Source organism: Aquirufa sp. ROCK2-A2, from assembly GCF_054558485.1.
Genome location: NZ_JBPXKA010000002.1, coordinates 57672 through 115342, shown reverse-complemented (window position 1 = coordinate 115342; position 57671 = coordinate 57672). Strand labels below are relative to the sequence as shown.

Annotated in this window: 37 protein-coding genes (2 of these 37 cut by a window edge); 24 read left to right on the top strand and 13 right to left on the bottom strand. The window is 36.3% G+C overall.

Going from position 1 to position 57671, the window contains the following annotated elements; all coding sequences use genetic code 11:
• The 5 genes in view from V7S76_RS03700 to V7S76_RS03680 are tightly spaced (at most 55 nt apart) and all read left to right on the top strand, a layout consistent with a single transcriptional unit that may run on beyond the window.
• Window positions 1-4472: the 3' portion of a translocation/assembly module TamB domain-containing protein gene (locus V7S76_RS03700; RefSeq protein WP_459508692.1), read on the top strand. The gene continues 10 nt to the left of window position 1, outside the view; the window shows 4472 of its 4482 coding nt (coding positions 11-4482); its start codon lies beyond the left edge, outside the window; its stop codon occupies window positions 4470-4472.
• Between the two features lie 55 nt (window positions 4473-4527).
• Entirely contained in the window at window positions 4528-7935 is a 3408-nt protein-coding gene (gene ileS, locus V7S76_RS03695) for an isoleucine--tRNA ligase (RefSeq protein ID WP_459508691.1), read from the top strand.
• Window positions 7936-7945: 10 nt separating this feature from the next.
• Entirely contained in the window at window positions 7946-9073 is a 1128-nt protein-coding gene (locus V7S76_RS03690; RefSeq protein WP_459508689.1) for a hypothetical protein, read from the top strand.
• Between the two features lie 6 nt (window positions 9074-9079).
• Window positions 9080-10489: an MBOAT family O-acyltransferase gene (locus V7S76_RS03685; protein WP_459508687.1), complete on the top strand. Its 1410-nt coding sequence runs from the start codon at window positions 9080-9082 to the stop codon at window positions 10487-10489.
• Between the two features lies 1 nt (window position 10490).
• Window positions 10491-11567, top strand: a complete 1077-nt coding sequence (locus V7S76_RS03680) for a hypothetical protein (RefSeq protein ID WP_459508686.1) — start codon at window positions 10491-10493, stop codon at window positions 11565-11567.
• On the opposite strand, the gene V7S76_RS03675 is transcribed toward V7S76_RS03680, so the two are convergent.
• The gene (locus tag V7S76_RS03675; RefSeq protein ID WP_459508685.1) at window positions 11564-12676 is read right to left on the bottom strand and encodes an amidohydrolase family protein; all 1113 of its coding nucleotides are present in this window, start codon (window positions 12674-12676) and stop codon (window positions 11564-11566) included. The genes V7S76_RS03680 and V7S76_RS03675 overlap by 4 nt on opposite strands.
• A gap of 106 nt (window positions 12677-12782) precedes the next feature.
• Between V7S76_RS03675 and V7S76_RS03670 the strand changes: the two genes are divergently transcribed.
• Genes V7S76_RS03670 through V7S76_RS03660 form a run of 3 tightly spaced genes read left to right on the top strand, consistent with a single transcriptional unit; the run spans window position 12783 to window position 16813 of the window.
• Entirely contained in the window at window positions 12783-14504 is a 1722-nt protein-coding gene (locus tag V7S76_RS03670) for a tetratricopeptide repeat protein (RefSeq protein ID WP_459508684.1), read from the top strand.
• Between the two features lie 27 nt (window positions 14505-14531).
• Window positions 14532-15392: a DUF4292 domain-containing protein gene (locus V7S76_RS03665; protein ID WP_459508683.1), complete on the top strand. Its 861-nt coding sequence runs from the start codon at window positions 14532-14534 to the stop codon at window positions 15390-15392.
• The gene (locus tag V7S76_RS03660; protein WP_459508682.1) at window positions 15392-16813 is read left to right on the top strand and encodes a murein hydrolase activator EnvC family protein; all 1422 of its coding nucleotides are present in this window, start codon (window positions 15392-15394) and stop codon (window positions 16811-16813) included. Before V7S76_RS03665 ends, V7S76_RS03660 begins: the two co-directional genes overlap by 1 nt.
• A 5-nt stretch (window positions 16814-16818) precedes the next feature.
• On the opposite strand, the gene V7S76_RS03655 is transcribed toward V7S76_RS03660, so the two are convergent.
• Window positions 16819-19146 carry a TonB-dependent receptor gene (locus V7S76_RS03655; protein WP_459508681.1) on the bottom strand — a complete coding sequence of 776 codons (2328 nt, stop codon included), beginning with the start codon at window positions 19144-19146 and terminating at the stop codon, window positions 16819-16821.
• 202 nt (window positions 19147-19348) lie between these two features.
• Here V7S76_RS03655 and V7S76_RS03650 point away from each other — a divergent pair, with 202 nt between their 5' ends.
• From V7S76_RS03650 to V7S76_RS03635, 4 genes are all read left to right on the top strand, one after another.
• Window positions 19349-19852, top strand: a complete 504-nt coding sequence (locus tag V7S76_RS03650; protein WP_459508680.1) for an RNA polymerase sigma factor — start codon at window positions 19349-19351, stop codon at window positions 19850-19852.
• A 175-nt stretch (window positions 19853-20027) separates the two neighbouring features.
• Complete coding sequence (locus tag V7S76_RS03645) at window positions 20028-21509, top strand: phytoene desaturase family protein (protein WP_459508679.1); 1482 nt, start codon at window positions 20028-20030, stop codon at window positions 21507-21509.
• A gap of 1 nt (window position 21510) precedes the next feature.
• Window positions 21511-22329, top strand: coding sequence for a phytoene/squalene synthase family protein (locus tag V7S76_RS03640; RefSeq protein WP_459508678.1), 819 nt, complete (start codon window positions 21511-21513; stop codon window positions 22327-22329).
• A 1-nt stretch (window position 22330) separates the two neighbouring features.
• Entirely contained in the window at window positions 22331-23074 is a 744-nt protein-coding gene (locus V7S76_RS03635) for a sulfite exporter TauE/SafE family protein (RefSeq protein ID WP_459508677.1), read from the top strand.
• 60 nt (window positions 23075-23134) lie between these two features.
• On the opposite strand, the gene V7S76_RS03630 is transcribed toward V7S76_RS03635, so the two are convergent.
• Window positions 23135-25480, bottom strand: a complete 2346-nt coding sequence (locus V7S76_RS03630; RefSeq protein WP_459508676.1) for a M1 family metallopeptidase — start codon at window positions 25478-25480, stop codon at window positions 23135-23137.
• 184 nt (window positions 25481-25664) lie between these two features.
• Here V7S76_RS03630 and xylA point away from each other — a divergent pair, with 184 nt between their 5' ends.
• The 3 genes from xylA to V7S76_RS03615 are packed head-to-tail and all read left to right on the top strand — an operon-like array spanning window position 25665 to window position 30381.
• Window positions 25665-26993 (top strand): xylose isomerase, encoded by a 1329-nt coding sequence (gene xylA / locus V7S76_RS03625; RefSeq protein WP_459508675.1) that lies wholly within the window; start codon window positions 25665-25667, stop codon window positions 26991-26993.
• A 50-nt stretch (window positions 26994-27043) separates the two neighbouring features.
• Window positions 27044-29713 (top strand): glycosyl hydrolase, encoded by a 2670-nt coding sequence (locus V7S76_RS03620; protein ID WP_459508673.1) that lies wholly within the window; start codon window positions 27044-27046, stop codon window positions 29711-29713.
• Window positions 29710-30381: a DNA alkylation repair protein gene (locus tag V7S76_RS03615; protein ID WP_459508672.1), complete on the top strand. Its 672-nt coding sequence runs from the start codon at window positions 29710-29712 to the stop codon at window positions 30379-30381. Before V7S76_RS03620 ends, V7S76_RS03615 begins: the two co-directional genes overlap by 4 nt.
• 464 nt (window positions 30382-30845) lie before the next feature.
• Here the strand turns inward: V7S76_RS03615 and V7S76_RS03610 are convergent, their stop codons facing one another.
• The 3 genes from V7S76_RS03610 to V7S76_RS03600 form a co-directional block, all read right to left on the bottom strand.
• Window positions 30846-31568 (bottom strand): nitroreductase family protein, encoded by a 723-nt coding sequence (locus V7S76_RS03610; protein WP_459508671.1) that lies wholly within the window; start codon window positions 31566-31568, stop codon window positions 30846-30848.
• 249 nt (window positions 31569-31817) lie between these two features.
• Window positions 31818-33593, bottom strand: a complete 1776-nt coding sequence (locus V7S76_RS03605) for a RagB/SusD family nutrient uptake outer membrane protein (RefSeq protein WP_459508670.1) — start codon at window positions 33591-33593, stop codon at window positions 31818-31820.
• A gap of 33 nt (window positions 33594-33626) precedes the next feature.
• Entirely contained in the window at window positions 33627-36881 is a 3255-nt protein-coding gene (locus V7S76_RS03600) for a SusC/RagA family TonB-linked outer membrane protein (protein ID WP_459508669.1), read from the bottom strand.
• Between the two features lie 253 nt (window positions 36882-37134).
• Between V7S76_RS03600 and V7S76_RS03595 the strand changes: the two genes are divergently transcribed.
• Window positions 37135-37704 carry an adenylate kinase gene (locus V7S76_RS03595; protein ID WP_459508668.1) on the top strand — a complete coding sequence of 190 codons (570 nt, stop codon included), beginning with the start codon at window positions 37135-37137 and terminating at the stop codon, window positions 37702-37704.
• Window positions 37705-37722: 18 nt separating this feature from the next.
• Entirely contained in the window at window positions 37723-38793 is a 1071-nt protein-coding gene (gene obgE / locus V7S76_RS03590) for a GTPase ObgE (RefSeq protein WP_459508667.1), read from the top strand.
• Here obgE and V7S76_RS03585 read toward each other — a convergent pair.
• The 5 genes from V7S76_RS03585 to V7S76_RS03565 all read right to left on the bottom strand — a co-directional run bounded on the left by V7S76_RS03585 (window position 38756) and on the right by V7S76_RS03565 (window position 43308).
• Complete coding sequence (locus V7S76_RS03585; protein ID WP_459508666.1) at window positions 38756-39682, bottom strand: SDR family oxidoreductase; 927 nt, start codon at window positions 39680-39682, stop codon at window positions 38756-38758. The two genes, obgE and V7S76_RS03585, sit on opposite strands and share 38 nt — an antisense overlap.
• A 1-nt stretch (window position 39683) precedes the next feature.
• Complete coding sequence (gene hemC, locus V7S76_RS03580; RefSeq protein ID WP_459508665.1) at window positions 39684-40613, bottom strand: hydroxymethylbilane synthase; 930 nt, start codon at window positions 40611-40613, stop codon at window positions 39684-39686.
• 7 nt (window positions 40614-40620) lie between these two features.
• Window positions 40621-41754, bottom strand: a complete 1134-nt coding sequence (locus V7S76_RS03575; protein ID WP_459508664.1) for a DNA polymerase III subunit — start codon at window positions 41752-41754, stop codon at window positions 40621-40623.
• Between the two features lie 25 nt (window positions 41755-41779).
• Window positions 41780-42937, bottom strand: a complete 1158-nt coding sequence (locus V7S76_RS03570) for a putative sugar nucleotidyl transferase (protein ID WP_459508662.1) — start codon at window positions 42935-42937, stop codon at window positions 41780-41782.
• Between the two features lie 125 nt (window positions 42938-43062).
• Window positions 43063-43308 carry a type B 50S ribosomal protein L31 gene (locus V7S76_RS03565; RefSeq protein ID WP_459508661.1) on the bottom strand — a complete coding sequence of 82 codons (246 nt, stop codon included), beginning with the start codon at window positions 43306-43308 and terminating at the stop codon, window positions 43063-43065.
• A 573-nt stretch (window positions 43309-43881) separates the two neighbouring features.
• Here V7S76_RS03565 and V7S76_RS03560 point away from each other — a divergent pair.
• The 5 genes from V7S76_RS03560 to V7S76_RS03540 all read left to right on the top strand — a co-directional run bounded on the left by V7S76_RS03560 (window position 43882) and on the right by V7S76_RS03540 (window position 52578).
• Window positions 43882-46329: a ribonucleoside-diphosphate reductase subunit alpha gene (locus tag V7S76_RS03560; RefSeq protein ID WP_459508660.1), complete on the top strand. Its 2448-nt coding sequence runs from the start codon at window positions 43882-43884 to the stop codon at window positions 46327-46329.
• Between the two features lie 80 nt (window positions 46330-46409).
• Window positions 46410-47999, top strand: a complete 1590-nt coding sequence (locus V7S76_RS03555) for a glycosyltransferase family 39 protein (RefSeq protein ID WP_459508659.1) — start codon at window positions 46410-46412, stop codon at window positions 47997-47999.
• Window positions 47947-48960: a glycosyltransferase family 2 protein gene (locus tag V7S76_RS03550; RefSeq protein ID WP_459508658.1), complete on the top strand. Its 1014-nt coding sequence runs from the start codon at window positions 47947-47949 to the stop codon at window positions 48958-48960. The genes V7S76_RS03555 and V7S76_RS03550 overlap by 53 nt, the downstream gene beginning before the upstream one ends.
• The gene (locus V7S76_RS03545) at window positions 48957-49640 is read left to right on the top strand and encodes a lysoplasmalogenase (RefSeq protein ID WP_459508657.1); all 684 of its coding nucleotides are present in this window, start codon (window positions 48957-48959) and stop codon (window positions 49638-49640) included. The genes V7S76_RS03550 and V7S76_RS03545 overlap by 4 nt, the downstream gene beginning before the upstream one ends.
• Window positions 49641-49650: 10 nt before the next feature.
• Complete coding sequence (locus tag V7S76_RS03540) at window positions 49651-52578, top strand: FAD-binding and (Fe-S)-binding domain-containing protein (protein WP_459508656.1); 2928 nt, start codon at window positions 49651-49653, stop codon at window positions 52576-52578.
• Here the strand turns inward: V7S76_RS03540 and nagB are convergent.
• Together nagB and V7S76_RS03530 are read right to left on the bottom strand one after the other, a co-directional pair.
• Window positions 52575-54476: a glucosamine-6-phosphate deaminase gene (nagB, locus tag V7S76_RS03535; protein WP_459508655.1), complete on the bottom strand. Its 1902-nt coding sequence runs from the start codon at window positions 54474-54476 to the stop codon at window positions 52575-52577. The genes V7S76_RS03540 and nagB overlap by 4 nt on opposite strands.
• 12 nt (window positions 54477-54488) lie before the next feature.
• The gene (locus tag V7S76_RS03530; protein WP_459508654.1) at window positions 54489-54701 is read right to left on the bottom strand and encodes a helix-turn-helix transcriptional regulator; all 213 of its coding nucleotides are present in this window, start codon (window positions 54699-54701) and stop codon (window positions 54489-54491) included.
• Between the two features lie 203 nt (window positions 54702-54904).
• Between V7S76_RS03530 and V7S76_RS03525 the strand changes: the two genes are divergently transcribed.
• Window positions 54905-57280, top strand: coding sequence for a TonB-dependent receptor (locus tag V7S76_RS03525; RefSeq protein ID WP_459508653.1), 2376 nt, complete (start codon window positions 54905-54907; stop codon window positions 57278-57280).
• A gap of 2 nt (window positions 57281-57282) precedes the next feature.
• Window positions 57283-57671 carry the beginning of a DUF4249 domain-containing protein gene (locus V7S76_RS03520; protein ID WP_459508652.1) on the top strand. The gene runs 532 nt beyond the window's last position, so 389 of the gene's 921 nt are visible here — the first part of the coding sequence; the start codon lies at window positions 57283-57285; its stop codon lies beyond the right edge, outside the window.

The following is a 57671-nucleotide window of genomic DNA, read 5'->3' as shown; positions in this document are numbered from 1 at the left end:
ATCTCAAAATTTTAGCCAAAACTCTCCTCTATGGATTAGTGGCTATTTTTTTGTTGCTATTTATGTTCATTTTACTTCTTCGCGCTCCCGCCAATCAAACTTTATTGGCTAAATATTATTCTCCAAAAATCGAAAAGGCCATCGGTTATCCGCTGACACTCGATCGAATTCAATTGAAATTTTTTGATGAGGTGAGTTTTTGGGGACTCAAAGTCAAAGATCCTTGGGGAAAAGAAATGATTCGCATTGATCAATTGGATGTTAATTTTAGTATCTACAAATTGCTTTTGGGTAATACAGATCCTGCCTTGGATTATGCCCGTTTGATTCGCCCAAAAGTCCATTTGATCTTTGAGAAGAAATCAGGAAAAATGAACTTGGAAGAGTTTATTGACCGACTTTCTAATTGGCTAAGTCCAGGTGAAAAAGACCCCCAAGCACCTAGTTCGATCTTTTTTATTCATGAAGCCGAGGTGGTAGATGGAATATTCCAATTAGATGATTTTCAAATAAAAGATGAGGGTACCCCCACTCATTTTGATATTTCACACTTTTCAATCGAAAAAATTAATTCCAAAGTAAAGGAGTTTTACGTCAAGGACGATACCATCGCTTTACAAACCATCGCTTTAAAAGGGATTGATCCGGATACTAAATTTACTGTGAAAAGCTTGGATACGCATTTTATGATTTCGGATAAACAAATGCGTTTTGACCAACTTTCCTTGTGGTTCAATGACTCTCATTTGAAAAATAAAGTAGTCATGAATTATGCCAATAAGAGTTCCTTGGCTAATTGGAATACTCAGGTAAACATGCAGGCCGACTTTGATAATTCCATTATTTTGGGTGAAGATCTTGGCCGTTTTGTCGATGCCATGAATGACTACAAGGGTGTTTATCGCTTGAAAGGAAAGTTGAATGGAACGGTGGCTAAACTCAATCTATCCAATTTTGAATTAGGTTTTGGGACAAAAAGTTTGTTGAAAGGGGATTTCGCCTTCAAAGGTTTACCAGATGTGCAAAATGCCCAAATGGATTTTAAACTTAAAAATTCCTATTTCGTTCCACAGGATTTAGCAACATTTATTTCCAAGCCTGCTGCTGAAAAAATGAAAATATTGGGTCCGAGTCATTTGGATGGTACTTTTAAAGGGACTCATTTGAATTTCGCGACATCTGGCAAATTACAGACCGGTTTGGGATTTATGGAAGCTAATTTTGTCATGGCATTAAAAGATTCCATGGCTTTGTCTGCTTATCAAGGAAAAGTAAGTTTGAAAAAATTCCGTTTAGGAGTTTTAGTAGATTTGAAAGATCAAATTGGAACCATCGATTTGGATGCGAATATTAAAGGGACGGGCTTTTCCAATAAATCGGCCAAAATAGATTTTGATGGTCAAATTTCTGAAATCAATTTAAATCATTACGCCTACAAACGGGTTGCCTTACGAGGAAATTTACAGAAACAATTGTTCAAAGGTGCTGTGTCGGTGAAAGATTCCAACCTGATTGCCAGTATGATTGGTGAAATTAATTTACGCGAATCCAAGCCCCATTATGAATTGGAAGGACGTGTCAATAGGGTTGATTTACAAAAATTAAATTTGTTGAATTCTCCTTTGAAATTGAATTCGGATTTTAAATTAAATGTAAAACTGAACGATTTAGATGACCTTGAGGGTTCTGTCACCTTAACGGATTTAACCATTCAAAAACCTCAAAATGATGACTTGAAATTGAACCTACTTAGTTTCACTTCCGATATCAGTCAAGCTACCCAAAAACGCTATAAAATTAATTCCGATTTGGTTTCTGTCGATTTGGAAGGTAATTTTTTGCCCAATCAATTGAAATCGGATTTACTTCAATTATGGGATGAATATGGAAATTATTTCAAAAAGAATGATGCCGAACGTGCCTTGTATTATCAAAATAAAATAGCCGAAAATACGAATCGCTACCAAGCTGATTTTACGGTTATTGGTCACCATTTAAGTCCATTACTAACGCGTTGGTTTCCAAGTGTGGATATTGGCAAAAACACGGTCTTCTCTGGAAATATCAACAAAGGACGTGCTTTGAATGTTAGTTTAGAATCCTATCCAGATACCTTGGTTTTTGGAGGTTATCGATTTTATCAATCCATTTTATCTTTTCAAAGTTCCAAATTTCTTTCTAGTCCAGAGGTGTCTAGTAGCTTGGTTTTTCAGTCGAGAAGGCAACAATTGAACTTTCTTACCCCGACCGAAAATTTTAAATTAGGTGCTTTATGGGATCAAGATCGAATCAATTTTACCTTGGATTTTAAGCAACAAGAAGAAGAAAATACGGCCCATCTGGGGGGTACTTGGCGTTTTGAAAAAGAGGGATATTCGTTGAAATTCAAGGATTCGTATTTTCGCATTTTAGGGCAAGATTGGTCGGTTGATCCATTGAACAAATTGAGTTTTATTGGTTCCGAATTAAAAGCTGACCATGTTTATCTTTCCAATAATAAACAATCGATTTCGCTTCAAGGAAGTTTGTCCAAAGATTCAACCAATGTGTTGACATTAAAAGCTAAAAAGTTTCAATTAGAAACCTTAAAACCTATTTTTTCCATTAAGTCCATTGGTGAATTAAATGCTGAATTAACCATTCAAGATTGGTACCAACACTCCCACATTGATGCTTGGGCTAAAATTGATTCCTTTCAATTGGGTAAAATTTATATCGGCAATTTATTGGGATTAGGTACTTACCGAGCGGAAGAAAAAGTAATGGATCTGGATTTTAATTTAAATCGTTTAGGGGAATCTGTGTTGTCGATGAGTGGTGCATATAAACCTTATGAGGAGTCCGAAAAATTGGACTTAATAGCCGATTTAAATAAAACCAATCTGCAAATTTTAGAGCCTTTTACTTCGGGTGTTTTCTCTGATATCAAAGGAGCCGCTTTCGGTAAATTACACATAGGGGGTTCTTTGACTCAGCCAATTGTGACTGGTAAATTAGCTGTTCAAAAAGCGGGAGTGACCTTTGATTACTTAAATACAACTTTGGCATTTTCAGATACCATTGAATTCTTACCACGTCAAATTTTGGGAAAAAATTGGTTGATGAAAGATCCGGAAGGAAATACGGCATCTTTAAATACCTCCGTATCTTTTCCTATCGATCGGCCATTCGAGCTTTCTTTAAATGCCGATTTGAAGAAATTTAAAATTTTGAATACTCAGAGAAATCCAAGTTCCATTTACTATGGAGTAGGTTATGCCAGTGGTAACATGAAAATTGATGGTACTTTGCAAAATCTCATGATTTCGGGTTCTTTGAAATCAGAAAAAGGCACTCGGTTATTTATTCCTTTGGATAGGGAAGAAGTGATGTCCGACGAAGAAGATTACGAGTTTTTTAGTGAAACCTTAAAAGCTTCTCAAGAATTAGATAAGCAAAATATTTCCAAAAAATTGTCGGAAGATGGGATCCAAATGGATCTTAATTTGGCCTTGACTCCCGAGGCATATGGGGAGGTTCAAATTGACCAAAAGAAAGGCGATATCATGCGGGTTTATGGCAAAGGAAATGTCAACATGACCTTGGATAAAAAAGGCAAATTCGGAATGAATGGTGAATATGCCATCGACCAAGGAGATTATACATTTACGCTTCAAAATGTTATCAATAAGAAATTTAACATTGAAAAGAATTCCAAAATTTCGTGGAATGGGGATCCTTTAGATGCACAAGTTAGCATCAAAGCTATTTATACTCAATATGCTTCCTTGTATCCGATTTTATTGGATACGACCAATAAAGCCAATGCACCAGAATATAAAAGAAGGTATCCAGTAGATGTTTCCATCAATCTTCAAAACCGATTGTTATCTCCAGATATTAGTTTTAATATGGGGGTCAGAGATTATCCCAAAGATGTGAATTTCAACAGTTCGGTCACGGCTTTCACCAATCGAATTAAGACGGACGAGCAGGAATTGACTAGGCAGGTTAGTAACGTTTTGCTCTTTGGACAATTGGTGCCGCCGTATGGAGGCAGCGGTATCGAGTTAGGGAATTTAGTAGGTAATTTCACTGAAATGCTCTCGAATCAATTGAGTAATTTGGCTTCCAAAATCAATAAAGATTTAAACATTGATGTCTATTTTGGTGGAGGAAGTTTGAACCAAGATTTGTTAAGCAATTTGCAACTTCGCGCGACCTACACCATCAACGATGATTTACGTGTTACCCGAAGTGGAGGTTTTACCGATGCTCGTAATCAAACTAGTTGGCAAATGTTTCTAGGCGATTGGTCTACCGAGTGGTTCATGCGCAAAGACGGAAGCCTTCGATTTAAAGCTTATACCAGAAACGTACAAACTACTTTGGCAGGGTCATTGAACTCCTATCAAATCAATAGAAACGTAGGTTCGTCCATCATATTTAATAAAAATTTCAATCGGTTCTTTTGGCAAAAAAAAGGTGAATAATTTTTTGTAAATTTGCCTCAATTTTTGCCGTTAAAATATAAAATCAGACAATTCAGTGAACTTCAAGGAATACAAAAATTTAGATTACGCCCAAGTTGCAGACGAAGTATTATCATTTTGGAATGAAAATGGTATTTTCGAAAAGTCCATTTCCACCAGAGAAGGAAAACCTAGTTTTACCTTTTTTGAGGGTCCTCCCTCTGCCAACGGAACGCCAGGTATTCACCATGTCATGGCACGCACGATCAAAGATATTTTTTGTAGATACCAAACGCTAAAAGGCAAACAAGTTAAAAGAAAAGGAGGCTGGGATACCCACGGATTACCTGTTGAATTGCAAGTAGAAAAAGAATTAGGCATCACGAAAGAAGACATTGGTAAGTCCATTTCGGTAGAAGAATACAACCAAAAATGCCGTGAAACGGTGATGAAATTCACGGATCAGTGGAATGATTTAACGCAAAAAATGGGTTATTGGGTCGATTTAGAAAATCCTTATGTTACCTATCAAGCCAATTACATCGAAAGTGTTTGGAATTTATTGAAGCGACTTTATGACAAAGGGCTTTTATACAAAGGTTATACCATTCAACCCTACTCGCCTGCGGCAGGTACAGGTTTGTCTTCCCATGAATTGAATCAACCTGGTTGTTACAGAGATGTGAAAGACACTTCCTTAACGGCTCAATTTCAAGTTAAAAAGTCGGCTGCCTCTCAATTCTTATTCGAATTAACCAATGAGGAAAATGTCTATATTTTAGCTTGGACAACCACTCCTTGGACCTTGCCTTCTAACTCGGCATTAACTGCAGGGAAAAATATTTCCTATTCCTTAGTTCAAACATTTAATCCATATACCTATTTGCCCGTAAACGTTATATTGGCAAAGGATTTAGTAAAGAATTATTTTCAAGCAGCTGCAGAAAATGGCGATTTTGAAGCCTATTTAGCTGCTGAGAAAAAACCATCGTCCATTCCTTATCGTATCTTAGGTGAATGCAAAGGCGCTCAACTAGAAGGGGTGGAATATGAGCAATTAATGCCTTATGTTCAACCCAAAGAAGCAGCTTTTCGAGTTATTTTAGGAGATTTTGTGACCACAGAAGATGGTACAGGGATTGTTCATACAGCACCTACTTTTGGGGCAGACGACTTTCGGGTTGCTCAACAAAATGGCATTCCAGCGATTTTAGTGACAGACGCAACAGGGAAAGAAGTCCCTTTGGTGAATCGCCAAGGTAGATTCGTGGAGGAAGTATCTGACTATGCTTTGGAGCCCGTTAAAGAGGCCTATCTAACAGACGAGGAAAAGGAATTAGAAAAACAAAAACAGGGTAGAGATAAATACTTGTCGGTCGATGAGCGAATTGCGATTCAATTAAAAACGGAAAATAAAGCGTTTAATGTTCAAAAATTTGATCACCCTTATCCACATTGTTGGAGAACGGATAAACCTGTTTTGTACTATCCTTTGGATTCGTGGTTCATCAAAACGACAGCTGTAAAAGACAAATTAATTGAACTAAATAAAACCATTCAATGGAAGCCTGAATCGACTGGAACCGGTCGTTTTGGGAATTGGTTGGAAAATTTGGTGGATTGGAATTTATCCCGTTCTCGTTATTGGGGAACACCATTGCCTATTTGGAGAACCGAAGATGGTTCGGAAGAAGTTTGCATAGGTTCTTTAGCAGATTTGAAATTGGAATTAGAAAAAGCAAATTCGTCTGGACTTTTAAGTGCTGAACAACGAAAGGGAAATGATGCTTTTTTAAAGGCTTTGGCAGCAGGGGAGGCTGATTTGCATCGTCCCTATGTAGATGAAGTATATTGTGTGAGTCTAAGCGGTGTTTTAATGTCGAGGGAATTGGATCTGATTGATGTATGGTTTGATTCTGGTGCCATGCCATTCGCGCAATGGCATTATCCTTTTGAAAATCAAGAAACATTCAAACAAAATTATCCAGCTGATTTTATCTCGGAAGGAGTAGACCAAACAAGAGGATGGTTCTTTACTCTTCATGCGATTTCTAGCATGGTGGAAGAATCAGTTGCCTTCAAAAATGTGGTTTCGACAGGTTTAGTGTTAGACAAGAATGGTAATAAAATGTCTAAACGATTGGGTAATGCCATCGACCCATTTGATACGCTGAAAAAATACGGTGCAGATCCTACTCGCTGGTACATGATCACCAATGCTCAACCATGGGATAATTTGAAATTTGACTTGGCGGGAATCACCGAGGTACGAAATAAGTTCTTTGGAACATTGACCAATACCTATAATTTCTTTGCCCTTTATGCCAATTTGGATGGAATAGAAGCATCTCAATTGTCGGAAATTAAGCGTGAGAATTTAACTGAACTAGATCGTTGGGTGTTATCCAAATTAATGACCTTGATTGAAGAAGTGGAGGAGGCTTATGAAACCTATGAACCTACCAAAGCGGGTCGTTTGATTCAAGATTTTGTGTGTGATCATTTGTCCAACTGGTATGTACGTTTATCTCGACGCCGTTTTTGGAATCCAGAATCAGCTGATAAAGGTTTTAGTGCTGATAAGCTAGCTGCCTACCAAACTTTGTACACTTGTTTGGAAACCGTTGCTCAATTGATGTCACCAATCGCGCCATTTTATGGAGAATGGTTATACAAAAATTTAACGGGTAAGGAGTCCGTTCATTTAACCGATTTTGTGAAAGTAAATGAAGCTTGGAAAGACACAAGTTTGGAACAATCAATGGATTTGGCACAAGGAATTTGTTCTTTGGTTCACTCATTAAGAAAGATTCATAAATTGAAAGTTCGTCAGCCATTGGCACAAGTTTTGGTTCCTGTTTTACAAGAAAATGTTCGGGAGCAAATTCGTCGTGTGGAGGATTTGATCAAATCAGAAGTGAATGTAAAGGAGGTGAATTATTTGAATGATGCTTCCGGTGTTTTGAGTAAAAAAGTAAAACCTAATTTCAAGGCATTGGGACCTAAATTTGGCAAAGACATGAAGCAGGTAGCGGATTTGATTTCCAATATGTCGGCTGAAAATTTGATTGAAATAGAAGCAAATAACCGTTTATCATTAGGAGCTGGATTTACCGTGGAATTGTCGGATATTGAAATATTGACAGAAGATATGCCTGGTTATTTAACTGCGAGTGAGGGAAGTTTGACGATTGCGTTGGATAATCAATTGACGCCAGAATTGATCAGTGAAGGAAAAGCAAGGGAATTTGTGAACCGTATTCAAAACTTACGAAAAGATTCAGGTTTTGATGTGGTGGATAAAATCCACATTGAAGTGTTGAATGCTGGTGATGATTGGCAAAAAAGTTTGAGCGATTATAAAACCTATGTTTCACAAGAAGTTCAAGCCCTTAGTTTGGAATTTGTGAGTCAAAGTACAGAAATATACACAACCATAGAAATTGATGATTCGGCCTTAGATGTTAGGGTTTGGGTCGGCTAATTGGTCAGATATGAGAAGATTTATTGCAAGAATTGTTTTTTTTGGATGTTTATTGTTACTGTATATTTCTGTTTCAGAATTTTTCATGACTCAGATTACGAATAATAAACCTCGGTTAAAGGGACTTATAGGTTCTCATTTATACCAATATGGCGATTTGTTTGGTCTTTCTTTTTTGAAGGATTTTAAAGTCAGGAAAATTGATTACGTGGATAAGCCGCTCCATGTTGATCAATTACCAAGGGATTTATCGCTTTACATGATCTGTGATAGTTATGTTTTTGGCCCTTTTGAAGGGAAGTCGGATTATTTTTCCAGGGTAAAGGATTTTCATATTTTAAAATTGAAGGATCCTCAATGGAATCCACCAAAATTTAATCCCAAAAATAAAAATATCTTGGTTTTTGAGATTGTATTGAGAAATGTGTACAATCAAATGAATATGAAAAATATCACAGATAAATCTAATTTTTCTAATTTATCTGCTTTACCTACAAATAGCATTTCCGGTTCTTCTGTACCAATTCAAACAACACCGCCTGAATCCTTCAATCTTTTGGACGATGTAAGGAAATGGATGAGCTCAGTAAACCAAAAAGTGATGCGAACTTTATATCATAAAAATATAGAGACGCATTTAGAATTGATCATGTTTGATTTTAATTTTTTACTTCCGCTGAAGGTTTGGAAAGCAGAATGGTTCTTCAAATATTTTAATCGAATCAATGGGGCTGTTGTGCTTTCCAAGGATCGAAAATTTCTTTTCATGGAAAATACAGTCGATCCAAAATATAAAGGAAGTTCCAATTATCCGATTTCAGATGCAGAAATCGAAGAGCAAGTCAATCAAATCAATCAATTAAATGATTTTTTCAAATCCAAAGGCTTTGATCAGGTCTTGTTTTCGATTATACCAAATCCATATGATCTAGTTAGTTCACAAGAATTTGGACAAAATAATCAAATAAAGAGGGTGTTGGCATCCAAAAACTTGAAAGCAAAGCTTTTTGACATAAGCCCTCATTTGGCTGTCAATGCTCAAAACAATTTTTTCCCATCGGATTCCCATTGGAATGCCAACGGCTCTAAAATATGGCTGACGGAATTCAATAAATACTTAAATTCTATCCCACACTAAAAAAATATGGTATTCAATTCTCTCCATTTTTTGGTATTTTTTGGACTTATCACAAGTGCCTATTTTTTGCTGAACCACAAACACCGTTGGTTATTGCTACTGCTAGGTTCTTGTTATTTTTATATGGCTTTTGTGCCAATGTATATCCTCATTTTGGGATTCACCATTGTAATCGATTATTTCGCGGGGATTTATTTAGAAAAGTTTACAGGTCAAACCAAAAAAATATTTTTAGCCTTTAGTTTATTGGCCAACATTGGCGTTCTGGCTATTTTTAAATATTATCATTTCATTGATCAAAACATTGGTTTTTTGTCGAATTTACTCGGCCTAGATTATCATTTGCCTGTCTTTAACATTCTTTTACCCATTGGTTTGTCTTTTCATACTTTTCAAGCCATGAGTTATACCATTGAGGTGTATCGCGGAAATCAAAAGGCAGAACGGAATTTTGGCATTTACAGTTTGTATGTCATGTTTTATCCACAATTGGTGGCTGGCCCGATTGAGCGGCCTCAAAATTTATTGCATCAGTTTTATGAAAAACATGTTTGGGATTGGCCTCGAGTGAAATCAGGGCTTTTACAAATGGCCTTTGGAATATTTAAAAAAGTCGTCATTGCTGATCGAATCGCATTGTTGGTGGATCCAGCCTACAGCGATTTAAGCCATCAATCGGGGATGAACCTGTTAATAGCCGCCTTCTTTTATTCCTTTCAGATTTACTGCGACTTTTCTGGTTATTCGGATGTGGCAATTGGTGCCTCTCGCGTAATGGGTTTCAAATTAATGGATAATTTCAATGGTCCTTATTTAGCAAAATCTTTGCCAGATTTTTGGAGACGTTGGCATATTTCCTTGTCGACTTGGTTCAAAGATTATGTCTATTTTTCACTTGGAGGAAATCGTGTTTCTATTCCAAAATGGTACATGAACATCATGATTGTTTTTCTACTTTCAGGAATTTGGCATGGTGCAAGTTGGAATTTTGTGATTTGGGGATTTCTACATGGTGCATTTCAAGTAATTGGACTAACAATTAATCGATTCTTCCCGTCTTTGGCTGCCGATAAAATTCAATCCACTGCGGTAAAATATGTATATCAAATTTGGACATTTTCATTGGTGACCTTAGCTTGGGTATTTTTCCGAATTGCTAAATTTTCTGAGGTTAAATTATTCTTTAAACAGCTGTCTTCCATTTCATTCAATGACTCAATCAAATTTGCCCTAAATACCAATGAGATCATTTTAAGTTTACTATTGGTTGTATTGTTGATTGTTGCTGAAAAATGGGAATGGAAAAAATCCTTGTTGAAGGGGAATTATTTTTGGCTTGTTTTTATTCTTAGTTTAACAACGATTTATTTTTCCGGAGTTTTTAATTTGAAACAATTTATTTATTTCCAATTCTAACATGCTTAAAGGTTTTGCTTGGCTTCTTTTCATTTTATCCTCTTATGTACTGATTTGTGCAAGTTCGGATCAATTGATGAAGTGGCTTTCCAATAACAGAAGCACACAAACGGAAATCCTTACCTCGGATAAATACACTTATGGCGATTTGTATGGATTTTCTTATTTACCACAATTTCAAATCAAAACGGTCTTACCTTCTTTTTTAAAACCTGTTGAAAATCTGCAGGTTAGAGGCGGAAATGATTTGTACATTCTTGGAGATAGTTACTTATACAGCTTTTTTAAAAAAAGTCCCGCATATTTTGCCCAAACAAAACAATTGTCGTTTTTACGTTGGACCGAAGACACTTTGTTAGATCCACAAAAAATAAAAGGAGCTAATGCCGTTTTGTTGATTGAATGTGTTGAACGAAATGCGTTTGCTCGACTAAAATTATCAGAAGTGACTGCTCGTTTAGGTGTACAATCAAAGGAAAATAATAAAATTGTAATTGATATTAGGGATAATTATTCATTTAAACCATCAAGTATCAATGGATGGATTAAATCGCATTTTTATCACCCAACGCTGGAAAACAATTTGGATTTTGTGCTTTTTAGCCGAGGGATTTATCGGTCATTCAAAGAATGGAAAGCTAGTTTGACTAATTCATTATTTGATCGGACCGATAATTTTGTCACCTTGTCCAAAGATGGGTCTTTTTTGTATCTGAAAGAAACGGTGGATTCCACTCAAATGAGTAGTTCCTTTTATCCTATTTCGGAAAAGGAGCTGGATGATTTGGTATTGAATTTGAATGAAATTAATGCCTACTATTTAAAGGTTGGATTCAAAAAGGTTTTGATCAGTATTCCTGCCAATCCAGTGGCTATTCTACAAACGGAAGATAAACCGACTAATCAATTTTTGAATCGTTTGAAGAAACATCCAAACCTTCATGTCGATTTGATCGACCCTTCCGATTCTTTAAAAGTGAATGCTTCTCAGAATTATTTTAAATCAGATTCTCATTGGAATACCAATGGTGCAAAAATTTGGTTAGCCTATTTGAATCGTTCACTCGAAAAAATCTAATTGGGGAATTGTTTTTTGTCGATGGCAGGAAGCAAATGCAGGGCATTCTTGTAATACACTTTTTTCAAGACTTCATCCGGCAAATCCAATCCATAAATTCTCCAAAACGCATGTCTTCTTCGGTAATACGGAAAATATTCGTCCGCTGTTTCCAATAATCTGAAATAGGTATAATACTCCGAGGTGGTCCATATGTCTTTTCCAAATAAAACTCGATCTTGGTATTTGATCATAAATTGGCGGGCATTTTTAGGTTGTCTACCTAATTCATGAATCACAGCACCAATTTCTGTGTACATGTTGGGATAGGTGTCTAAAAGTCGGCCTAATTCACCTAAATTATTTCCTAACCAAGCTAAATGGGCGGAGATGAATTTTGTTTTCGGATGCTTACGGATGATGTCGATTTGCTCATCCATGACGGTTTTCCAAGAAGGATATTTGGTTGAAGGTCTGGCTCTACTTGGAAACTGTTTTAATTCTAACCAACGCTCATTCGTTTTATCATGTGTATCGAAAAACGAAATGGGTTCACCGGTATGAATCAAAATAGGGATATTTAATTCGCCACATTTTGCCCAAATAGGATCCAATCTTGGGTCATTGGTTGCTAGGCGGTTTCCCTTGCTATCTTTAACCTCCAATCCTAAATCTTTGTAAATTTTTAGTCCCATAGCACCAGCCTTTACTTCTTTTTCCAAAGCCTTTACAGTTTCAGATGACCAATTGGGATTATCGATGTCGTTGAAATTTAAATTGGTAAAAACAACCACGCGATTTTGCGTCTTTTCTTTTCCTGCATTGGCAGATTGGATTAAAAATTCTGTTCCTGATTCTCTTGTGGCATTTCGTTGGAAACCTTTTCCACTTAAATTGACCATGACTTTCATGTTTAAACTATCCATTTGTTTCACTAGATAGGCTAAATCTTGGTTCGGCATATTGCCTTGATGGTTATGTATATCAATGAAAGGGTATTTCGCCTTGGTTACTTGATGTTGCGGAACGACTAATGTTGAAACAGGATCATATTCTTCAAAGCTCATTGTTTTTTCTTGTGCCAAAGCCGGCAAACCAATCAAAATAAGTAGGATAGAAAGTGCTCTCATATTTTTTAAAAATTTTGGCTAAAGTATCAATTTATCTTTGATTTTATCTCCTGAATTGACAAAATTTTATTCAGATTGAAATCTATTCGGTAACTTCGAATTGAATATGAAAAAATACCTTCTTCTGCTTTTATTAAATGCCTTGCTACTATGGACTTTTCAGTCCAATGGACAACAAGCATCAAGCCCCAAGAAGAATACCAAAACTCCCAGTACTGCCGAAATAGAGGATACCTTCACCGAAGGCATGCGTTTGTATTTGAAAATGGATTATTCGGATGCCATCATGGTTTGGGAATCTTTGTTGCAAAAGGAAAAAAATGACCCAGCCATTTACTTTTACCTTGCTAAGTCTTATTTGGAGGTTAAAAATAGTACAAGTGCTATTCAAAATGCCAAAGAAGCCAACCGTTTATCACCTCATTCGTTGGATTATGGCTTGTTTTATGCCGATTTATTGATGATTAATCAAAAATACCCTGAGGCGATTACTTGTTTGGTTCAATTGTTGCAATTCGATGGAATGCAATCGGAAGTAAACATTCGATTGGCGCAAGCCTATTTGTATCAAGAAAATTATGATGCAGCTTTGCAGGCTTTGAGTAAAATTAATCTGCAACTCAGTGAATACCCTGAAATATATCGAATGAAACAGGTTATTTATTTGAAGCAAAATGCCTTTGATCAAATGATACAGGAAGGGGAGCACTTGCTCTTGGATTATCCGGAAGAAACCCTTTTTTCTTGGGAGTTTTTGGATATCATCGATTTCTCTAAATGGCCGAATGCAGAAAATAGAATGTTGAAATTATCTGAAAAATACCCAGAAATGGGTCAGATTCAAATCCTATTGGCTAAATATTATATTGAAAAGAAATCTACGGAATTGGCTTTTCGCTTTATCGCCAACAGTTTAAAAGATCCTATGATGGAGGATTTTATTGTCGGAAATGTTACCATGAATGCCTTTGCTCTCATTCAAGGGAAGGAGGATTTCAAAAAAGCTGAAATTTTATTGGATCAAATTTTAACTGTTTATCCTAAGAACGCTAAATTTTTAACCTTAAAAGGGGACCTGTTATCCAGTGATAATCGTTTACTCGAATCACAATCGTATTATCGAAGATCCTTAAAAATCAATTCTGGTAAATTTGAGATTTGGCAAAGAGTCATTCAAATTGATTTCGAGTTAAATCAAATTGATAGTGTGATTGTTCACGTGGATGAAGCCTTGGAATTATTTCCCAACCAAGGATTTTTGTATTTCCAATTGGGGTTCGCACAATTCATGCAAAGCAAGAATTTCCAGGCTTTGGCGTCTTTGGAATCGGCTAAAAATTACGCTACGACAAAAGATGGATGGTACATTCAATTGTATAGTATTTTGGGAGATACCTACCAATCATTGGGCCGACACAAAGATTCAGATACAGCTTTTGATATTGTTTTATCGGTTTCTCCAGAAGAGGAACATGTACTTAATAATTACAGCTATTATTTATCGCTTCGGAAAATCAATTTGGACAAAGCAGCTCAAATGTCTAAAATTTTAGTGGATAAATTCCCGGAAAACGGGACCTATTTAGACACTTATGCTTGGGTAATGTTCCAGAAGGCCGATTATTCCATTGCCGTCAATTTTTTAAAAAAAGCAGTCAATGGAGATAAGAAAGAAAGTGCTGTAGTTTGGGAACATTATGGTGATGCTTTATCCAAAGCAAATCGTTTAGAGGAGGCATTGGATGCATGGAAAAAAGCAAAAAAATTACCGGGTGCTAGCTTAATTTTGGATAAAAAAATTCAGATGAGGCAATTTTCGGAAAATTGAGATAATTTTGTAACTAGAAAAAATTAAATGTTGATCAGATTTTCCTTATTTTCATTTATTGGTATGGTGTTGATTTTGAACATATTTTCTTGTTCCAAAAGCATCACAAAAGTGAATCTGTTAGCAGATACGATAAAAATAGACACGGTACATTTACCTACGCCGATAGTAGCCATTGATTCGAATACAAACATCCTACCAGCTGCTGTTCCATTTAGTTTAGAAAATGCGGATTCAAAATTAAGATCGGAAGAATTGAATTTTAATTATTTGAAGGCTAAATCCAAAGTGACTTGGAAAACAGACAATAATCAAGATAATTACACCGTTGATATTCGAGTAAAAAAAGACAGTTTGATTTGGGTCAATGTGTCGGTTGCCATGGTTTCTGGTGCAACAGGCCTATTTTCGAAGGATCGGATGCAGTTTTATCATAAAATCAATAATGAGTATTATAATTTAACTTACGACAGCTTGAGCGTTTTGATGGGATTTAAAATTGACTTCAATATTCTCCAGTCTTTGATTGTTGGAAATCAGCCATTTAAGAAAAATAATTCTAGGGTCATTCGCGAAAATGATAATTTCATTTTTAAGCAAGAAGAAGGCCAAATCAAGATTGATAACTTCGTAGGGCCGAATCGGAAATTGAAAAAATTATTGGTTAGCGATGAACCTACCAAAAATAAATTAACGATGGACTATGAAGATTTTTCGACCATCAATCAAATTTTGTTTCCTTATTCTAGTTCCATCACTTTGGACGTAACGAACAAGGAAAATCAATTAAAGAAAACCGTCATCAGCATTAAATATTCCAAAGTTGAATTATTAGATACTCCTTTGCCGTTCCCTTTCCGTGTTCCTGAAAAATTATTAAAAAAATAATGTTAAAATATATAAGCGCCTTAGTTCTATTTATTGGATTGTTTAGTGAAAATCAAACCTTTGCCCAAGTCGATAAAAAGGTGCAATTGGAGCAACAGAAAAAAGAAAATTTAGCTAAAATCAAAGAACTAAACACCATCATTTCACGTACCTCCAAAAAGAAAAATGCTTCTTTAGGTAAATTGAATGTACTCAAGGAGCAAATTGGTGTACAGAAAAAGCAAATTACCATCTTATCCGAAAACCAAGTTGTGTTAGCCCAAGAAGCTGATAAATTAACTAAGGAGAGTGATGTGCTGGCAGAGAAATTGAAGCGTTTAAAAAGGGCCTATGGTGTCATGTTGTATGAAGCTCAAAAAACTTCAACCGTTTACAATAAGTTGACTTTCTTGCTTTTTTCCAATGATTTAGGGGAGTTTGTAAAGCGGTTTGACTATTTGAGGCATTTTACCACCAATCGAAAAAAACAAGCGAATAAGATTTTTGAAACGCGACAAGATTTAATGACTAAAAAGCAAAAAGTCATTTTCAAGAAGGAAGAGGAGAAAAAAGTTATCGTTGAAAAAGAAAAGGAAAAGAAAACCTTGGAAGTACTTAAAACCAAGGAAGATAAGGTGGTGACTGTTTTGACTCAACAAGAGAAAAAATTGAAAATTGAATTGGAGAAAAAAAAGTTGTCTATTCGTAAATTGGATAATTTGATTTCAAGTATCGTAGCGAGAGAAATTCAAAAAAGTCAGGAAAGAGAAAGACGTTTACGTATGGCGCAACAAGCCAAGAAATTGGAGGTTAACAAGCCAGCACTTCCTACGCTTAAAGCAGATGGTTCCTATCCTAAATTAGCAGAGAAAACCGAAAAGGAATCTTCCAAATCTACCAGTCCTAGTACGGAACTAGCTAAGTCGGAAAAGAAAAATGAAGTCAAGGAAGTAGCACCTCCTAAAGCGGAAATAAAACAACCTGCATTAGAAAGCAATACGTATTACATGAATGCCGAGGAGGCCAAATTGGCAAGTTCCTTTGGCGCATTAAAAGGTCGTATGCCTTTTCCGGTACCTTCTGGTTTTATATCAGACCATTTTGGGGTTCATAAACATCCTATCTTAAAAGGAGTGATGATCAATAATAATGGGATAGATATACAAACTTCTCCAGGATCCGCGGTTCATTCGGTCTATGAAGGTGTTGTTCAATCCGTAGTTAATATTCCGGGTATCAATATGGTAGTGGCGATTCAACATGGAGATTATTTCACGGTATATAGTAAATTGGATAATGTTTCTGTGAGTACCGGACAAAGAGTGAAGACGGGTCAAAGAATTGGATCAGTTGCTTCAGATGAAGATGGTACAGCTGAAATTAATTTTCAAGTTTGGAAAAACACGATCCGTCAAAATCCAGAAGCTTGGTTGAGGAAATAGATCTATTAAATTCGGTAATTAGCCCTGAGGCTGATATTGCGTCCTTGGTCGTCGGTAAAATAACGGAACCGATTTAAATAATCGCGGTATTCAGAATTGAGTGCGTTACTAACTCGTATTCCAACATCAAATTTACGGTATTTCATTCCCCAATTCATTTCAAGTAATTGATATCCTTTTGGTGGAGCAGCATAATCCGAGCCTTCCTCTACTCTTGTTTGTCGAGAAACATCCGTTAGGCCCAAGCTAATGTATTGCTGAGAATGATTGAATTGATATCGAATTTGATATTCGTATCGATCGGCAGGAATATTGACGATGTATTGGTTGTTTTTTACATCGAAGGCACGAACAATACTTGTTTTTTGAGATAAAGACCAGTTTTTATTCAGTTGGTAAGTGATTTTACCGTCAATTCCTTGGAAGGTAGCGTTGATTTGTTGGTATTCAAATCCTGGAAATACTCCACGAACCGTTCTGACATAGACAGGTTCACCATTACGTACCATTGGTCTCAAATAAATGAAATTTTGGATGAAATTATGGTAGAGTCCGATTTCAATTTCCCAATTTTTGTGGGTGTACAATGAGTTTAAACTTAGATTCGTGGCAGTTTCTCCTTTCAGAAATGGATCTCCAATTTCAAATGATCCAGCCCCATGATGGACACCGTAAGAAAATAATTCATTGGCACTAGGTGCTCGGAACGCTCTTGCAAGAATTATTTGATTTTCGAAATGATCGTTCCAATGGTATTTTCCACCAATACTTCCTGAAAAACCATGGTACACGTATTCCTCTCTTTTAGCTTTTCCAGAATAACTCACCAATGTTTTATGTGTTTCAAGTATTTTGGCATCAAATCGAAGCCCTGCCTCTAATTCATATTTTTCATTAGTGAATTTCTCAATCCCAAATAGCCCTATATTATCTTGAAAGTAATTAGGTAAAAGACTATTGGATATGGTAGGGTTATTCACCGATTTTCCGGAAGTGATATTGCCTTGGTGCAAAAGGGTGATGCCAAACTGGCCTTTGAAAGTTTTGTTGGTATTCGTTTCGTCGTACATCAGTTCCCCAGTGAATGTATCCAATTGGAATCTCAAATTGTTTACATTTTTCCCGGCACGAAGAACATCCAATTCAAATCGTTCATCATTTTGGAAAGCAAAAGTTCCTCTTACTATTCCACCATTGTTAAATCGGAAATAATTTTTCCATTTTAATAAATCATGTGTAACATCTTGGTTAGGTCGATCGATGATTCGTAAAAATTGATCAGGTGTATAAATTGGAGAAGGCCTTTTTTGTGAAATTGCGGCTTCTAAATCGCCAACATTGCCGATATGTGAACCTAAATAGATTCCGATAACATTGTGAAATCGACTATAAAATAATTCGGAGCCCCAAATTTTGGCTTTATAACCGAATTGAGCTGAAAAGTTTTCTTCTTTAACACCTGTATTGGCCAAATTATAGTTGGCAGTTTGAATATTGCCACCGTCTTTTATCGTTCCTTGCACACGCCATCCCCATCCTTTGTAATTGGCAATGCCTCCTTCTAAACTTCCAGATAGTACCCACTGGCGACCATTCGTAAAATAGATATTTTGTATTTCCCCTTGGATACCTGTTGTATCAGGCAGCGCATTAGGTTCCATTAAAACAATACCCCCTATGGCATCACCACCATATCGCAAGCCGGCAGGACCTTTGATGATTTGGATATTTTTGGAAACAAATGGGTCTATTTCTGGTGCATGTTCGCTGCCCCATTGTTGCCCTTCTTGTCGGACACCTTGATTCAAAATAATCACTCTGGAAGAATGCATACCGTGAATGACGGGCTTAGAAATGGTGCTTCCTGTTTGTAAGCTTTGAACTCCGCTAATACCTTTCAACATTTCTCCCAAATTCAATCCATTCTTCTGGGCACGTTCTTCTTCACTTAATTTTCCTGTCATTTGGAAGCCAGCTTCTGATTTCTTTCCTGAAACAATGATCTCTTGTAAATGTTCATCGTGTTCGCTCAAATCGAAATTTTGAATATTTTCTTCTTTAATTTGGATATATGTGGATTGCTTATCAAATGAACTTAATTCGCAAATTAATTCATAAGTGCCTGTGCAGATGTTTTTCAACTGGTAATTTCCTTGGGCGTCTGACTTCGTTCCCCATTTTGTACCCTTCAGGTAAACAGTCGCATTGGCGATTTTTTGATTACTTTCTTTGGAAATTACGGTACCCTTTAAGGTGCATTGACAGGTATTTTGTGCTTTTAAGGAAAGCCCAATGCAGAAAATTAAAAGAAATAATTGGAGTCTAAATCTCATCTAAAGTATTTTTCCAAAAAGAATGGAAGGTCTAATATACAGCTTATTGGTATTATTTTGATGTTTTTATATCTCTTAAAAGATGAATTTTCTTTTCAAGGAGATGACTTGTCGGGTAGCGTCGATGAAAAAAAAATAAAAAAAATATTGTTTTGTTTAATCTTTTTATAAATTTGTTAAACAAACTTTAAAGCAATACAAAATGACTGCCTTAGAATTTACTTACCAAGTGGGAAATTTTTCCAAAATTTTGAAGCCTTTTGCACTTCGTCTGACCAAAGATTCAGATGATGCGAATGATCTTATTCAAGATACTTTAGTAAAGGCATACACACATCGTGAAAAATATTCCGATGGTACCAACCTTAAAGCTTGGTTGTTTACGATCATGAAAAATACGTTTATTACTCAGTATCAACGTATGGTTCGTAGAAATACGTTTATAGACACAACAGATAATTTACACTTCATTAATTCCAGTGATTCTCTTCAAGAAAATTTAGCTTTAAATTCATTCGTGGGAGAGGATATTAACAAAGCTCTTTCAAAAACGGATGAAATGTACCGTACTCCGTTTTTGATGTACTTTAATGGATTTAAATACCATGAAATTGCAGAAGAGCTTGATTTACCAATTGGTACAGTAAAAAATCGCATACATATCGCTCGAAAAGAATTGAAAAATCAGCTGAAAATGTATGCTTAGGGGTTCAGTATTTAGATTAGTTTTTGGTTAACATAAGAATTAGTAAAAAGTCAGAACATTTCTGACTTTTTCTTTTTTTAAAGGATTGGGTTTTAGTTTGATGACAATGGATATTTTGTAATAATAACTAAGCAATTTGCTTATATTTGTTACAATGCTAATAATGGTTTAGACAATGGCAAAAAAGAAAAAAGTAATAGTAATTGGTGCAGGTTTTTCAGGTTTATCAACCGCTACTCAATTAGCCGATTGGGGTTACGACGTAGAGATTTTTGAGAAAAACGAACAAGCTGGAGGTAGGGCAAGGGTTTTTAGAAAGGATGGTTTTGTTTTTGATATGGGTCCATCTTGGTATTGGATGCCAGATGTATTTGAAACCTATTTTGCGAAGTTTGGGAAAAAACCTTCCGATTATTACCAACTCAAACGATTAGATCCTTCTTATTCTGTTATTTTATCTCCCGAGGAAGTCATTGATTTACCCGCCGATTTGAATGGACTTAAAACACTTTTTGACCAAATTGAACCGGGTTCCTCCCAACAATTGGAAGCTTTTTTGGAACAAGCTGCCTATAAATATCGTGTGGGTATTAGCAATTTTGTTTGGAAACCATCACGTAAAATTTCCGAATTTTTAAGCTTGAAATTATTGATTGATGTCATCCGATTGGATGTTTTTCAATCCTTTTATACCCACATACGAAAGTATTTTAAGTCGCCAACTTTATTGAAGTTGATGGAATTCCCCATCCTATTTTTAGGTGCTATTTCCCAAAATACGCCTGCCATGTATAGTTTGATGAACTATGCAGAAATTACCATGGGGACGTGGTATCCAATGGGAGGGATGCATAAAATCGTAGAGGGTATGGTGGAATTGGCCAAAGAAAAGGGTGTGAAAATCCATTATAATCAAGAAGTAACGGGTTTTGAAATGCAGAATAATCAAATCGCTCATGTAAAAGTGAAAAATGGAATTCATTTTGCAGATGCTGTCGTTGCAAGTGCCGACTACCACCATGTTGAAACTCTTTTAGGTGATCAATTCAGGAATTATTCCGAATCTTATTGGGATAAAAGAGTCATGGCCCCTTCTTCTATTTTATTTTATTTGGGTGTCAATAAACGATTACCAAAACTTAAACATCATAATTTGTTTTTTGATCGGGATTTTTCGATTCATTCGCATGAAATATATACGGAGCCTACTTGGCCTTCTGATCCTTTGTTTTATGCATCAGCTCCTTCGGTAACGGATCCGAGTGTAGCACCTGAAGGTCATGAAAATGTATTTTTATTGATACCAGTTGCTCCGAATTTAAATGATTCAGAAGAGGTTCGAGAGAAATATTTTGATCAATTAATGGATCGTTTAGAGGCTTATTGTGAAACCTCTATAAGAGATTCCATCGTCTTTAAACGTTCGTATGCACACAAAGATTTTATATCAGATTATCATGCTTTTAAGGGAAATGCCTATGGTTTGGCCAATACGCTCATGCAAACAGCCATTTTGAAACCTAGTTTGAAAAATAAAAAGGTGGATAATTTGTATTACACAGGGCAATTGACAGTTCCAGGACCGGGTGTACCTCCTGCGTTGATTTCCGGTTTAGTAGTAGCTAAGGAATTGGATCAAGAATTAAAAAAAGGTTAATATGGATTTATATCAAGAAGTTTCTTTGGCTTGCAGCAAATTGCTTACAAATGCCTATTCTACCTCCTTTTCCATGGGTATTCGTACATTAAATAAAAGAGTTCATGATCCCATTTATGCCATTTATGGTTTCGTCCGATTGGCGGATGAAATTGTGGATACTTTTCATAATCATAATAAAAAAGTACTTTTTGAACGATTTAAAACTGAAACCTATTTAGCCATCGATGAAAGAATCAGTCTAAACCCTATTTTACAAAGCTTTCAAGAAGTGGTGAATGAATACCAAATTGATCATGAATTTATTGAAGCGTTTTTGTATTCCATGGAGTTGGATTTGACAGAAACCATTTATGATGAATCGGAATACAAAAAATACATTTATGGCTCTGCGGAGGTAGTTGGCTTGATGTGTTTACGAGTTTTTTGCAAAGGCAATCCTGCCCATTTTGATTTTCTCAAAAATGATGCGTGTGCCTTGGGTTCGGCTTTTCAAAAGATTAACTTTTTGAGAGATATTCGATCCGATTTTGAAGAAAGGGGTAGAGTGTATTTTCCGGGAATCGATTATTTAACCATGACGGATGCTCAGAAAAAAGAAATAGAAGATGATATTCAGTTGGATTTCGATGCGGGTTTGAGAGGTATTAAAGATTTACCTTCCAACGCACAAAAGGGTGTTCGTTTAGCCTATGAATACTACATTCGCTTATTTGAAAAAATCAAATCCATGCCTGTCGATGTGATCAAAAATGAACGAATTCGTGTTCCGAATTGGGAAAAAATGATGATTTATATTCAATTGTTGTTGAAAAAGTAACATGTTAGAATTACTTAACCAAAACTACCTATTATTGATCTTCGCTTTGTTCGTGATGGCCTTTTTGTACTCATCCGTGGGTCATGGTGGAGCAAGTGGTTATTTAGCCGTTATGGCCCTATTTTCAGTAACGCCAGCCTTAATGAAGCAAAGTGCTTTAATCTTAAATTTGGGTGTTTCTTTGATTTCCTTCGCTCAATTTTATCGGCAAGGTTTTTTCAAATGGCGAAGCTTTTGGCCATTTGCCATCACAAGTATCCCCATGTCTTATATTGGCGCTCAGTGGTTATTAAGCGATTCTACGTATAAAAAAGTCTTGGCAGTTTGTTTGTTTTTCGCAGTTCTTCGCATGTTATTTCAATATCAAAGCAAAGAAAATCAAACAATGGTTCCTATTTGGGCAGGATTACTCATTGGTGCCATCATTGGATTGATTTCGGGTATGATCGGAATTGGTGGTGGTATTTTATTGAGTCCAATTGTTTTACTGTTTGCTTGGGGAGGAATGAAAGAAACCGCTGCCGTTTCAGCTTTATTTATCTTTGTCAATTCTTCCGCCGGACTTTTGGGAGTTAAAAAATGGATAGCCTTGGATCAGAATTACTTGATTTTTATGATTGTTGCCTCTTTGATTGGCGGAGTTTTAGGATCAACTTGGGGGGCCAATTATGCTTCTTCCAAATGGATTAAATATATCTTGGGTGTGGTACTAGTCATAGCTTGTTTGAAGTTATTTTTTGTATAAAAAAAATGTGTGCCTGCGATTCTTTGATCACAAACACACATTTGAATGATTGTTTTAAAATTATTGTTTGGCACCACCAACAGCTGCACCATTCGTTTTAGCTTTTTGAGCCTCTTGCATTGGATTAGGTGGACCTTGTCTATTCATTTTAAACAATTGTACACGTGTTGGTTGAGCAGCTTCTCTTGGATACGCATTGTCATCGGTATCAATATCCGCAATTTCGTAGTAAGGATCTAATGTCCATTTGGCTACTTTTTTATCTGTCGGAATGATTTTTTTAGCTTGTACATCATTCAATCTCCAAATTTCAGCAGGGAATCTCATTACCTGATCGGTTCCATCTTCAAAAGTTAATTTCACGATAACAGGCATCGGCAGACCGCCTTTGTTCTTGAAATTTACCACATAAAAATTCTTTCCGCCAGTTACTAATTTTCTTTCTTCCTCATTCAACGATTTTAAGTAATCTTGGTATTTCTTTTTCTCATCTTCCGAAACAGCAAAGCGATCGTAGGTATTGTAGAAATCATTCATATCGCTTTCTTTTTCTACCACCGTTTCTTTGATATCCGTTTTATTTCTGATATTCGACATCGTTTGACGCTTAGCATCAAATGTTTCTTTGTCTTTTGATTTCTTTGCAATCGGGTCTTGGTTATCTACACCAAACCATTCAACAGTTTCAATGGATTGATTAACCGGTTCTGTTCCGTAAAACCATCCTCTCCAAAACCAATCCAAATCAACACCTGAGGCATCTTCCAAGGTTCTGAAGAAATCAGCAGGGTAGGGTTGTTTAAATGCCCATCTACGTGCATATTCTTTGAATGCATAATCAAATAATTCACGCCCCATGATTGTCTCACGTAGAATGTTCAATGCAGCTGCCGGTTTTGCATAGGCATTATTACCAAAATCCATGATATTTTCTGAATTGGCCATAATAGGGACCTGATTTTTGGAATCCAAACGCATATAAGGAACTATGCTTTGAGCTTCACCTCTTCTTGCTGGAAAATTACGATCCCATTCTTGTTCGGCTAAATATTGACAAAAGGTATTTAAACCTTCATCCATCCATGACCATTGGCGTTCATCGGAGTTGATAATCATCGGAAAGAAATTATGTCCCACCTCATGTATAATCACACCAATCATGCCATTTTTTACATTTTCAGAGTATGTTCCATCCGCTTCCGGACGACCTCCATTAAAAGATATCATGGGGTATTCCATCCCTCCACCTGCTACTGAATGGCAAGAAATGGCCACTGGATAAGGATAGGCAACTGTATGTTTTGAATAGGATTTTAAAGTATGCGCTACTACCATAGTTGAATATTTACCCCAAAGTGGATTTCCTTCCTTTGGATAATAAGACATGGCCATCACTTTCTTGCCTTCCACTTCTACTTGCATGGCATCCCAAATAAATTTTCTAGAAGACGTAAAGGCAAAATCCCTTACATTATCAGCTTTGAATATCCAGGTTTTTTTACCCGTTGGCTTTCCTTTTTCTGCTTGAACAGCCTCTTCTTGACTAACCATCAAAACTGGTCTAGTAGCAGATTTGGCTTGTTCCCAACGTTTTAATTGGGTAGCGGATAAAACTTTGGTAGGGTTTTGTAACTCACCTGAAGCGCCAACAACGTGGTCATTCGGTGCAGTAATCTCTACTCTGTAATTTCCGAAGTTCAAAGTGAATTCTCCTTGACCTAAAAATTGCTTGTGTTGCCAGCCATAAACATCATTGTAAACAGCCATTCTAGGGAACCAATGTGCAATAAAATAATTTGCGTTTCCATCTTTCTCAAAGAATTCATAGCCCGAACGACCATAATATTCAGTGATTAAATAATTCCAATCTATCGCAAAACTGACTGATTGACCCGATTTAACAGGGGTAGGTAAATCAATACGCATCATCGTTTGGTTGATCGTATGGCGCAATGGATTTCCTTTGATGTCTTTTACAGAGGTGATTTTATATCCATAATCTTTCGGATCGGTCAATTCTTTAAAAGTTGAAGCACTGATAGCTCCATTGATGCTTCCCGTTTTAGAAGTTTTACCATCCGCTCCCTTTTCAAATAAATTTTGATCCAACTGAAGCCAAATATAGGGAAGCTCATCGGGTGAATTGTTGAAATAAGTAATCGTTTCAGATCCAATTATCTTACGATTAATGTCATCCAATTCGACTTTAATATCATAATCAGCTCTTTGTTGCCAGTAATCTTTTCCTGGTGATCCGCTCGCAGTACGATATGAATTCGGAGTTGGTAGAGTAGATTCTAATTGCTCAAACCGATTGTTGGCATTGTAAGTTGTCGTACTTGGTTGAGCAAAAGAAATAAAAGCAAGTAGACTTAAAATTGTTGATAGGTAGAGTTTTTTTAACATTTTGTTGATATAGTTTTCTCAAATCTATAAAAAAGTTTTTAGAAAGCGGGAGACATTTGGGATTTTGTCTTTGAAATACAAATTTTCCTGTGCTATTCTGTGCTATTTTTTTTGACATTTATGTCATTTATTTGGTAAGAATTTGTAGTTTTAGACTTTCAAGCAAAACTTAATTTTATTTAGTATGAGTGTTTTAGTGGGACAAAAAGAATATTTCAAAGGAATTGATCAAATTTCATACGAAGGACCAGAATCGGATAATCCTTTAGCATTTAAATATTACAATGAAAATCAGATAGTTGCGGGCAAAACCATGAAGGAACACCTTCGTTTTGCGATTGCCTATTGGCATTCATTTTGTGGAAATGGTGCAGACCCATTTGGTCCAGGTACCCATCATTACCCTTGGGATGTTTCCAATGATCCCAAGCAACGTGCATTAGACAAAGCAGATGCGGCTTTCGAATTTATAACCAAAATTGGGGCTCCTTATTACTGTTTTCATGATGTGGATGCCATTGATCAATGCAATGATGCCAAAGAATTCTCTGAAAGAATCAAATTTATTGCGGACGTTTTTGAGAAGAAACAAGCTGAAAGTAAGGTTCAATTACTCTGGGGAACAGCAAATCTTTTTTCGCATGAAAGATACATGAATGGAGCTTCCACCAATCCGAATTTTGATGTTGTGGCGCATGCGGGTGCTCAATTAAAAGGTGCAATCGATGCTACCATCAAATTAGGTGGCCAAGGATATGTGTTCTGGGGAGGTAGAGAAGGATATATGACGCTTTTAAACACTGATATGAAACGTGAGCGTGAGCATTTTGCAAGAATGTTACATACTTGTGTGGAATATGCAAGAAGAAATGGTTTTACAGGTAAGTTCTTTATTGAACCTAAACCTTGTGAACCGACCAAACATCAGTATGATTATGATGCAGCCACGGTAATTGGTTTTTTACGTGAATTTGATTTGTTGTCTGAATTTGGATTAAACTTAGAGGTAAATCATGCTACTTTGGCCGGTCATACTTTTGCTCATGAATGCCAAGTGGCTTCTGACGCAGGTATGTTGGCTTCCATCGATGCTAACCGTGGTGATTACCAAAATGGCTGGGATACTGATCAATTTCCGATCGATATATACGAATGGGCAGAAGCCATGTCTATCATCTTGAATCAAGGCGGATTAGCTGGCGGTGGTATCAATTTTGATGCCAAACGTCGTAGAAATTCTACCGATGCTGCCGATTTGTTTTATGCACATATTGGAGGAATGGATACCATAGCACGTTCTTTATTGATCGCAGATAAAATTCAAAAACATGGTGAATTAGCCAAATTTAAAGCAGCTAGATACGCAAGCTTTAATCAAGGCAAAGGTGCTGAATACGAAGCAGGAAAATTGAAATTGGAAGATTTGTTCCAAATTGCAACAGAAATTGGTGAACCTGCGATGATCTCAGGTAAACAAGAATATTTAGAAAACCTTTTAGGTCGATTTGTTTAATCAATGGATTTAACATGAAGAATTTATTGCCGATTTTCCTATTATTAATTATGATAAATTTAAAAGCAGTGGGTCAAAAACCTGCTGCTTTTTCTACTTCTAAGCCTTGGGCTTATTGGTGGTGGCCAGGTAGTGCCGTGACTGAAAAAGGAATTACTCATAATTTGGAAGCATTTGCTAAAGCAGGATTTGGCGGTCTTCATGTTATTCCGATTTATGGGGCAAAAGGTTTTGAAAATCAATTTTTGCCTTATTTGTCCAATGATTGGAAATCTAAATTTGCTTTTACCTTAAAGGAAGCAAAAAGGTTGAATTTAGGAATTGATATGACTTTGGGGACGGGTTGGCCATTTGGCGGCCCTCAAATTACTCCGCTAGAAGCTGCCAAAGCCTATCAAATATTGAAAATTCAATTACCAAAAGGTACTTCATTACCTGCTTTAGATAATTCATTAGCTAAATATCCGGGTTCGAGTCTAGTAGCCATTTCGGTTTTTGAACAAGGAAAATTTAAAGAAAATTTATTCGATCTATACCGCACCAATCAATTAATAAAATGGCAAGCTGCATCTGATTCTACCCAAATTTATGTAATGTATCAAACCTTGACCAAACAAATGGTTAAACGAGCCGCTCCCGGTGGAGAAGGATTAGTCATGGACCATTTTAGTAAAGACGCATTTGATGCATATAAATTGCCATTTACTTCTTTATTGAAAAAATCAAAATCTCCGTTAAGAGCTATATACAATGATTCGTATGAAGCCTATGGAGCTAATTGGACAAGTGATTTTTTTGAGCAGTTTCAACAACAAAATGGCTACGATCTTCGAGCTCATTTGGATGTGTTACTCGAGAGTCAGACAGAAAAAGAGTCAAATAATCAAATTTGGGCCGATTATCATCGAACAATTTCTTCCTTGCTCTTACAAAGGTTTACCAAACCATTTGCTTCTTGGGCGAATGAAATGGGTTTTTTGAGTAGGGATCAAGCACATGGATCTCCTGGCAACCTGATTGATTTATATGGATCAGTGGATATTCCAGAAGCAGAGTTTTTTGGTAGTAAACCTTATAAAATTCCCAATTATCGGGTGGATCCAGATTATGATAGTACCACCTTTGGAATTCCGGATGTTCGTGCGTTAAAATTGGCATCTTCAGCGGCTAATTTACTAGGCAAAAAATTGGTATCTAGTGAAACAGCTACTTGGTTGGGTAATCATTTCAAAGTTTCCTTATCTCAGGTTAAACCCATCATTGATGAGGTATTCATCGGTGGAGTTAATCATGTGTTTTACCATGGTGCAACATATTCTCCACCTGAAATCGCTTGGCCAGGTTGGTTGTTCTATGCTAGTACTAATTTTAATCCACAAAGTCATTTTTGGGAAGTCTTGCCCGAGTTGAACAAATACATTGAAACTTGTCAAGCTATTTTACAAACCCATCAAACTGATTCTGACCTTCTCTTGTATTTTCCCATGGAAGAGATTTGGCATCAACGCAATGGTAAAGGCAAAATTCATACACTCGATTTACATGCCAATAGTCGAAATTGGCTAAAAAATACTCCTTTTGGAAAATGGGCTGAGGTTTTGCAAAATAGGGGATATCAAACGGATTATATTTCGGATGAATTGTTGAAAACATTGACTTTGAATACTAATAAAACCTTTTCTTCCCAATCAGGTATTACCTATAAAACACTTTTGGTTCCCCCGATTAATTATTTGTCAATAGCTACGTTAGAACTTTTGGCAACTTGGATAAAGAAGGGTTATCCTGTCTATTTTTTGGAAAAATTACCTGAGAAAAATCTTATTTGGAATGAAACAGAGGAACAAAAAGCACAATGGAATCTAGCGCGTGAATCATTAGTGATGAATGTACTTTCTGATCCTCGTGATTTATTAGCTAAAAAAGGTGTTTCGAAAGAAGAAATGAGTGAATTAGGACTGTCATTCATTCGTAAAAAAGCCTCTCAAGGTTATATATACTTCATAAGTAATTTGTCTGATACCTATTCCGAATCAACGCTTAAGCTAGCAAGAAAAGCGAATATTTATGCCATCGAAAATCCCTTATCTGGTCAAAAATGGCAAGTTAGTCCGGATAAAATAGAAGGAATTCCACTGAAAATATTGCCAGGAGAATCTGTCATTGTTCGAACACAAATGGCTAAAAAACTATTGAAGGCAGGACCTAAGATCTTGGAAATTCAAACAGCCATTACACCAAGTTCAGCAATAGAACTTAGTTTTGTAAAAGGCGTTCCTGAATTGCCTAAATCTCAACTATTAGATCATTTGAATTATTGGACAAACGACACGGCTACGCATCGTTTTTGGGGTACTGGAACGTATAGTTTTGATTTTGAGTTGACAGCCAATGAGATACAAAATGCTTTAATTTTACATCTTGGTGAATTAAAAGATTGGGCGAATATTCGGATCAATGGCAAAGAAATTGGAAAAATTTGGGCTTTACCCTTTCAAATTCAAATACCTAAAGGCATATTGAAAACCAAGAATCACATTGAAATTGAAGTAACTAATTTATCTGCAAATCGAATTCGTGATTTGGACAAGCGAGGAATAGTTTGGAAAAATTTCCATGAAATTAACTTTGTCGATATTCGTTATAAACCTTTTGATGCTTCAAAATGGTCGGTTGATCCGAGTGGTTTAAAAGGTGATTTATTTTTTACCAATAAATGAGTTCATTCATTCAGCAATTAGAAGAGTCTTTTTCGGTCCTTCAAAATTCAGAAAATGCTTTTTGGATGACTAAATACATGCGCAATCAATTTGCCTTTTTGGGAATTCAAAAAACAGAGCGACATGCAGTTTTTGTCGATTTGTATAAACAATTTGGGAAGCAGGAAGATTGGCTTTCCGTTTCGACTGCACTTTTTGACAAAAATGAGCGAGAATTTCATTACATCGCGATGGAATTCTTAATGAAAAAGCAAAAAGAATGGGATGGACAAATACCTGGATTAGTTGAACAATGGATTTTGAAAAATAGTTGGTGGGATGTAGTTGATGTACTAGCTCCCAAGATCATAGGTCCCTATTTCTTGATGTTTCCAGACCAAAAAGAACATTGGATTTCCCGATGGATGAATTCAGGAAATTTTTGGCTACAACGCGTATGTATTATCTTTCAGTTATTGTATAAATCGAAAACGGATACACAATTATTGGCATCCGTCATCCATCAATTAAGTTCTTCCAAAGAATTTTTTATTCAAAAAGCCATCGGCTGGTCGCTGCGTCAATATGCTAGAACTGATCCTGAATGGGTAATTCAATTCGTGGAATCCAACCATTTGGCTTTACTTAGCAAGAGAGAAGCATTGAGAAGAGTGAAGATCAGTTATTAGGGATTAGTTAATAATGCGAATTAAGGGTTGAAATAAGCACTTAAATTCAGTATTAATCGATTGAGGATAAGTCCAATCCTGGATTATAATGCAATTTACCGGCTAATTCTTATTCTGTGGCATTTCTTTTTTTAAAAAAAAAGAAACAAAAAAACTTTTTTCTTTTGCTTAATCCAAGACGAATCCGCAAGCGGAACGATTTTCACTCTCGCTCTCAGCTATTTTCTTTGACCCCGTCGCACAGAGCCCATGCGCATTGTCAAAGCTCCGCCTACCGCTTCGTTCAAATCTTTCGTTAGGATTAAGAGTTGGCCAAAAATAAATTTTTATAGCGAATGATTTTTATGTTTTTTAACCCTTAATTGGCATTAATAGTTTTAAGTTGATAGAGAAATTATCTAAAAAATAATTTTTACCAAATAATGCTTAGAAACACTAATCCCTAATACCTAATAACTAACACCTTATCTTACATATACAACCTCTTCATAAGGTACTCTAAATCTTTCACCCCAAATGCCTTCTTCGGTTCCTTTTCCTACTGAGACGATCATATTAATTTCTGCACCGCTAGGAAGATTCAATTCTTTGATGACTCTCTTTGAATCAAATCCCTCCATAGGGCAAGATTCTAATCCTTCAGCAGCGATGGATAACATAAAAGTTTGTGCAGCTAGGGCGCAGGATTTATGGGTCATCACCCGTTGATCAGCCTTTCCGCCAAATCGCATAAATGGTTTTCTTAATCCCATCCAAAAGCAAATGCTTTTTCTGATTAAGGTATTGATTCCGAAAATATCACTTCGATAGATTAAAGGCATTAATTTGCCATAATATTGTAACCCTCTTTTTTCCATTTTAGAGGGTTCTCCCTTGATATTTTCTTTGATTCTTTCCAAGTTCCATTTGGCTCTTTTGGGCCAAAGGTCTTTACGTGTAACAAAAACGACCAGGTGGCTAGCATCTTTAGCAGCAGATTGACCTAAGCATAATTCGTGAAATCGCTTTTTAGTCTCAGAATTTTTGATCCAATAAAACTCCCATAATTGCATGTTACTGCTATTAGGTGATAAAATAGATCTTTGTAAGCTTTTTTCGATGATTTCATCTGGTACTATGTATGTTGGATCAAATCTTCTATTGGATCTTCTACGATTGACTATTTGGTCAAATGATTCTGAAAGCATGTTTTTTTATTTCAAATATAAGGAAAAATGTGATAGGTAAGAGGTGTTAGGTAGTAGTTGAAAGGTAATAGGTAAAAGGTAATAGGTAAAAGGTAATAGGTAATAGGTAAAAGGTAAGATTCTTCTTATCTTCTCTTTTCTCGTTTTCTCTCTTTCCGTTTTCTCTCTTCTCATTTCCCGTTTTCATTAAAACAAAAAAGGCCAGAAAATTAATTCTGACCTTTTTTAGAACATGAAAACTATTTTGGATTAATATCCATCATTTTGTTTCAATGTTGGTTTTCCATCTTTTTGAGAGTTTAAGATCTCATCATTTGGAAGAGGGAAGTAACTATTTTTAGAAGTAAATGATTTACCAGCTAAATAACCTCTTTTTGTATATGTTCTACCAGTGTTATCTTTTCCACTAACAGCTTCTTTAGGAAGATACATTTTGTTCAAGAAGTCAGATGCAATTCCCCAACGAACTAAGTCGAAGAAACGGTGACCTTCCATGGCGAATTCCAAACGGTTTTCCATGTAAACTGCATTTAATGCAAAGTCTTGTCCTCTTGAAGCAAAGGTTCCAGTTGGATAAGGATTAACTACTGTATTGATAGTTGCATCTTGTACAGAACCTCTTTTAGCACGGTCACGAATCATGTTCACATATTCCTCTGCTTTGTCTAAATTTTTAGCTTCCGCCTCAATTTCAGCTAACCAAAGAATTACATGAGACAACTTCAATAAACGATAGTTGTTATTTACAGCACGTTTTGAAGTTGAGTGTGTAGAACTTCCTTCATCAGCTTTGTAATACATCCATTTTTTACCTGTGTATGGTCCAGAATAGTTTTGGTCACGAATCCAAGTTTGACCTGGCATTGGGCCCCAATCTAAAAAGTTAACACCACGACGACCAACTGTCCAATCTAAACGAGGGTCAACTGGAACTGTTTTGTCTAAGTTGAATGCCTCATTAGATTTTACACCTTGGTCATTACTTAAATCAACATCATTGTAAGTATCTTCCAAACCTGCTTTATTGTTACCAATCATTGGTAAACCATCTGCTGTAGTTTTGAAAGCATTGACTAAGTTTTGAGAAGGAAGATAGAATCCACAACATCCACCACCTGGAGCAGTTCCAAGGTAAGGCCAGTTTAAGTTATCTCCAGCGTTACCATTGTTACCTGTAGAGCCATCATTCACAGAGAATTCAACTTCGAAGATTGATTCGATGTTGTTGTTAGTGATATTTCTATAGTTATCATGGTAGTTGGGTGCTAATTTTTTACCAGAGTTTTGTAAAACATCCAATAATAAAGGTTTAGCTAAATCAAATTTCTTTTGGAACATATAAGACTTCGCTAAATAAGTCATAGCAGCCCACTTTGTAGCTCTACCTTTTTGACCTTGTGTAGCTGGTAGGTTGGCAGCTGCAAATTTGAAATCTTCTTCAATTTTTCCCCAAATATTTTGATCATTTGGTACTTTAGTTGAATTTGGATCATCACGTTTGTAGGTATTTTCATCAATGTAAGGAATCATGTTCCACATTTTCTTACCTTCAAAATGATAATGTCCACGTAAAAAACGAGCCTCAGCAACAACTTGTGTTTTTTCTGCTTCTGTCATGTCTTTTACATCTGCGCTTTTAGCTAATAAGATGGCCTCATTTGCACGAGCAACTCCATCATACGTATGTTGCCATTTTCCTAAGAAATAGGTATTGTCAGACAACCAGTTGAATTGCTCAATGTAACTTTGTTCTGGTTGATCACCAGCATCTGTACCTTTTACTGCATCACCTGATGTAATACCACCAAATACATAATTTGAAATGGTCGATTGACGGCCTGTATTTCCTGCTCCAACACCATCTAAAAGAGAGTATGCGCCAATTAAAAGGGCATTTACTCCATTCTTGTTGGATAGTGATGTTAAGGATGCCGCACCCTGGGGCTGTATGTCGAAGAAACTATCTGAACAAGAAAAGTTCATTCCGACTGTCGCTATTAATGCGAATATGATTAACTTTTTCATTTTTATTTAAATTTATTTTAAATGATATTTCAATTAAAATCCAACTCTTAAACCAATGTTATAAGATTTAGCAACTGGGAATGAACCTTCATCAATACCCATATGGATATCTTGATTATCAGCTCCTGAATTTCTAATGTTGATATCAGGATCTAAACCTTTATACTTTGAGAAAGTAAATAAGTTTTGACCTTGAACATAAATTTGTGCCGAGCTCAATTTGATTTTTTTCAAAATGGTTGAAGGTACGTTGTATGTCAATTGGATATTTTTTAAACGCATGTATGAACCATCCTCAACAAAGTAATTTGAAATTTGTTGACTAAAAGTATCATTTGAATTTAAACGTGGCAATTGAGCAACATCTCCTTCTTTTTTCCAAGAGTTGTATAACATGTCTTTTGAACGGTTACCTTGGAATGTATTAAAGTCAGTCCAGTATTTCAAGTAATTGAAAATTTCATTTCCTTGAACACCTTGAGCAAATACGGTTAAATCCCAGTTTTTATATCCTAGGTTAACATTTAAACCATAAGTAAAGTCTGGATGAGGATTTCCGATGATTGTTTTATCCGCCGCAGAAATTTTTCCATCACCATTTACGTCTTTAAATTTGAATACACCCGCACGAGTATATCCTGGGATTTGAACTGCTGAAGCAGCTTCTGCCGCATCTTTAATTACACCTTCAACAACATAACCATAGAAACTTGCAATTGGTAATCCTGCTTTTGTTACCGAGATAGCAGGTAGACGAGTAGAGAATCCAAAAATAGTTGCATTTGGATCTTCATTCAACTTAACAACATTGTTTTTGTACTGGCTATATTGTCCTGAGATGGAATATCTAAGGTCACCAATTTGATCACGATAAGTGATGTTGATATCAATACCTGTATTGTTTACCTCTCCAATGTTTACATATGGAATAGTTGCCGATCCGGCAGCTTTAGGAATAGGTACTTGTGTTAACATATCAGATGTAGTACGTGTATACCAGTCGAATGCAACGTCAATTTTATTGTTTAACAAACTAGCATCAAAACCGATGTTCGTAGATGTATTGGTTTCCCAACGACCATTTGTATTACCGAATTGTGCGATGTCAAATCCTGATGCAATAGAATTACCTGTACCAGAAATATCGTAAGCATTATTGTTTGGATCTGGTGTAAATAATGTGTAAGCATTATATACGTTAGGAATCAACTGATTACCTGTTTTACCCCAACCACCACGAACTTTTAAGTCATTGATGAATGTTAATCCTTTCATGAATTCCAATTCAGTTAAACGTGCTCCCACTGAGAATGCAGGGAATACACCATAACGATATGCAGGTGCGAAACGAGATGAACCATCACGACGGATCGTAAAGTCAGCTAATAATAATTCTTTGTATGAATAGTTCACCTTACCAAATTGAGAGAACAATGCTGTGATGGTTGCTCCTGAACCTGAGTTAGCTAAACCAGCAGCAGCTCCGTTGTTCAAATAGCGATAGGACATATCATCAAAAGCAAAGTTAGATCTTGCCGCATTGAATCCAAATCCATATGTAGAAACTGATTCAGTACCTACCAATACATTAAAGGTGTGATCTTTAAGTGTTTTAGCATAGTTTAAAGTATTGTACCAAGTGATAGCTCTATCAAATTGGTTAGTAACCGTTAAACTGTTTGATCCACGTGGCTCAGCAGCCTCAATATCTCTGTTAAAATAAGAAGAGTTATTGTAGTTGTTGTATTCAAAACCGAAACTAGTACGAGCTTTTAAATCTTTAATGATTTCATATTCCAAGAAAGCATTACCGAAAATGTGCGTTGCTTTGGTAATGTTATCTTTTTCTCTGTACTGTCTAGCAAACGGGTTAGGAGCATTACCTAAGTTAGATCCTCTAGAACCTGCAAAACCATTCAATCTATTTGTATTAGTTCCTCCTAATTCTACCGGACCTCCAGTGATATCATACACTGGAATAATTGGTTGAACACGAATCGCAAACATGATAGGGTTTGATTCGTTATTGTTACCTGCTGGTACACCAACTCTTTCATCATAGGAGATCGTTACGTTTTCACCAAAAGTTAAATTCCCTTTTTTGAATTCAGTATTCGCACGAACAGAATAACGTTCGTAGTTCGTGTATTTCAAAATACCATCTTGTTGGAAATAACTACCTGAGATCGCATATTTACCATTTTTAGAACCACCTGTTGCTCCTAATTGATAATTAGAGATTTTAGCAGGCCCAAAAATTACCTTTTGCCAATCCGTTCCCTCCTTGTTCGCTTTAGTTATATTAAAAGCTGTTTTTCCTAAAGCAGGATCAGTAATGTCATTGGTATAGGTATAGTTCGCTGGAAGCGTTCCGTAAACGTTTGGATAAATGTAATCTGCAATGGTTTGAGATCCATCTGGAGCAAAACGATATTGAACAGAAGGAGAGGTACCTGGAGTTTTTCCTGCACCAATTTCTGACTCATAATAGTATTGACCTAATTCTTTGGTATTTAATAAATCCAACGTTTTACCAACATCTTGTGTACCTGTGTACATATCAAAGTTGATTTTAGGCTCACCTTCCCCACCACGTTTGGTGGTGATGATAACAACCCCGTTCGCTGCACGAGCACCGTAGATAGAAGCTGCAGAAGCATCTTTCAATACCTGCATAGACTCGATATCATTTGGGTTGATTTGGTTCAATGTACCTTGAGTAGGTACACCATCAATAACGTATAAAGGGCTATTGTTGTTAATGGAACCAAAACCACGTACACGAACCATTGTTCCTCCACCTGGTGAGTTGTCATTACCAACGGTCACACCCGCTGCACGTCCTTGTAACATTTGTGTTACTGAAGCAGCTGGAACTGCAGTCAATTCCTTTGCTCCAACGACAGCAACAGCACCTGTGATGTCTTTTTTACGTTGAGATGCGTAACCTGTTACAATAACTTCGTTCAATTGGCTGATGTCTTCATCCAATGTAACAGCTACGCTGGACTTGCTACCCACTGAAACAGTTTTAGATAGATAACCTACAGAAGAAACTTGTAATTCAGCGTTGTTACTTTTTACGTTAATAGAGAAAGCTCCATTCACGTCTGTTGAAGTACCTGTTGTAGTTCCTTTCACTAACACAGATACGCCTGGAATGCCCTGACCTTTGGCATCAGAAACAGTTCCACTTACTTTTCGGTCTTGACCAAATGCGATCCATGACAAGGAAAGCATCAAAGCCATCAGGAAGACCACTCGGCTAATGTAAAATTGTTTTTTCATAAAAAAATATGTTTGTTTAATTCCGATAAAAACCTTTTTTACCGGCAATATGGGTGCTAAAATAATGAAAAATTAATTCAATGCTATATCTTCCACGAATTTTTACAATTATTTTTTCCTAAAAAATATTTAAATTATACAATTCCAAGAATGTAAACGTTTACAGTAATTTATTTTAGTATTATCGACTGATTCTCATTATCTTTGTAGCTCATTTTTGTTATTTTATTCGCATTAATCTCCCGTATTTTTTATGTTAAATCTTGTTTTATTCGGTCCTCCAGGTGCAGGAAAAGGAACTCAATCGGCCAAATTAATTGAAAAGTATCATTTGATTCATTTATCAACAGGCGACTTGCTTCGTGCGGAAATTTCAGCAGGAACTAGCTTAGGTTTAGAAGCAAAGAAATTGATGGATCAAGGAATTTTAGTGCCAGATGCTGTCGTAATAGGAATGATTGAAAATAAACTGAACGAAAATAAAGCAGCTGCAGGATTCATCTTTGATGGTTTTCCACGCACAGTTGCTCAAGCTGAAGCCTTGGATCAATTATTGAATGGTCATGATTTATCGATCAAAGAAATGATTTCTTTGGAAGTTAACCAAGAAGAATTGACTCAACGTTTATTAGAAAGAGGTAAAACTTCTGGCAGAGCAGATGACCAAAATGAAGAATTAATCCGTAAAAGAGTACAAGAATATACAGATAAAACAGCTCCTGTAGCGAATTATTACGAGTCGCAAGGGAAATTCAAGTCCATCAATGGTATTGGTGATATTGAACATATATTTGAGCAAATTACTCAAATCATTGAAGGCTAAGCGCTTTAAAAAAGAAACATGACATCAAATTTCATCGATTACGTTAAAATTAATCTACGCTCCGGTCGCGGAGGGAGTGGTTCTTCTCATTTTAGAAGAGAAAAACACGTACCCAAAGGTGGGCCAGATGGCGGCGATGGTGGTCGTGGAGGACATATCTATTTAATTGGTAATCCACAGCTTTGGACTTTGATCCATTTAAAATACCAAAAACACATTATCGCCGATAGCGGTAAAAGTGGTGAGGGGGGAAGACGCTCAGGCGCTGAAGGTGAAGATATTTATGTGGAAGTGCCCCTAGGAACAATTGTGAAGGATGCAGAAACCAATGAATTTTTAGCAGAAGTAACAGAAAGCGGACAAAAGGTTTTACTTCTTCCAGGAGGTAGAGGTGGTTTGGGAAATCATAATTTCAAATCTTCTACCAATCAATCCCCTCGTCATGCCCAACCAGGAGAAGCCGGTTTGGATCTTTGGGTTGTCATGGAGTTGAAAGTGTTAGCAGATGTCGGTCTTGTTGGTTTTCCAAATGCTGGTAAATCTACTTTGCTTTCTGTCATGTCTGCCGCTAAACCTGAAATTGCTAATTATCCATTTACCACCCTTGTACCACATTTGGGTGTTGTTGAATACCGTGATTATAAGTCATTTGTTGTAGCCGATATTCCAGGAATCATAGAAGGTGCCTCTGAAGGTAAGGGTTTAGGATTACGATTTTTACGACATATAGAACGAAATTCTATTTTATGTTTTCTGATCCCTTCCGATGCCAAAGATTGGGGAGAGGAATATCGTATCCTAGAAGGAGAATTAGAGAAATTTAATCCAGATTTAGTATCCAAAAGAAAAATTTTGGTTGTTTCTAAAATGGATTTATCCATTCCTGAAATGGAAGACGAAATGCGTGCTAGTTTACCTTCCGATTTACCTTTGGTATTTATTTCGTCTATTACTCAACAAGGTATTCAAGAATTGAAAGATGTGCTTTGGAAAGTTCTTCAAGAAGAAAATAAGTATTTAGATTTATTGCCTGAACAAAAGGAAAAACCCATTACACTTTTTTCCGCTGAAGATCAGCCACTTGACTAGCAACTAGCGCGATACCTTCATCAAAGCTTCTTGGATTGTATCCGAGGAGCTTTTTTGCTTTATCCAGAATAAAACCCGTTCTAGGAGGCCTTTTCGCAGCTTGTTGAAAAGTAGATGAATCCGCTTTTTCTATCAATTCTTTTGGTAATTGGAAGAATTCAGCTGTTTTTATGGCCATTTCGTAGGGTGTTAGAAAATCGGATCCGGAAATGTTAAATATTCCTTCTGATTCTTTATCGGCTATTAGCCAGCAGCCAATCGCTAAATCTTCCGCTAAAGTGGGTGTTCGAAATTGATCCGTCACGACTTTGATTTTCTGACCTTCCTCCAATGATTTTTTCACCCAAAGGATGATGTTACTTCTGCTCATGTCTGAAACGATACCAAATACCAATACCGTTCGTGCGATTGCCCAGCGGATTTTAGATTGAATGAGTAAATTTTCCGCTTTCAATTTACTACTACCATAAATTGAAATGGGATTTGCTACCGCTTCTTCCGTATAAGGACCATTTACTCCATCAAAAATAAAGTCAGTCGAAAGATGACAGAAGAATGTGTCAAATTTTTGGCATGCCTTAATTAGATATGCTACTGCGTCGACATTTAATTTTTGACAACCGATGGCATCTGTTTCACAGGTATCAACGTTTGTCATGGCCGCCGTATGAATCAATACATCTGGTTGATATGTTTCAAAAATGGCTAGAATATTTTCTTCATTGGTAACATCCATGGATGCATAGATGTAATTTTTTGTTTCATTTTTTAGACGATCCTCTCCAACAGCAGTAGCAATTAATTGAATGTTTTCCTTTTGAGATAATAATTGAACTAATTTTTGACCTAAAAGACCATTTGACCCGGTTATTAGTATTTTCTTTTGCATGTTATTCATTGCTTAACTGTTGGCGGATTTCTTTCAATAACTCTTGTGCTCCTTTTTCTATTAAAATGGAAGCTGTTTTATTGCCCAATTCAATAGGGTCTGTATCGGTTTCCGTTTCCATTAAATGTATTTCTCCATTCAAACTTAACACTCCTGCAGTTAAATAAATAAGATTCGCTCTCATAGTTGCATGTCCATAAACAGGTACGCTACAACCTCCGTCTAATTTACTTAGAAGAGTTCTTTCGGCTAATAAGCATTTTTCTGTTACAGTGTGATTGCAAGCCTCTCGGATAGCTTGTTTCAATGTTGGATCTAATTGGCTGGATGATTGAATAGCCACCGAACCTTGACCAACTGCAGGAACAAATTCTTCCGTCTTCAAATGTTCCGAAATATATGCTTCCATCTCCATTCGATGCACTCCTGCAAAGGCCAAGATCATGGCATCGCACGATCCATTTTTTAATTTATCTAGTCGAGTCTGCAGATTTCCCCGCATGTCAACCAAAGTATGTTGTGGATATTTATTTTGAAGAAAAGCTCTTCTTCGAGTAGAAGAAGTTCCTATTATTTTACTTTGAGCATTAGATAATCTAAAATCTTTTTCTAAACTTAAAACTACATCTTGGGCATTTTCACGCTCCGTGAACGCAATGAGCTCTAAGTCAGAAGGAAGGGTAGAAGGTAAATCTTTGGCTGAATGTTGAGCGATATCAATTTCTCCAGTGCGGAGCATTTCTTCTAATTCTTGCGTGAATACCCCTTTTGAGCCAATTTTTGATAGTGAACGGTCCAGAATTTGATCGCCTTTGGTACTAATGGCAATTAGTTCATAGCTAAATCCTTTGTTTTCCAACAAACAACCGATGTAATTTGCTTGCCAAAGTGCCAATGCGGAATTTCTTGTTCCAATTTTAATTTTTTGCATGAACATATTACTTTTTAGCAGAACTAAATATTTTGATCAAATTCAGAGATAACTCTAAATGCATGATTTTGGCTCTTGCATTTCTTTCTAAATGATAATGAGTCTCCGATATTTTTTCGGCCATCTGACTGATGATGTCGGGATTCAAGGTTTTTGAAAAATTAGCAATAAAAGCTTTTTCCTTTTCCAGTGATTTAATCAATTGACTTGTATCTGAAATCTGATAAAGACATTGTCTGAAAATATACAGCGCATATTCGAGCAATGCTTTTTGGTCTGATTTTTCAATGGTATCAAATTTTTCCGCTAGTAAAACCAGTTTATTTAAATTTTTCGAATAGACAGCTCGCATCCAATCAGAGAACCAAGTGGAAATAATTAAATTTTCAGATTTTGATTTATCGATGGCTAGCGAAATATTGCCTTCTGAATTAAAAGCAATTTGAAGTGCTTTTTCAAAATCGATGTCCAAACTTTTCGATAGATATTCTGCTAAGACCTCTTCTTGAACGGCGGGAATATTAACCCTTTGGGTTCTAGATAGGATAGTGATTAACAATTTGTTTGGATCTGAACAAACCAAAATAAAGAGGGTAGACGAAGGAGGTTCTTCTAATAATTTTAGAAGGGCATTCCCTGAAGATTCATTTAAAGATTCTGGATTCCAAATTAAAACAACTTTGAATTCCGCTTCAAAAGGCTTTAAGCTCACTTTTGAGGCTAATTTTCTTGTTTCAGCTACTGGGAAATTTCCTTGTTTGTTGCCCTCTGCGCCTATACAACCTAACCAATCGGCCAATGTTCGATAGGGGGATTCGATGAGAAATGGTCTCCAATCAGTCAAAAACAAATCAGATTCAGTTTCTTTGGGGACTTTTTTGGTGGTCGCTGTTGGAAACATGAAAATCACATCTGGATGGATTCCTTTGGCCATTTTTTGACAACTTGGACATGTTCCACATGCATCTTTTTCGGATTTATTTGGGCAGAATAAATAGGTAGTAAAAGCAAGTGCCATCGCTAACTGAGCACCACCGCTAGGACCATGAAACAATTGAGCATGAGCAATATGCTGGTTTTGCACTGCTTTGGCTAATTGGCTCTTGGTAGATTCTAGTCCGGGAATATCCTGAAAACGCATTCTTGTTTTAGAAAAAGATAAACAGCTAAGTTCGGAAAGTTGATTTCTCTTTCCAAATTTCTTCCATGCTTTGCTTGAGATTTTGCTGGATATTTTGGCCTTTTAGGCTGATCCAAGCTTTTGCTACCTCAAATGCCTTATCAAAGTGATATTCTTTGAAATTTGGAAATTCTCCCCAAGTAAAAGATGGAATGTATTTGGGTGGAAATGCAGTGGTACTAATATTAGCATGACTTCCAATGACTGTTCCTGTGTTAAATTTTGTGCCAACACCTGTGGTAACATAATCTCCCATGAAAATCCCTAGGTTTTTTTCTGGGGTAGGCCGGTATCCATTTAACGAGTAATCAAATAAATCGATTGTTTTTAGATCATTTCTTACATTAGAGCAAGTTGTAAGGGCGCCCAAATTGGAGAACGAACCTACGATGGAACTTCCTATGTACCCTTCATGAGCTTTGTTACTAAAGGGGTAAAAAATGGAATGATTGATTTCACCTCCAATTTTACAGCCCTGGCCAATGGTGCAATTGGGTCGAATTTTGGTACCTAAGTTGGTGGAGGCTCCCTCCAAAATACAAGCTGGGCCTTGGATGAAGGTTCCAAGCTGAAGTTGAACATTTTTCCCAATAAAAACAGGGCCAGAACTAGCATCAATGATACAGCCTTTGATGTTTGCACTGGGGTCAATTTGGCATTTTGTAGGGTTTAATATGAGGTTTCCTTGCTGGATTAAATCAGGATATAGGGAGGAAGAGGTTTGTATTTCTTTTTCCAAAAAATAAGGATTCCATTTTAGGGAATCTTCTAAGGTATTTAGGAAATAATTGGCTTCTTGAATTTCTATCTTTTTTAGTGTCTGGATGTCTGGTATTGCTGTATTGGTTTTAAATGCAATTAATTGGTTTTGTACAAATAGAGCTGTTTCTGTCGCAAGTGAATTTAGTTGCTGTAAAAGCTGATCTGTGGGAAGAGCAGATCCTACAATGAAAATTTCTGCGGCAACTAGCTGGGTGTCCGAATCGATATCCCTTGTTTGAATCTGTTCTTTGGATTGTGACTGCCATTTTTCTAAGATGGAAGATGTTCCTATGATCAGATCCCAAATATTTCTATGGTCTGTGATAGGTCTTAATTTCTTTTTGATTGCCTGGTCGTTAAAAAGACAGATAGAATTCCACATGTTGGAGGCTGTTTTGGATTCGTAAAGTTGCTTAAATATTAGAAACGAAGCAAGTTGGAATAGGGACTCAATAAAAAAGCCTCTTCTTTGAAGGAAGAGGCTTTGATAGATTGAAGCGAAAGAAATTATTTTTTCGCTGCATAACGCTTGTTGAACTTGTCAACGCGTCCTGTAGTATCTAGAAGTACATTTTTACCTGTATAGAAAGGGTGAGATTGAGATGAAACCTCTATTTTGAATACTGGATAAGTTGCGCCTTCGAATTCAGTTGTTTCAGTTGTAGCAACGCAAGAACGAGTTAAAAACTTGTAATCAGCTGATAAATCGTGGAATACAACTTGTTTGTATTCTGGGTGGATGTCTTTTTTCATGTTTGTAATTAATAAGGACGATTCCCTGCCGTCGATTTTATTTAATGGAAAGTCATAGGGATGTAGACTTCTGTAATCGGGACGCAAAAATAAATAGATATTAGCAAATACCCAAATATTTTATTAACAATTTCAACCTGTTTTTGCAAGTTTTTTGTCCGAAAAAAAAATATTTATTTTTCTAAATTTTTTTTTCTGGTACTTTTCAAAGATGCTTGGTCATAATGATTTGACTTATGGGGACTTACCTTGTGTATTTCAAATAATCATCATTTTTTCACAGAAAAGTACAACAAAAAATGTTTGCACGGAGGGTGAATTTTTTCTAATTTTACCAAGTGCCCAAGTAGCCAAAGACGTTTCAGTTTTTGGACCAAGATTAGCCAAATTTAACAATGCCTTCATCACCCTGAATATGAAAAGTTTAGGGTAATTTTAAGAAAAAAATTTCTTAAAATTAGGTGAATAGTATGTTAAAAAAAGATGTAAATTAGAATTGAGAATTTTGAAAGTAAAAAGAGTTCATAAATTATCGCATTAATAAAGAAGTTTTAAAATTTATATTTCGCAAACATGTACGTATTTAAAAGAGACGGTCGTCGAGAGTCAGTAAAATTTGATAAAATAACAGCAAGAATCGAGAAGCTATGCTATAGCTTGGATCCTTATTTTGTGCAGCCTTTAGAGGTCGCTCGAAAAGTAATTTCAGGGTTGTATGATGGTGTTAAGACGACTGAACTAGATAACTTGGCGGCAGAAACAGCTGCTTCGTTAACAACCAAGCATCCAGACTATGCGATTTTGGCGGCACGTATTGCGATTTCTAACCTACACAAGAATACATTGAAGTCGTTTTCTGCAACCATGAAGCGTCTTTATACCTATGTAGATCCAAAGACCAACGAAAATGCGGCTCTTTTATCGAAAGAAATTTATGATATCATCAAAAACAACGCTGTTGAATTAGATGAAGCGATCATTTACGATCGTGATTTCGGATACGATTATTTTGGATTTAAAACCCTTGAGAAATCTTATCTATTAAAATTAGATGGACTAATTGCTGAACGACCGCAGCATATGTTGATGCGTGTAGCCGTTGGTATCCATGGTTCAGATATTGCGGCAGCTATTGACACGTATAATTTATTATCGGAGAGATGGTTTACACATGCCACTCCAACTTTATTTAATGCAGGCACACCCAAGCCACAAATGTCTTCTTGTTTCTTATTGACCACTCAAGATGATTCTATAGAAGGTATTTATGACACATTAAAACAAACCGCCAAAATTTCTCAATCAGCTGGCGGTATTGGTTTAAGTATTCATAACATCAGAGCAACAGGTTCCTACATCAAAGGAACAAATGGTACTTCCAATGGTATCGTTCCTATGTTACGCGTGTTTAACGACACGGCAAGATATGTTGATCAAGGAGGCGGAAAAAGAAAAGGATCATTCGCGATCTATTTAGAGCCTTGGCATGCAGATGTTTTTGACTTCTTGGAGTTGAAAAAGAATCACGGAAAAGAGGAGATGCGTGCGCGCGATTTATTTTACGCTCTTTGGATTCCAGATTTGTTCATGAAGCGTGTTGAGAGTAACGAAGAATGGTCATTGTTCTGTCCACACGAGTGTCCAGGATTATCAGACACTTACGGTGATGAATTCGAAGCATTATACACCAAATATGAATTAGCGGGTAAAGCTCGTACGGTTGTTAAAGCGCAAGAATTGTGGTTTAAGATTTTAGAATCTCAAACGGAAACGGGTACACCTTATATGTTGTACAAAGACCATGCGAATAATAAATCCAATCAGAAAAATTTAGGTACTATTAAGTCATCCAACTTATGTACGGAAATCATGGAGTATACTTCCAAAGATGAAGTTGCTGTATGTAATTTAGCTTCATTGGCTCTACCTAAATATGTAAAATCGAATGATAACGGTGTCTTAGAATTTGATCATACACGATTGTACGAGGTTACTAAAACCGCAACCCGTAATTTGAATAAAATTATTGATGTCAATTATTATCCAGTGCCAGAAGCACAAAATTCTAATTTACGTCATCGTCCAATTGGTTTAGGAGTTCAAGGATTAGCGGATGTATTCATCATGTTAAGAATGCCTTTTGAATCAGATGAGGCTCGTCAATTGAACAAGGATATTTTCGAAACCATCTATTTTGCTTCGATGGAAGCTTCGATGGAGTTGGCGAAAGTAGAAGGCCCCTATTCAACATGGGAAGGTTCGCCGATTTCGAAAGGTGTATTCCAATTTGATATGTGGAATGTGACGCCAAGTTCAGGACGTTGGGATTGGGAAAATCTTCGCAGACTAGTTGTGGAGAATGGAGTTAGAAACTCCTTGTTAGTTGCTCCAATGCCAACTGCTTCTACGAGTCAAATTTTAGGCAATAATGAATGTTTTGAGCCTTACACTTCCAATATTTATGCTAGACGTGTATTGTCAGGTGAGTTCGCTATTGTGAACAAGCACTTATTGAAAGATTTGATCAAGTTGAATTTGTGGAATGACAACATGAAGAATAAATTGATTTCGGCAAATGGTTCGGTTCAAAATATTCCTGAAATTCCTCAAAACCTAAAGGATCTATACAAAACGGTTTGGGAGATTAAGCAAAAAACGATCTTGGAAATGGCTGCTGATCGTGGTGCTTATATCTGTCAATCACAAAGTTTAAATATCCACATCCAGGACGTAAACTTTGGTAAATTAACATCGATGCACTTTCATGCATGGAAATTAGGTTTGAAAACGGGTATGTATTATTTACGTACAAAAGCTGCAGCCGATGCCATCAAGTTTACAGTTGAGAAACAAGCTGAAGCTGCGATTGAGCAAACCAACATCGTTCATGAATCAGAATTGCAATACGCTGCACATGCTGCCAAGGCCGCTGCTTCTTTTGATTCGAGTGATGATCAAAATAGATCAGATATGGCTTGTTCTTTGGATAATCCTGAGGCTTGCGAGGCTTGCGGATCATAATAATGAGTAGCGCTTCCTATATTTTTAAAGATCACTTGGTTGTATAATCAAGTGATCTTTAATTTTACGTAAATTTAACCATGAGGAAAAAGTATTTACAGTTTATCGTTTTGTTGGTGTTGCTAATTTTTGGACTTTTCCTACGTGTATATCACATAGGAAATTTTTCATTATTTGGGGACGAGAAACAAAGCGCTCTTTTAGCGATTGGAAATACGAACATTGGTGGGATGGTCGACTTGATGAATCCAGATTCAACTTTTACACCAGCGGATTTTTGGAAACCAAGAGGGCTGAATGCGTGGTTAAACGCTGATGCGAGAGGTGATGTCAGTGGGAATAGTTTGATCCACGATATGGGCTTGAAAATGACGGCTTTTCTTTTTGGAAAAAGTGATTCAGCCCTGCGGATGCTTTCCGTTTTCTTTAATATGCTTACGCTTTTGCTGCTGTATATTTGGGCAAAAAAGATCAAGCCTAATATCAATTGGGCATTAGCTATTTTAGCTTTAGCTGTCATAGAACCCTTTTTTATAATTTTTAGCCAGCAAGCTCGGAATTACACAACAAGTCTCTTCTTTACCACGCTTAGCAATTATTATTTTTGGATGATCATGCAAGGTAAAGACCAAAACAAAGTCAAAAATAAGTATTTCATTGGATGGATTTTAGGAAGTTTGGGGGCACTATTTAGTACCTATTTGACTGCGTTTGTTATGATTGGGCAGCTTTTTTATACCCTCTTTAATTGGCCTAATTGGGCCATTGTCAAACGTTTTTTACCAAGTGCCGTGCTTATTTTAATTCCATTTGGAATATGGATGCTAGTAGGGCCAGGTCAGTATTTTATCGTTTATCAAGCTGATGCAGCCCAACAATATCGAGATTATTTGGCAAATGTAGGTCCCATACCCGGTTGGATTGAAGCGTCAACTCCCTTGAATTTATTCAAAAGAACTATTTCCATTCTTTCGGATCAATTTATCTGGACAAATGATTTGTACAACACTTTTGGTTTTAAACTTGGTAGTATCTTATTGGTGTTTTTTGGTATATGTTTAAGCAACTGGCTCAAGGAATTATCCAAAGAAATGAAACAGATTTATGTATTGGGTTTGATTCAAATAGTCATTCCAGTAACGGTTTTATTACTTTCTGCTATCAGCGCTCAAACTACCACTGGCTTCTTTTTACGGTATGCAAGCTTCGGTTTACCATTCGGAATTTTCATTTCCATTGGATTTTTCGAGTATTTGTTAAAACAAAATATATGGGTGAGGATGCTGGCAGGTATATTTTTGCTACTTCAACTCTATACTTTGGTTGGATTGATAACTCCTATGTATAGCGATAAAAAACAGAAATATACGTTCTCTGTGAATCGAACCAAAAATCCATATCCGATAATCGCTGAAAAAATTATTCAAAATTATCGCATCGGAGACACCGTATATTATCCATCCAAGGCCAAAAATTTATTAAACTCGAAGGAAATTTCAAAACTGCGAGTAGATGTAGTTGATGCACAATTGATCAATTTATATTTACCATCCACTGACTCCATTATTCAACGAATTGATTTATCTATAAAAGATTCCGTTCTGATTAGAGGGAAAAATGGAAGAAGAATGCTTATTTTTGATTTTCAAAATGGGAAGTATCGATATTGACATGAATTCTACAATGCCTCAAGTTTCTTTTGTTATTCCAGTTTACAACGAAGAAAGTAATCTTCCAATTTTGGTGGCTCGTCTTCAAAAGATAATGGATTCTTCTTCCATAGCCCTTGAAGCTGTTTTAATTGATGACGGTAGTAAAGATCAATCTCGTGTCATGTTACAGCAATTAGCATTAACTGATCAACGTTTTCATGTTATTTTACTTTCTAGAAACCATGGACATCAATTAGCATTGACTTCTGGATTGGCCAAGGCACGTGGTACGGAAGGTGTTTTTGTTTTAGACGGAGACTTACAAGATCCTCCTGAACTTGTAGAGGAATTTTATGCCAAATACAAAGAAGGATACGAGGTGGTGTATGCCGTACGTGAAAAACGTAAAGAGCCTTGGTTTAAAAAGGCTGCTTATTTTATCTTTTATCGATTACTTAAGAAAATTGCCAATATTGATATACCATTGGATTCTGGAGATTTTTCGTTTATGGGTCGGAAAGTAGTTGATATTTTAAATCAAATGCCAGAAGAAAGTCGATTTATACGTGGAATGAGAACATGGATTGGGTTTAAGCAAATTGGTATTTCGTATAATCGACAAGAGCGGGCATCAGGTGAATCCAAATATACTTTTTCTAAATTACTGCAATTAGCTTTGAATGGTATCTTTAATTTCAGTGAATTTCCTGTGAAATTCATTACCTCCATCGGTTTTTCGGTAATCGCTTTGTCATTGATATACTTCATTGGAATATTGATTAAGAAGTTGTTTTTAGGGGATACCATTATTGAGGGTTTTACCTCATTGCTTTTTGTTATCATTTTATTCGGTGGTATTCAATTAATGGCAATTGGGATTTTGGGAGAATATATTCTACGTATATTTTTTCAATCTAAATCTCGACCGAATTACATTATAGAACAAGAAATTTGTGAAGGTAAATATGTAAAAAAATGAAAGGGAATATCTATTTAAAGTTATTTGTTATTGATGCTTTATTCGAGTTATTTATTCCTTTGCTATTTCCTCAGTTTTTCCAAATTCGATTCATTACCAAGCCATTGTTAATGATCCTACTCATGTTGTATGTACTCAATCAACAGGAAGTTTTTCAGAAAAATAGAATTTTGTTTGCACTTATTTTTGCTTGGTTGGGGGATGTATTTTTGTTGATTCCAGGTGATAATCCTTTGTTTTTTCAATTAGGTTTAGGATCATTTTTAATCATGCAAATTACTTATATCGTCCTTTTTATCCGAGAATTTAATGGCCCTAACAAAGTTTCGTGGCCAACTAAATGGATAAGTTTATTTGTGATTTTATGTTACATTTTGTTCTTTTTGAACTTTCTTTTACCTCACATCGTTGCAGGCTTGAAATTACCAGTTATTGTGTATGCTTTTGCCTTGGGATCAATGTTGTATTTTTCCTGGCTCCGTAGGTCGAATTGCTCAAAGGAAAATTTTAGCATAATTGTAAGTGGTGCATTTTTATTCGTTGTTTCAGATAGCTTATTAGCTTTTGGGAAGTTTTATTATTCATTTTCTGGGATTTCTTTCTTAGTTATGATTACTTACATATCCTCCCAATTGCTACTCATTAAGGGTTTAGTTACCTTTGTGCCATTAAAAAAATAAATTTTTATACATGTCGGTTTCAGTTCTATCTAATCAGGTTCTTTCTCCATTAGCAGATTTCTTACAAGGCACGGTTTATACGGATCAAGTAATGAGGACTTTGTACGCCACGGATGCATCTGCTTACCGTGAAATGCCGTTGGGAGTTGTCATTCCTGAAACGATTGAGGATATTCAAAAAATTATTCTTTTTGCTTACCAAAATGAAATTGCCTTGATACCTAGAACGGCAGGTACGTCTTTAGCTGGACAGGTTGTTGGTTCGGGATTAGTGGTGGATGTATCTAAATTTTTTAATCGAATAGTAGAAGTTAATCAAGAAGAATCATATGTGTGGGTTGAGCCTGGAGTAGTTCGGGATGTGTTGAATGTGGAATTGAAAAAACATGGTTTGTTTTTTGGGCCAGAGACATCTACTGCCAATAGAGCTATGATTGGCGGAATGTTAGGTAATAACTCTTGTGGATCGAACTCGGTTGTTTATGGTTCTACACGTGATCACGTTTTGGCTGTAGAAGGTTTTTTATCAGATGGTACTTTTGTGACATTTCAAGCCGAAGATCCATTTTCAACTTTGAATGAACTTAAGGAAGGTAGTACACTTCATCGTATTTATTCCAAAACATTGGAAGCGCTTTCAGATTTGGAAATACAGGCTAATATTATCAAAGAATTTCCCAAGCCAAGTATTCATCGAAGAAATACCGGGTATGCTTTGGATATGCTTTTGAATTCCAAGGCTTTTGGGAAAAACGCAACTGATTTTAATTTTTGTTCATTATTAGCTGGTTCAGAGGGCACTTTATTTTTTGCTACTAAAATTAAATTACACGTTGATGCTGTTCCTCCTGCCCATATTGGATTGGTTTGTGCTCATTTCAACAGTATTGATGAAGCATTAAGAGCTAATTTAATTGCCTTGCAATTTGACCCATCGGCTTCCGAGTTAATGGATCATTATATCTTGGAATGCACAAAGGCAAATCCTGAGCAGAGACAAAATCGTTTTTTTGTTGAGGGTGACCCGGGGGCTATTTTGGTGGTCGAATTAAGGTCGGATGATCCGGAAGAATTATTATCTCGTGCAAAAGAATTAGAGAAAGCTATGATTGCAGCTAATCTTGGATATCATTTCCCTTATGTTGCAGGTGCTGATGTGAAAAAGGTTTGGGATTTACGTAAAGCAGGTTTGGGTTTATTATCCAATTTACCTGGCGATGAGAAGGCTGTGGCTGTGATTGAAGATACTGCGGTGGATGTGAATGATTTACCATCCTTTATTGCTGAATTCAATGAAATTTTGACTGAGAATAATTTATACTGTGTTCATTATGCACATGCGGGGTCAGGCGAATTGCATTTAAGACCCATTATTAATTTAAAAACGAAAGAGGGTCATCAATTATTTAGAACCATTGCAGAAGAAATAGCGCGTTTGGTTAAAAAATACAACGGTTCTTTATCCGGAGAACACGGTGATGGTAGATTGAGAGGGGAATTTATTCCTTGGATGGTGGGTGAAAAAAACTATCAATTGATGCGTCAATTGAAATCTTGGTGGGATCCTAAAGGAATTTTCAATCCAAATAAAATTGTGGATACACCTCCTATGGATACGTTTTTGCGTTATGAAGCCGGACAAAAAACTCCTGTTTTTGAAACAGCTTTCAAATTCCATGATCAAGATATCTTGCAACATGCCGAGCAATGCAATGGATCAGGAGATTGTCGAAAAACACCGATTTCTGGCGGTACGATGTGTCCTTCATTTATGGCAACTCGCAATGAAAAGGAAACTACTCGAGCTAGAGCGAATATTTTACGTGAATTTTTAACTCGTTCAACTCAGCCGAATCGCTTTGCGCATGAGGAAATAAAAGAAGTGATGGATTTGTGTTTGGCCTGTAAAGGTTGCAAATCGGAATGTCCTTCCAATGTTGATGTGGCGAAGTTGAAAATGGAATTTTTGTATCAATATCAAAAAGAAAAAGGTCTTCCTATTAGAAGTTGGTTGGTGGGTAATTTTGCTAAAATTTCGGCTTTAACTTCAAAGATTCCATTCTTGTATAATGTTGTCATGGGTACACCATTTTTAAGAAAAATCGCTAATACGGTGGTTGGATTTCATCCTGAACGGACGATGCCTTTGATGAGTAAGCAGACGCTTCAAGCATGGTTGAAAAACAGAAAAACCATCGTTTCTGATAAAGCTGTTTATTTATTTGTAGATGAATTTACCAATTACAATGACGTTGAGGTAGGTCAAAAGACCGTTTTGTTATTAGAAGCTTTAGGCTATTCCATTCGGACGGTTTCTCATCCTATTTCTGGTCGAGCTTATTTATCGAAAGGTATGTTGGATGAAGCAAAAGCTTTAGCCCAAAGGAATGTGGAATTATGGCATGGTTTAGTAAGTGTGGAGACGCCATTAGTGGGGATTGAGCCATCTGCCTTATTGACTTTCCGGGATGAATACCCAGATTTAGTTTCAGATGATTGGGTTGAAAAAGCAAAAGACCTTTCGAAAAATGTATTTTTATTGGAAGAGTTTTTGGCTAGAGAGTCTGATGCCAAAAGAATCAATAAGAGTAAATTTAGTCAAGAAAAGAAATTGTTGAAACTGCATGGTCATTGCCAACAAAAATCGATTAGTTCTTTAGTATTTGCCAAAAAAGCACTGACTTTGGCAGAAAATTATGAAGTTCAAATTATACCGTCTGGTTGTTGTGGAATGGCAGGTTCATTTGGTTACGAAAAGGAACACTATGATTTATCCATGCAAATAGGTGAATTGGTTTTATTCCCAGCGGTTAGAGCGCAGTCGGAAGAAGTTGAAATTGTGGCTTCAGGAACAAGTTGCCGTCACCAAATTCACGACGGTACGCATCGCAGAGCGAAACATACCGCCGAAATTTTATTCGAAGCGTTGGTGGATTAAAATCTCCATCGAACGAAGGCCTCCATTGCTTCATATTCTGCCAAGCCTAAATCATTGTAGATTTGGGCGGTTCCTCTATTTCTTTCTTCGGCTCTTTGCCAGAATTCACGAGAATCGTCTCCTTGGAAAACAACACCATCTTTTTGTGATTGATGTTTGAATATTCCCATTCGTTTTTTGAAAACTTGATCAGGTGACATGGGTACAGCCATTTCTATTTGATCAATATCCCATTCTGCCCAAGCACCTTTGTATAACCATACCCAACAATTATTCATATATTCTCGATGTTTCAAACGAGAAATTGCTTCAAATATAGCATCCAAACACACTTTATGTGTTCCATGTGGATCGGCTAAATCACCTGCGGCATAAATTTGATGTGGTTGAATTTCTTCAATGAGATCCATTATGATTTGAATATCATCTTCCCCAATGGCTTTTTTTCGGATGGTACCTGTTTCATAAAATGGCATTTCTAAGAAATGCGCATTTTCCTTCTTGATTCCAACAAATCGACAGGTATTTTTGGCTTCCCCTTTACGGATAATACCTTTGATTTCTCTAACCGACGCGATATCTATTTCAGAATCTTTCTTATTCTTCAAAAATTTAACAGCTTCTTTGTAGATTTTATTGGCCTTCGGATTGGGACTTTCAAATTTGTCATTGAAATCAATCACGAATTCTGCAAACCTTAATGCTTCATCATCCGCTACAGCAATATTTCCAGTCGTTTGATAAGCTACATGTACATCATGACCTTGATCATGTAATCGTTGAAAAGTTCCACCCATGGAGATGATATCATCATCGGGGTGTGGGCTAAAAATAATGACTTTTTTCTTAGCAGGGAAGGCTCTTTCAGGACGATTTGTGTCGTCTGCATTCGGTTTACCCCCAGGCCAGCCTGTTATGGTGTGTTGAAGAAAATTAAATACTTCAATATTGATATCGTAAGCTTGTCCATAAAGAGCCAACAAATCGGATAGGCCATTTTCGTTGTAGTCCTTATTGGTTAGCTTCAAGACAGGTTTGTTTATTGTTAAGGACAAATGCGTAACTGCTTTTTTGATCATGGTTCTATCCCAGATAACGGAATCCACTAACCAAGGCGTTTTAATTCGAGTTAATAATGCAGCAGCTGTTTCATCTAAAATAAAACTGGCATTCGGATGTTGTTGTAAATAGGAAGCAGGGATTTCAGAAGTAACAGGTCCTTCCACGGCCTTTGCCACACTCTCAGCTTTATGTTCTCCCCAAGCCAATAAAACGATCCGCTTCGCGTTCATTACCTTCTCAATCCCGGTTGTAATGGCTTTTTTAGGAACTTTTGCTAGTCCGCCAAAATCAAAGGATGCATCAATTTTAGTACTGATATCCAATGTCATTAATCGGGTCTTGGAATTAATTAACGAACCTGGTTCATTAAATCCAATGTGTCCGTTTCTACCAATACCCAATAATTGAAAATCTAGTCCTCCTAATTTTTCAATTTTGTCTTCGTAGGCTTTACAAAAATCAGGAACCTGTTCAATCGGAAGTGTCCCATCTGGAATATGGTAATTGTTTGCTAGTATATCAACTTGATCAAAAAGTTGTTCTTTCATGAAGCGTACATAACTTTGTACAGCATCCGGCTCCATGGGGTAATATTCGTCTAAGTTGAATGTAATTACATTTTTAAAACTCAAACCCTCTTCTTTGTGCATCCGAATCAATTCTTGATAGACTTTTTTGGGAGATGAGCCTGTTGATAATCCTAAAATTGCATGCTTGTTTTCATTCGACTTGGTTCGAATCAAGTCGGCAATTTCTTGTGCTACAGCCTTTGATGCATTTTCAGAATCTGCATAAATGATGGTGGGGATACGTTCAAAACTAATGGCTTGTTCCATATGATGATATTCTTAGTGTGGGTTTTTAGAAGCTACTACAATAAAATCTAATTCTAATATGTCAAATATACGTAAAATGGTTTTGATAGCGGGATTTCCTCTTCCCAATTCAATGGAATGAATGGTTTTAATCGCTACACCACTTTTTTCACTTAATTCTTCTTGTTTTAGATTGAGAGTATTTCTTTTCTCTCTGATTATTTTACCAAAAATTTTTAAATCCATTTGTTTTAATCCTGCTTGTTAGGTGCACAAATGTAATCAAAATATTTAAATTAAAAATATAATCGGAATTATATTGCCATTTTAATAAAAAAAATATCTATTTTTTGGTGATCGAAGTTATTATTTTTAAAATTCCATGCATTTAATCTTCTTCCAATATAATCTCGTTTTTTACGTTTAAATTTGTGATTCAATTCTTTCATATGAAATTAAAATTTTGCCTTGGTTTACTATTAACATTTTTATCCATTACGCTATTTGCTCAAAAATCTACCATTAGTGGTTATATCAAAGATAAATCGAACGGAGAAGGATTGATTGGTGCTAGCGTGTATGTCAAAGAATTAAAGTCGGGAACTTCTTCCAATACCTATGGTTTTTATAGTATAACGGTAGCGCCAGGTACCTATACCTTGGTTTTTTCTTCTACTGGATTCAAAAAAATAGAAAAGCAAATATCGTTAAGGGAAAATACCAAAGAACTTCCCATAGAATTGGAATCGGAAATTTCTGAATTGGCTGAGGTGAAAGTGACAGCACGTGCATTCGATGAGAATGTGAAAGGAATCGAGATGTCAGTTAATAAAATTGATATCAAAACAATACGAAAAATTCCTGCTCTGTTAGGCGAGGTAGATTTAGTGAGGGCTATTCAGCTTTTGCCCGGTGTTTCCACGGTGGGTGAAGGTGCCACGGGATTCAATGTGAGAGGTGGGGGTGTTGATCAAAATTTGGTTTTATTAGACGATGCACCAGTTTATAACTCATCCCATTTATTTGGATTCTTTTCTGTTTTCAATCCGGATGCTGTGAAGGATGTTAAATTGTATAAAGGTGGAATCCCTTCTTTGTACGGCGGTAGGGTTTCTTCCATTTTGGATGTAAAAATGAAAGAAGGGAACTCCAAGCAGCTGGAGGTGAATGGAGGAATAGGTGTCATTTTTTCTCGTTTGTCCCTAGAAGCGCCCATCATCAAAGACAAAGCCTCTTTTATCCTTGCTGCAAGAAGATCTTATATTGATATCTTAGCAAAGCCATTTTTAACAGGGACAAGTTCCAATGCGCAGTTCAACTTTTATGATTTAACGGCCAAGGTCAATTATAACATCAATACTAAAAATACCGTTTTTTTATCGGGGTATTTTGGTCGTGATGTTTTTGGAACTGGATTTGGTTTTAATTGGGGTAATTCGACTATCTCGGCACGTTGGAATCATGTTTTTTCCAATAAGCTTTTTTTAAATGCCACTACATTTTACAGCAATTATGATTATTTGCTAGACTCTGATTTAGAAAATAAGCGCCCTAATGATGCTTTTCGTTGGACTTCCAATATCGTGAATCTAAGCTTTAAACCTGATTTTACCTATTACATTCGACCCGATAACACTTTGACATTTGGTGGTCAAATTATCTCCTATGAATTTAAACCTGGTCAAGCAGTTGCGACTTCTGGTGGGGAAAAAAGAGAATTTGGACAAGCGAATAAGAAAGGGATTGAAACCTCTTTTTATGTCGGACATGAATGGAAAATTGCTCCTAAAATATCCCTGCAATATGGATTGCGTTATTCACATTACGATTACAAAAGTTTAAATGGGGAATATTATGAACGCTTAAAAGTAGGAATTAGTACCGAAAATCCTTCGGGATATAAATTGAAAATAATCAATGTAAATCCGGATGATAATGTTGCCTCTTATGGGAATTTTGAGCCAAGATTTGCGGTAAATATGAATATTAATGAAAGTTCATCTTTCAAAGCAAGTTATAATCGATTAGCTCAATATGTGCATTTAATGTCCAATACAGCCGCCTCGACTCCTTTGGATGTTTGGACCTCCTCAACCAACAACATTAAACCGCAGGTTGCCGATCAGGTGGCGCTTGGGTATTTTAAAAATTTCGGATCCAATAGCAATGATTATGAAGCATCCGTTGAGGTGTATTATAAGGATATGCAAAATCAGATTGACTATGCAGACCGAGCTAATTTATTTTTAAATCCTTATTTTGAAAAAGATTTGCTTTTTGGTGATGGTAGAGCTTATGGTATCGAGTGGTTTTTAAAGAAAAATACTGGGAAATTTACAGGATGGCTATCCTACACGCTCGCTAGAACGGAACGTAAAATTGAAGAACTGAATGGAAGCGATTGGTATGCCAATCGATATGATCGTACCCATACATTGAATATTATTGGTCAGTACCAATTATCTTCTAAATGGTCGTTTGGTGTTAATTTTGCGTATATTACGGGTGTACCTTATTCAATACCAGTACAAAAATACAGTTTTGAAGGGATCGCCTATCCGTTAACCTTGCCAGGAACTAGAGGTAATATTCGTGTCCCTGATTATCATCGAATGGATGTTTCGGCTACGAAAAAGAATAAAAAAGGGTTATTTAAAAAGGGTACCTCTGAGTGGGTATTTTCCATTTATAATCTCTATAATCGAAAAAATCCTTTCTCTATTTACACTCGTCCTAGCGAATCCAATGCCTTGCAAACTGAAGCGGTTCAACTTTCTATTATCGGATCATTTGTACCAGCTGTCACCTATAACTTTTCTTTCTAGCCATGCGAAATTTGACACGTTTTATCTACTTTTCATTCGCGATTATCTTTTTCTGCTCTTGCGAAGAAATAGTTACCTTAGATTCACCCAAATTTGATCATTTTTTGGTTGTTCAATCTACATTAACGGATCAAAAAGGTCCTCAAGAAATTTATTTGTCTCAATCACAAAATTATTTCGATAATTCTGAACCCATTGTCATTTCTGGTGCCAATGTTGAAGTAACCGACAATGAAGGCAATAAATATGCTTTCCTTGAAAACCCTGCTAAAAAAGGGGCATATGTGTGGACTCCTAAAAATGAAGTAGACGTTTTAGGCAAAGTGGGTCGAACTTATCAATTAGCAGTTAAATGGTCGGGCGAGTCTTTTTCTTCCGTTTCAAAAATGTA

Excerpts from the sequence above, each read along its gene's own strand:
- V7S76_RS03545 (WP_459508657.1), top strand. The coding sequence starts at position 48,957 with ATGAAAGGGAATATCTATTTAAAGTTATTTGTTATTGATGCTTTATTC.
- hemC (WP_459508665.1), bottom strand. The coding sequence starts at position 40,613 with ATGCAAAAAATTAAAATTGGAACAAGAAATTCCGCATTGGCACTTTGG.
- V7S76_RS03555 (WP_459508659.1), top strand. The coding sequence starts at position 46,410 with ATGAGGAAAAAGTATTTACAGTTTATCGTTTTGTTGGTGTTGCTAATT.
- V7S76_RS03575 (WP_459508664.1), bottom strand. The coding sequence starts at position 41,754 with ATGCGTTTTCAGGATATTCCCGGACTAGAATCTACCAAGAGCCAATTA.
- V7S76_RS03615 (WP_459508672.1), top strand. The coding sequence starts at position 29,710 with ATGAGTTCATTCATTCAGCAATTAGAAGAGTCTTTTTCGGTCCTTCAA.
- V7S76_RS03675 (WP_459508685.1), bottom strand. The coding sequence starts at position 12,676 with ATGAGAGCACTTTCTATCCTACTTATTTTGATTGGTTTGCCGGCTTTG.
- V7S76_RS03670 (WP_459508684.1), top strand. The coding sequence starts at position 12,783 with ATGAAAAAATACCTTCTTCTGCTTTTATTAAATGCCTTGCTACTATGG.
- V7S76_RS03680 (WP_459508686.1), top strand. The coding sequence starts at position 10,491 with ATGCTTAAAGGTTTTGCTTGGCTTCTTTTCATTTTATCCTCTTATGTA.
- V7S76_RS03595 (WP_459508668.1), top strand. The coding sequence starts at position 37,135 with ATGTTAAATCTTGTTTTATTCGGTCCTCCAGGTGCAGGAAAAGGAACT.
- V7S76_RS03565 (WP_459508661.1), bottom strand. The coding sequence starts at position 43,308 with ATGAAAAAAGACATCCACCCAGAATACAAACAAGTTGTATTCCACGAT.
- V7S76_RS03620 (WP_459508673.1), top strand. The coding sequence starts at position 27,044 with ATGATAAATTTAAAAGCAGTGGGTCAAAAACCTGCTGCTTTTTCTACT.
- V7S76_RS03655 (WP_459508681.1), bottom strand. The coding sequence starts at position 19,146 with ATGAGATTTAGACTCCAATTATTTCTTTTAATTTTCTGCATTGGGCTT.
- V7S76_RS03550 (WP_459508658.1), top strand. The coding sequence starts at position 47,947 with ATGGAAGAAGAATGCTTATTTTTGATTTTCAAAATGGGAAGTATCGAT.
- V7S76_RS03585 (WP_459508666.1), bottom strand. The coding sequence starts at position 39,682 with ATGCAAAAGAAAATACTAATAACCGGGTCAAATGGTCTTTTAGGTCAA.
- V7S76_RS03660 (WP_459508682.1), top strand. The coding sequence starts at position 15,392 with ATGTTAAAATATATAAGCGCCTTAGTTCTATTTATTGGATTGTTTAGT.
- V7S76_RS03690 (WP_459508689.1), top strand. The coding sequence starts at position 7,946 with ATGAGAAGATTTATTGCAAGAATTGTTTTTTTTGGATGTTTATTGTTA.
- nagB (WP_459508655.1), bottom strand. The coding sequence starts at position 54,476 with ATGGAACAAGCCATTAGTTTTGAACGTATCCCCACCATCATTTATGCA.
- V7S76_RS03630 (WP_459508676.1), bottom strand. The coding sequence starts at position 25,480 with ATGTTAAAAAAACTCTACCTATCAACAATTTTAAGTCTACTTGCTTTT.
- V7S76_RS03540 (WP_459508656.1), top strand. The coding sequence starts at position 49,651 with ATGTCGGTTTCAGTTCTATCTAATCAGGTTCTTTCTCCATTAGCAGAT.
- xylA (WP_459508675.1), top strand. The coding sequence starts at position 25,665 with ATGAGTGTTTTAGTGGGACAAAAAGAATATTTCAAAGGAATTGATCAA.
- V7S76_RS03600 (WP_459508669.1), bottom strand. The coding sequence starts at position 36,881 with ATGAAAAAACAATTTTACATTAGCCGAGTGGTCTTCCTGATGGCTTTG.
- V7S76_RS03570 (WP_459508662.1), bottom strand. The coding sequence starts at position 42,937 with ATGTGGAATTCTATCTGTCTTTTTAACGACCAGGCAATCAAAAAGAAA.
- V7S76_RS03665 (WP_459508683.1), top strand. The coding sequence starts at position 14,532 with ATGTTGATCAGATTTTCCTTATTTTCATTTATTGGTATGGTGTTGATT.
- V7S76_RS03560 (WP_459508660.1), top strand. The coding sequence starts at position 43,882 with ATGTACGTATTTAAAAGAGACGGTCGTCGAGAGTCAGTAAAATTTGAT.
- V7S76_RS03525 (WP_459508653.1), top strand. The coding sequence starts at position 54,905 with ATGAAATTAAAATTTTGCCTTGGTTTACTATTAACATTTTTATCCATT.
- obgE (WP_459508667.1), top strand. The coding sequence starts at position 37,723 with ATGACATCAAATTTCATCGATTACGTTAAAATTAATCTACGCTCCGGT.
- V7S76_RS03530 (WP_459508654.1), bottom strand. The coding sequence starts at position 54,701 with ATGGATTTAAAAATTTTTGGTAAAATAATCAGAGAGAAAAGAAATACT.
- V7S76_RS03635 (WP_459508677.1), top strand. The coding sequence starts at position 22,331 with ATGTTAGAATTACTTAACCAAAACTACCTATTATTGATCTTCGCTTTG.
- V7S76_RS03645 (WP_459508679.1), top strand. The coding sequence starts at position 20,028 with ATGGCAAAAAAGAAAAAAGTAATAGTAATTGGTGCAGGTTTTTCAGGT.
- V7S76_RS03610 (WP_459508671.1), bottom strand. The coding sequence starts at position 31,568 with ATGCTTTCAGAATCATTTGACCAAATAGTCAATCGTAGAAGATCCAAT.
- V7S76_RS03640 (WP_459508678.1), top strand. The coding sequence starts at position 21,511 with ATGGATTTATATCAAGAAGTTTCTTTGGCTTGCAGCAAATTGCTTACA.
- V7S76_RS03685 (WP_459508687.1), top strand. The coding sequence starts at position 9,080 with ATGGTATTCAATTCTCTCCATTTTTTGGTATTTTTTGGACTTATCACA.
- V7S76_RS03650 (WP_459508680.1), top strand. The coding sequence starts at position 19,349 with ATGACTGCCTTAGAATTTACTTACCAAGTGGGAAATTTTTCCAAAATT.
- V7S76_RS03605 (WP_459508670.1), bottom strand. The coding sequence starts at position 33,593 with ATGAAAAAGTTAATCATATTCGCATTAATAGCGACAGTCGGAATGAAC.